The organism is Mesorhizobium sp. 43Arga (genome assembly GCF_053714255.1).
In genome coordinates, this window is record NZ_JBSKBO010000010.1 from 55,826 (window position 1) to 112,863 (window position 57,038).

Sequence of the window (57,038 nt, forward strand, 5' to 3'; positions counted from 1 at the left end):
GTACGGCCAGGCAGTTCAAGCGAAATTTTTTTAGCACACCGGTCCGTTTGCCTGCTCCGATTCGTCTTGGTGTCGAAGGATGTTGGTCAGCCGATCCGGCGGGTCGAGAACCAGCGCCCTTGTTGCCAGAACCCTGGCGACCTCATCGAGTGAGCCGAGACCGGAGCCCAATCATGGAAACCACCATTCGCGTCGATCGCGCCGTAACCACGCTCGTCAACATCTTCACGGTCGAACCCGGTAGTCAGCCGAAGGTGCTCGCTCTCCTTCGCGAGGGCATTGAGACCATATTCAGCAAGATGCCAGGCTGGATCTCATCGAACGTCCTTGAAAGCAGGGACGGAAGCCAGGTGATCGTCTATTCGCAATGGCAGGATGCCAGACATATCGATGCCTTTCGCGAGGATGCTCGGATGAGCCCGTATTTCCAGCGATTTGGCCCCTTGGCAAAGCACGAGTCTGCCATCTGCGACGTCTCCTGCAGTCTCCACGCCTGAGGGAAAACCATGGTCGTGCCGGCAAACAGTTCCAACAGCACATGGGTGCTCGTGCTCGCTTCGGCCGCGAACCTGATGGTGGGGCTCGACGCATTGGTGGTGTCCACCGCCTTGACCGCGATCGGGCGCGACCTCGGAGCCTCGATTGAGGCGCTGGAATGGACGGTCAACGCCTACACCCTCAGCTTCGCCGCCTTTCTTCTGACAGCCGCGGCCCTGGGCGATCGGTTCGGCCGCCGGCGCCTCTTCGTCGTCGGCCTGACGCTGTTCGTCGTCGCCTCGTGCGCCTGCGCGCTGGCGTCCAGCATCGGTTGGCTCATTGCCGCCCGTGCCGTTCAGGGTGTCGGCGCCGCCATCGTTATGCCACTCGCGCTGGCGCAGATCAGCACGGCGTTTCCGCCCGATCGCCGGGGCTGGGCACTCGGTATCTACAGCAGCGTCGCCGGGCTCTCGACCGTGCTCGGGCCGGTCGTCGGCGGCGTTGTCACGGAGGGCTTGGCGTGGCGGTGGATCTTCTGGGTGAACCTGCCGATCGGGTTGGCAGCCGCTGTGTTGGCTGTTGCCAGGCTGCGTGAGAGCTTCGGCGCAAAGAAGGAGGCCGTCGATCTGCTCGGTCTGCTGCTGGCGACGGGCGCTGCCCTCGGCTTGGTCTGGGGTTTGGTTCGTGCCAACATTGCCGGCTGGGGAAGTTTCGAAGTTCTGTCATCATTGGCGGGTGGCGCATTGTCGGTCATGCTGCTCGTGGCTTGGGAGCTTCGTTGCGCCCAACCGATGATCCCCATGCGCTTCTTTCGCATTCGCGCCTTCGCCGCCGGCAATATCGCGATGTTCTTCCTCAACGCGGCGTTGATGAGTGCGATCTTCTTCATGGCACAGTTCCAGCAGGTGGCCCTGGGCGCAGGCCCCCTGATCGCCGGCTTGAGACTGCTGCCCTGGGGGGTCGCGGTCATATTCGGTGCGCGGTCCGCCGCCGGCTTCGCCAAACGGTTTGGTGACGCTCGCCTGATCGTGTTCGGCCTCGTGGTCCAGGCGGCGGGCCTAGGCTGGATTGCGCTCATCGCTGACCCGGGCATTGTCTATACCGAAATGATCCTGCCGATGATCCTGACCGGCGCCGGCTTCGCGGTGGCGGTAACCATCACGCAGAAGACTGTCATCGGCGCGGTTGCCATGCCCGACATCGGCAAGGCGTCGGGCACGCTCAGCACGATCCGCCAACTCGGCGGCGCCTTTGGCGTGGCTCTCACCGTGGCAGCTTTCGCCCGGGCCGGGAGCCACGCGACACCCATGGCCTTCAGCCAAGGCTTTGCTGTTGCCAGTGGCGTTTCCGCGATGCTGTCCCTTGCTGGCGCCGGGGCCGGGCTGTTTATGGCCGGAAAGCGCGACAAGACACACATTGCACCGTCGTCTGGCCCGCTCCCTCTGTCGAACCCGGGCGACAAGAGATAGCCTGGAGGCCAATTCCATGGAGGATCGGCTTTGTCGGAAGGCATGATAGGCGATGCTCGATCCGAGGTGCCGCCAAAGCCCCTGCAGCAGCTTTTGGGCGAGCTGAGGCCGAGGCTGCATCGCTATTGCGCGCGGATGACCGGCTCGGTCATCGATGGCGAGGACGTCGTCCAGGAAACCATGCTGAAGGCGATGGAGGCGGCGCCAACGGCAGGGCCGATCGCCAATCCCGAGGGTTGGCTGTTTCGCATCGCCCACCATGCGGCCTTGGACTTCCTGCGCCGACGGATGCGTGAGGAAACCCATCATTCGAACGAGGATTTGGAGATGATCGCGGCCGCAAGGAACCCCGTCGAGGACCGCCTGATCGTGGCGGCCAGCCTACGCACTTTCATGCGACTGCCGGCATCTCAACGCAGCAGCGTCATCCTGAGCGATGTGCTCGGTCATTCCCTGCGGGAGATTTGCGACATAGTTGGCGGCAGCGTCCCTGCCGCCAAGGCAGCGCTGCAGCGAGGACGGTTCCGCCTCCGCGTGCTCGCCGAGGAGGCTGGTGATACGCCCGTTCCCGCGCTGGCCGAACCGGAGCGGACAAGGCTCAAGACTTATGTCGAGCGGTTCAATGCGCATGATTTCGACGCGGTCAGGGCCATGCTGGCCGAAGACGTGCGCCTTGATGTCGTCAACCGGGTTCGCCTCGACGGGAAGAAGAAGGTGGCGCCCTATTTCAGTAACTATGCCACGCGGCCGCACTGGCGCTTTGTTCCAGGTTTCGTCGACCAACACCCGGCGATCCTGGTCCATGACGGTGATGACCCTGATCAGCGGCTGAAATACTTCATCCTCTTGGAGTGGGCGGACGGGCAGGTTGTTAGCATCCGCGACTTCGTCTTCGCGCGTTACGCGATGGAAGGCGCCGAACTGGTGGTGATGGACTGAGCCCGGAGGCTGCTCGCTCAACGCCGGCTGCGCAGCTCCGGATGCACCTCGATTTCGCGGCGCAGCGAGGCGGTGGCGCTGACGTAAGGCTCCTGCCTGGCGACGCTCCAGTATTTCAGTTCGTCCAGGGGGATGTTTTCCCCGGTCACCGCGCAGCGCACGAACGAGCCGGGGCTGGTGACCTGGAAATCGCCATCGAGATAGCGGATGCGGGCTTCCTTGCCGCCCGGGCCTTCGAAACGGTTCATCATGCGGTGGTGCCGAGGTTCATACGGATTTCATCGCCACAAATCGCCGGCCAGGTCAAGCTTGCGACAAGCCTCGGACAATGCTGAGGCGCTAGGATACGTGTGAAAAGCGCTTTTATCGGGGGCATGATGGATATTTCTTCCGCCCGCCTGGCTTCCTTGCTCAAGGAGGCGATGACGCCGCAACCCGTACCGTTGGCGAAGGCCGATCCGGTCAGGACGGCGCTGGTCAGGGAACTGGTCCAGCCCGCCGCACCCTCCTTGTTCGCCCAACGCACGGCGCCCGCTTTGCTGGCGATGCCCGTGGCCCCGATGGCCGTCAAATCGCAGCAGATTGCTTCTTCCGGCATTGTCGAGGCCTATCAGGCCCAGCTCGACACGCGCGACGAGGCGGTGTTGGCAACGATCGTGGCGAAAAGAGCAGCGCCTGGGGCCGAAATGCAGCGCGGCGCCGTGCCGCCTTCGGCAACGGCCAATGACAACGCGCCCGCCAGAGCCGCTGGGGTGTCCTTGCTGTCGTTTATCCCGCCGCAGGTTCCGGGGCCGCAAGACGCCGGCGCCATGGGGATGCCGGCGGGACGGCGAAGGCCAGCCAATCAATCTCACGCCGCGGCACCCAATCCCGAGGGCCTGCTGGTGAGGATCGGCTTTGTTTCGATCATGACCGGTTTGCTGGCAACAATGATGTTCGGATTCGTTCTGCTGCTGCTTCGCTGAACGAATCGGAGATAGGCCGGGAAACCTATCGCTCCGCTTCGATGAACGCCTCGATCTTGTCCGGCGCCAATCCGGCCTGCTGCGCGATGCGGCGGGCAAGGTCCGCCGCGGCGCTGCGTGGCCGTCCCAGCGGCCGGTCGAGCCAATAGGACACTGGATTGAGCGCGGTGCGATCATCGACCGCGGTGATTCGGCCGGACTGCAACTGATGCCCGGTCAACGGTGGACGCGACAGCGCAATGCCGAGCCCGTAAGCGGCGGCGTCGAGCACCAGATTGTAATCCTCGAAGCGGCGATCCTGTGGGCGCGGACGATAATCCATGCCTTGCGCGGCAAACCAGGCGCGCCAGGCGGAGGCGTCGGAATCATTGATCAGCGGGAATTTGAGCAGCCGGGCGGGGTCGCCTCGGCCGATCTCGCGAGCCAGTGCCGGTGATGCGACGGGAAAGACATGCTCCTCGAACAACTGCACCGAGACGCGGCCGGGAATGCCGCCACGGCCGCAGCGGATCGACAGGTCGATGCCTTCATCGGCAAGGTCGGCCTGGCGGATATCGACATCGAGCACGATGCGCAGTTTGGTCGGATTGCTCTCCAATGCCGCCATGCGCGGCATCAGCCACAGCCCGCTCACCGAGGGGATCGAGGTCAGCCGCACCACCGCCGTGCCGCGCGGCTCGACCCAGCGGTCGGAATGGCTCGAAATCAGCGCGAAAGCCTCCGACGTGCGCAGATGCAGCCGATTGCCTTCGATCGTCAGCGTCACGCCGCGCGCACCGCGATCGAATACTTTCAGGCCCAGCCAGTCCTCGAGTTTGGCGATCTGCCGGCTGATGGCGCCATGGGTGATGTTGAGCCTTTCGGCGGCTGCCGAAAAACTGCCGGTTCGCGCCGCCGCGTCGAAGGCACGCAGGGTTTCGAGCGGCACCATTGTGTCTGAGCTGTGATCCATAGTCACAGGTGATCCTCGATTTGGTCGTTTGTCAACAAGCAGGAAAAGGCGTTTTGTGGCTTCCAGGACGGGAACAGCATGAGGACGGTGAGATGAACGCGATGACGGGCACGTTGAATCAGACACAGCGGATGGACACCACCGCCGCCGTCGCCGTGGCGCTGACCGTGGTCGGCTGGGCCTCCGCCTTTCCGGCGATCCGCGCCGGCCTTGCCGCCTTCGGGCCGCTGGAACTGGGCGCCCTGCGTTTCGCCATCGCCGCGGTGCCGGCGGCGATTTTCCTTGCCGTCAAGCGTCCGGCACTGCCCAGGCTCGACGAGGTGTGGCGCCTCGTCTTTGGCGGCGCAATTTTCGTCGCGCTCTACACTGTCATGCTCAACTTCGGCGAACTGACCGTCTCGGCCGGTGCCGCTGGCTTCATCATCAATGTCAGCCCGATCTTCACCGCCATCATGGCGATGGCTTTACTCGGCGAACGCTTTTCAAAGTGGGCCTGGGCCGGCACGGCGATATCCTTCGCCGGCATCGGCATCATAGCAATGGCAGACGGACAAGGCTTGCGTTTCAATGCCGGTGCACTGCTCGTGCTTGGCTCCGCGCTCTGTTCGGCCGTCAACACCATCGTCCAGAAGCCGCTGTTTGCCCGGCATCACCCGCTGACCATCTCGGCCTCGAATATGATCCTTGGCGCACTTTGTCTGTCCCCCTTTCTGCCGAGCGGTTTTGCGCAGGCTGCAGTCGCCAACACCGCCGGTCTCGGCGCCGTCATCTTTCTTGGCATCGTGCCCAGCCTGATTGCCTATGCCGCTTGGGCAACCGCGCTATCGCGTCTGCCGGCCGCACGTGCCTCGAACTTCCTCTATCTGGTTTCGCCGATGTCTGCCCTGATCGGCTTCTTCTGGTTGGGCGAAGTGCCGACGCTGCTCGGCATCCTCGGCGGCGCGCTGGCGCTCGGCGGCGTCATCGTGGTGAATTTGAAGCGTTAGACCAAAGGGTTGGCTGCCTTTCCCGAATCAGGACGAGAGCCGCGCCAGAATTGTTGACCCCCACGGACCGCGTTATCGGCCGCGAAGGTGTATCGCGATCGAAGCGGAAATCGAATCGCCTGCCGTTAGATTGCACTTGCGCCTGACGTCGTCCTTCAGGGGCAAAAGATAGCTTCCGTCCTTGGGAAACAGCGATGTGCCGAACATGAAGCCGTCAATGGTCGCCTCGACAGGTATCACCCCCCAGCCATAGGTCGCGAACTTCGCGACCTTTTTGATCTCTTCGCCATGCTGATCGGGTATCGGCGCGAAGAAGTATGGCGAAGGGCCCCTCCAGTGGATCACCTCGGCTTCGAACTGGAACCGGACCGTCTGTTCGCCGCTCACAGGCTCACCGCCGCCCGAACAGCCGCTCGATATCCGCCAGCTTCAGCTCGATATAGGTCGGCCGGCCATGGTTGCAGGTGCCGGATCCCGGCGTCGCCTCCATCTGGCGCAGCAGCGCGTTCATCTCCTCGGCCTTGAGAAGCCGGCCGGAGCGCACCGAGCCGTGGCACGCCATGGTGGCGGCGATCTTGTCCAGCCTTTCCTTGAGCGTCTCGACTGTGTCGTTGTCGGCGATCTCGTCGGCGAGGTCACGCACCAATTGCTGGACATTGGTTTCGCCCAGCATCGACGGCGTCTCGCGCACGGCAACGGCGCCCGGGCCGAAACGCTCGATGCCGAGGCCAAAGCGGGCGAGCGTTTCGGAATGCATGGCGAGCCGCTCGGCATCCTCTTCCGGCAGGTCGATGATCTCAGGCAGAAGCAGCATCTGCGAGGGCACGGGGCGCGAATGCAGGGCGTTCTTCAATGCCTCATAGACCAGCCGCTCATGTGCCGCGTGCTGGTCGACGATGACGAGTGAATCTCTGGTCTGGGCAACGATATAGTTCTCATGCACCTGCGCGCGGGCCGCACCGAGCACCGTGCCGAGCAGCGTCTGCGCCGCCTCGGCCTGCCCGGCGCGCGCATCGGCGCTGGCAAGCGGGCCGGCATCGAACGCCGCCTGACCAGGTTCGCCAAACCCGCCATGCCTTACGCCGGCGCGTTCGAAGCCCGCACCTTCGAATTGAATGTCGAGCGGCCGCTGCGGCGAGCGCGAGGAATCGAAGCCGGTGGGGCCGGATGCATGGAATGCCGCTTCGTAGCTGCGATGGCCATTGGCGGGGCCGCCATGATTGTAGGGTGCGGCGCCTGGCCGGAACGCCGCCATCATGCCGGCGGCTCCCGTCGTGGCCGAGCGGACGCCGGCATCCGCCAGTGCCTGGCGGATGGCGCCGACGATCAGCCCGCGCACCAAGCCCGGATCGCGGAAGCGCACATCGGCCTTGGCCGGGTGGACATTGACGTCGACGATGGCCGGATCGAGCGAAAGAAACAGCACCGTCACCGCGTGGCGGTCGCGCGGCAGTACATCGGCGAAGGCGCCGCGGATGGCGCCGGCGATCAGCTTGTCACGCACCGGCCTGCCATTGACATAGGCATATTGCTGCAGTGCGTTGGCGCGGGTGAAGGACGGGATCGACACATGGCCGGTCAGATGCACGCCTTCGCGCATCGCGTCGATGGGAATCGAATTGTCGGGAAACTCGGCCCCCATCACCTGGGCGACGCGGCGCAAGCTGCCTTCCGGACTGTCGTCGGTCGCCGGCAATTCCAGGGTCGAGCGATCGGAACCGGCGAGCGTGAACCGCACGGCCGGGAAGGCGATGGCGATGCGTTTGACCACATCGCTGGTGGCCGAGCTTTCGGCGCGCTCGCCCTTCATGAATTTGAGCCTCGCCGGCGTGGCGAAGAACAGGTCGCGCACCTCGACCGTGGTGCCGCGGTTGGCTGCCGCCGGCCTGACAGGCAGCACGCGGCCGCCCTCTATGCCGATCTCGGCGGCACTGTCGCCCAAAGCCGTGCGCGAGCGGATCGACAGCCGCGACACCGAGCCGATCGACGGCAGCGCCTCGCCGCGAAAGCCGAGCGAGCGGATGTCGTTGATATCATCGGCGAGCTTGGAGGTGCAGTGGCGCGCGATCGCCAGCGCCAACTCCGGTTCGGGGATGCCGGAACCGTCATCGGTGACGCGGATCAGGTTCAGCCCGCCGCCTGAAGTGACGATTTCGACGCGCGAGGCGCCGGCATCGAGCGCATTCTCGACCAGTTCCTTGACCACGCTCGCCGGACGCTCGATGACTTCGCCGGCGGCGATCTGGTTGATCATCGTTTCGGAAAGCTGGCGAATGGGCATGGGATACTATAGGCGGATTCGGGACCGCTGCGGATAGGCTAATTGCATCAGACCGTCCGCGATCACCCAAATCAGCTAGGCTTAACCACTTGCCGCAGATCCACGCCATCCGGCAGCCGAACGTTCCGGGTCAGCTTTGGGATATCCTTCCATCCCTTCTTTCCCAGGATCCGAACCTTTTGAGTTAGAAGCTGCGTGTTGCAATGCGCACAGCCAAGAAGATCCGATCCTATCAAGACCGTGTCCAAAGTGGGTTTGCGGACTTTCGGGTTGCCTTTCATCAAATCCGCGAAGGGCTTGCTGTCGACAGGGTGCTGAAAAAGAGTGTCGTAATATTTCGCGAACTGCTCATGGTCAGGAAACATCTGGCCCATCTTGGTTATTTTCCTGAGGTATCGAGTGCACTTCCAGCACGTCGGATAGGTCTGCAGCATGAAAAAGACGAAAAGTCCTCCGAGGATGAAACCGATAAAATCGATCACTGCTAACCAGTAGCCAAAGTCGCCAACCTCGCCAGTGTCGATATGGCCGCCATGTCCGGCCTTGAAATGCATCGATCTGAGATATGTATCGAGATAATCCCGAAAACCAATGACATCAGAAGCCATCGTGCCATCATCGAAAACCAACGAGCGATATTCGCCATAGTAGATGACCAATTGCGCCGCAGCGGTCACAATGAGAATTTGCACGAGAAGAAACCATGTGGGTCGTGTGTGAAAAAACAGGCTGCCAAAATAGTAGCCTGAGGCTGCAGCCACCCCTGTCAACACCGCCCCAGCCGGAATGACCACCCAGAAGCTGAACGAAAAAACGTTGAAGCCTGTTATGTGGTTGATGACTATTACGGCCAGAACAACCAACCCAAAAGTAATCAGACCAGACACAACCACGCCGAAATGGCCGCCGAGTTTCGCGATCATCGTTACCCCCATCCAGTATGCAATTACTAAACCTAGAGCGCCTACCGGTGATAGAGGGGATTTTCAGATACAACCACTTTTTCACGCCTGCGCCGCCAACCAATCCCTGACCTTGCGGGCATTGTCGCTGAGTTCCCGGTTCTTCGGCCACACGACGTAGAAGGCCTTGCCGGTCTTGAGCACGTGGTCCGTCACCTGCACCAGCAGTCCTGTCGCTAGCAGCCGCTCGGCAAGGTGCCGCCAGCCGAGCGCGATGCCTTGCCCCTCCATGACGCCCTGGATGACCAGGCCGTAATCGTTGATGCGCAGTCCGCGCGCGGCGTCGCCCAGGCTGCCGCCGGCCGCCTGGAACCATTCGTCCCAGCTCGCCGCCTCGCGGTACGGCTCCTCGAGATGGATAAGCCGGTGCGTGGCCAATTCCCCGACAGTCCTCGGCATGCCGAATTTGGCCAGGTAACTGGTGCCGGCGACGGGGAAGATCTCCTCATCGGCAAGCGGCAGCGAATGGTAGTCCGGCCAGTCCCGTGGCTCGCCGCCGCGCACCGCAAGCGGAATGCCTTCGGCGATGATGTCGAGGTCGCGGTCGGCGGTCTGGATGCGCAGATCGATGCCTGGCAATTCGTCACGGAACTGCTGCAGGCGCGGCATCATCCAGAACGAGCCGAACGCGGTCGAGGCCGCAAGCGTCACATGGCCGCCCGTCGCTTGCAGGCGCAGATCCTCGGCCGACTTGCGAATGTGCGACAAGCCCAGCGAAACATCGGCGTGGAAGCGTTCGCCGGCCTCGGTCAGGCTGACCTGCCGGTGGCGGCGCTGGAACAGCTTGGCGCCGAGCTGCTCTTCCAGCCCGCGCACCGCGTAGGAGACGGCCGCCTGCGTCATGCCGAGCTCGCGCCCGGCGGCGGTGAAGCTCGACAGCCGGCCGGCCGCCTCGAAGACGATCAGGCTGCCGGCGGAGGGCAGGAGGTGGCGCAGGCTTCGCATAAGCCTAGCTTATACAAGAGATCAGGATTTTCTACCGTCACAGCCATGTTTGGTCTTACTAAATTGACGCAGATGGAAAGACGGAGTTGTCATGAACGCGCCGGCCGCTGAGTTGACCGAAAACACCAGCCGCCGAAGCGGCGGCCGCCTGGGGCGCAAGGCTCTGCGAGGTGCGCCCATAACCTCGTTCCCGGCCCTGGTGCGCAAGATTCCGGTCTATCAGATGGTTCCGGACGAGGCGGTGGAACTGATCCACGAGGAGTCGCTGGCGATCCTCGAGGAAGTGGGCTGCGAGTTCCGCGACGACGAGGCGATTGCCATCTGGAAGGCGGCGGGCGCCGACGTCTCCGAGACCCGTGTGCGCATCGACCGTGCCTTGCTGATGGAACTGGTGTCGAAGGTGCCGTCCGAGTTCACGCTCCATGCGCGCAACCCCCAGCGCACGGTTCGCGTCGGCGGTAACAACTCGATCTTCGTGCCGATGTATGGAGCGCCTTATGTGCGCGACCTCGACAACAACAGGCGCTACGGCACGCTCGCCGACCTCAACAATTTCCACAAGCTCGCCTATATGGCGCCCGCGCTGCATTCCTCAAGCTCGATCATCTGCGAGCCGATGGAAATCGCGGTGCCGAAGCGCCACCTGCACATCATCCATTCGGCGCTGAAGCACTCCGACAAGCCGTTCATGGGCATCGTCACCTCCAGGGACCGGGCGGAGGACACGATGGCGATGGCCGGCATTGTCTTTGGCGAGGATTTCGTCCGCGACAATCCCGTGCTGGTGGCGATCACCAATTGCAATTCGCCGCTGGTGTGGGACGCCACCATGCTGGACGCGATGAAGGTCTATGCGCGCAGCAACCAGCCGCTGATCCTGGCGCCCTTCGCGCTATGCGGCGCCTCGACATCGGCCTCTGCTGTCGGCGCGGTGGCGCAGGTCAATGCGGAAGCACTGGCCGGCGTCGCCTTCACCCAGCTTCTGCGGCCGGGATCGCCGCAGGTCTATGGCCAGTTCATGGTCACGGTCGACATGAAGACCGGCGCGCCGATGGGCGGCACTCCGGAGGCCGCCCAGATGATGTATCTGATGGGGGCATTGGCGCGGAAATACCGGCTGCCATGGCGCACCTCGGGCTTCCATGTCGGCTCCAAGCTGAACGATGCGCAGGCGGGTTACGAAGCGAACATGCTCATGCATGCCGCCATCCTGTCCGGCGCCAACTACATCTGGCATTCGGCCGGATGGCTGGAGGCCGGCTTGACTTGCGGCTATTCGAAATTCGCCACCGACTGCGAGCAGCTTGTCGGCTGGTACAAATATGCCGGCGGGCTCTCCTTCGACGATTTCAAGGAAGCCATGGCGGCGATCCGCGAGGTCGGGCCGCAGGGTCACTTCCTCGGCACCCAGCACACGCTCGAACATTTCGAGTCCGCTTTCTTCATGCCCTCGATCATGGATTTCAACTCCTACGAACAATGGAATGCCGAAGGGGCGAAGGACCACGACACGCGCGGCCGCGAGAAAGCACGCAACATGCTCGCCGATTATGAGGAACCGAAGCTCGACGACGGTGTTGCCGAGGGTCTCAGGGATTTGATCGCGCGGCGCGAGGAGAAGCTGCCGGACACGGTGAGTTGACGAAAAAGGGCGTAGACCCGACGGGAACCACAAGGGAGGAAGAAATGACGCTTTTCAGAAGCAATGGCGATCGCGTCCCGAGCGCCATCGGGGCCATGGCGCAAGAGGCACGTGCCGGCCGCCTGGACCGGCGTGAGTTCCTGGCACTGGCAAGCGCCTTCGGCGCATCGACGGCTCTTGCCTATGGCATGATCGGTCTTGCCGCGCCGCAACAGGCCCTGGCCGAGGAGCCGAAGAAGGGAGGCACGCTGCGCGTCTCGATGTCGGTCAAGGCGCAGAAGGACCCGCGCACTTACGACTGGGTGGAACTGGCCAACATTTCGCGCAGCTGGCTGGAGCCGCTGGTGCGTTACACCAGGCAATTCACCTTCGAGCCGGTGCTGCTTGAAAGCTGGGATATCAACGACGACGCCACCGAATATGTCCTGCATGTGCGCAAGGGCATCACCTGGAACAATGGCGATGCCTTCAACGCCGATGACGTCGCCTACAATCTGGCGCGCTGGTGCGAGAAAGGCGTCGCCGGCAATTCGATGGCCGCACGCGTGGGAGCGCTGATCGACGCAAAAACCGGCAAGGCGAGGGACGGCGCGATTACCAAGGTCGACGACCACACCGTCAAGCTGAAGCTCAGCGAACCCGACATTTCGCTGATCCCGAACTTCACCGACTATCCCGCGCTCGTCGTGCACCGCAACTTCGATGCCGCCGGCGCCGATCCGGTCAAGAAGCCGGTCGGCACGGGACCGTTCGAACTGGTTTCCTACGATGTCGGCCAGAAGGCGGTGGTGAAACGCCGCGAGAACGGCAAATGGTGGGGCGGCGAGGCGCCGCTCGACGGCGTCGAATTCGTCGACTACGGCACCGACTTCAACGCCACGGTGAACGCTTTCGATTCCGGCGAGATCGACCTCAATTTCGAGTCACCCGCCGACTTCATCGACATCCTCGACAAGATGGGTCTGCAAAAATCCGAGGTTGCGACGGCAACGACACTCGTTGCCCGCACCAACATCACGCACAAGCCCTATGACGACAAGCGGGTGCGCAACGCGCTGCAGATGGCAGTCGACAACAATGCCGTCTTGCAGCTCGGCTATGCCGGGCGCGGCACGGTCGGCGAGAACCACCACGTCAGCCCGATCCATCCGGAATATTATCCGCTGCCCAAGAAGGAGCGCGACGCTGCCGGCGCCAAGAAACTGATGGCGGAAGCCGGTCAGGCCGACTTCGAGCACGAACTGATCACCATCGAGGACGATTGGCAGAAGAACACCGGCGACGCGATCGCCGGTCAGTTGCGCGATGCCGGCATCAAGGTGAAACGCACGGTTCTGCCGGGCTCGACCTTCTGGAACGACTGGACGAAATATCCCTATTCGATGACCATCTGGTACATGCGCCCGCTCGGCGTCCAGGTGCTGGCGCTGGGTTATCGCAGCGGCGAGGCGTGGAACGAATCGGCCTATTCCAATCCCGATTTCGACGCCAAGCTCAAACAGGCGCTCTCGCTGATCGATGTCGCCAAGCGCAAGGAGGTGATGAAGGACGTCGAGCAGATCCTGCAGGACTCCGGCGTCATCATCCAGCCGTTCTGGCAGAAGCTCTACAGCCACACCAGCAAGAAGGTGAAGAACTACGGCGTCCACCAGACCTTCGAGATGGACCTCCAGAATGTCTGGCTCGACGGCTGAAAGGCGGCCGGGCAGGGCTTCATGAGCCGCAAAAAAGCCGGTATGCAGGATGCGTGGTGTTGATTGCTTCAAGCCATCAAAAGCCGGAGATTCTGCATGAGACGGACAGTGCTCCTTGCCGCCCTCGCGACAGCCTTGCCCGCGGCCGCCTACGCCGGACCGGCGTCCGACGCCGTGAAGTTCTTCTATGTGCCGGCGGTCAAATTCGAGGCCGACGCACAGTACCGCGATCGCTTCACGGCGCCGGTGACGAAACTGTTCGATCTCAACGACCAGGCAACCAAGAAGAATCCCGACCAGGTCGCCTGCATCGACTTCGATCCTGGTCTTGATGCGCAGGATTTCGACCAGAAGACCGTCTCCAAGACCCTGAAACTGTCCGAGACGGTGGATGGCGACACGGCGCAGGTGGTGGCCAGCTTCAAGCTCTTTTCCGACGGAGACGATTCGCAACGCGAAATGCACTGGTCGCTGAAGCAGGTCGATGGCAAGTGGAAGGTATCGGACATTGCTTCGAAGACCAGCGACTGGACGCTGAGCCAGCTCGAATGCATGGCGGGTCAAGATCCGGAGTGATGCCATGGCCCGCTGCGCGTTGGCACTGTCGGCCATGTGCCTGCTGGCGGCGGGTTTGAACTGCGCCGCCGCACAGGGGCTGTTTGGCGCCCCGCCAGCAAACGCTCCGGCGCAGACCGCGCCGGGCGATGGGTCGCCGGCCGCGAATGCACCGGGAGGCGCGGTGGAGCCGGCAACGCCACCCCTGGCATGGCCGCCGTCCGAGCCGGCCCCGCCCGTGTTGCCGGGATCGCCGACGGCGGTGATCAAGCCGTTCTACGAACATATCGGGCTGGAACTCGATCCAGCCCAGCGCAAGAATTTTGTCGATCCGGCCAAGACGGTGCTCGACAAGAGCGATGCGCTGCGGGCGTCGGGGCAGGGCGAATGCCTCGACCCCAACATGGCGCTCGACAATGCCGACTACGACAAGCTCGCAATCGACCAGAGTCTGAAGAGCATCGAGGCCGTGAACGGCGACCAAGCCAAGGTCATCGTCGCCTTTGTTGTCGCCGGCAACCAGCACCGTCTCGAATGGAAGCTCAAGAAGGTTGGCGGTGACTGGAAGATTTCCGATCTTCTGTCGGTGACCGGCGAATGGGCGCTCAGCCAGTATCAGTGCGAGTGAACCGGCGGCTCAGCCGCGCCCGCGATAGGGGGCGACGCCCGTGTCCGGCAGCCAGGCGCCTTCCGGTGGAGCCCCGGTCTGCCAGAAAACGTCGATCGGAATGCCGCCGCGCGGATACCAATAGCCGCCTATGCGCAACCACAGCGGTTTGGTTGCTGCCACGATGCGGCGGCCGATCATGACGGTACAATCCTCATGGAAGGCGCCGTGGTTGCGAAACGAGGTCATGAACAGCTTCAGCGACTTCGATTCCACCAAAGCCGCATCGGGTGCGTAGTCGATGACGATATGGGCGAAATCCGGCTGGCCGGTCACCGGGCAAAGCGAGGTGAATTCCGGGCAGGTGAAGCGCACGATCGCCGGCGGGCCGTCGCCGCGCGAAAACGGCACGGTTTCCAGGACCGCTGCTTCTGGGCTCTGTGGCGTCTCGACGTGCGCGCCGAGCTGGGTAAGGGTTTTGGTATCGATCATGGGCGGGTTTCCTTCGAATTTGCCGCTCATTAGCATCGGACCGAAATGTGCGCAGCGGTTTTCGGACGAATCCGATGCTTAAATAGGAAATGCGGCAGCATCTGCTGCCGCAATTTTGAAACCGCAGGAAGACGATGACCAGCAACGACCCGCTTCTCCAGCCCTACCAGCTCAAGCATCTGACGCTGAAGAACCGGGTGATGTCGACCAGCCACGAGCCGGCCTATTCCGAGGACGGCATGCCGAAACAACGCTACCGGCTCTACCATGCCGAGAAGGCCAAAGGCGGCATGGCGCTGACCATGACCGCCGGCTCGGCGATCGTTTCGCGCGACAGTCCCGCGGCCTTCGGCAATCTCCATGTCTATGATGACCGCATCGTGCCGTGGCTGGCCGAACTCGCCGAGGCCTGCCACGAGCATGACTGCAAGGTGATGATCCAGATCACCCATCTTGGCCGTCGAACCGGCTGGAACAAGGCCGACTGGCTGCCGGTGCTCTCGGCCTCGCCGGTGCGCGAGCCGGCGCACCGGGCTTTCCCAAAAACCATCGAGGACTGGGACATCGAACGCATCGTTGCCGACTATGCGTCAGCCGCCCAGCGCTGCCAGGCCGCCGGCCTCGACGGCATCGAGTTCGAGGCTTACGGCCATTTGATGGACGGCTTCTGGTCACCGGCCACCAATCATCGCGATGACGAGTATGGCGGCTCCATCGACAATCGCCTGCGCTTCACCAACATGGTGCTGGATGCCGTGCGCGGAGCGGTTGGCGAGAAATTCGTCGTCGGCATCCGCATGGTCGCCGACGAGGATTTTCCGCAAGGCCTGTCGAAGGAGGAGGGCGTCGAGATCGCCAGGCGGCTGGCCGGTTCCGGCAAGGTCGATTTCCTCAACATCATCCGTGGCTCGATCGAAAGCGACGCGGCATTGACCAAGGTCATCCCGGTAACAGGCATGCGGTCTTCGCCGCATCTCGATTTTGCCGGCGAGGTGAGGGCGGCAACGAAGTTCCCGACCTTTCATGCGGCGCGCATCTCCGATGTCGCCACCGCGCGCCATGCGATCGCCACCGGCAAGCTCGACATGGTCGGCATGACCCGTGCGCATATTGCCGATCCGCACATCATCAGGAAGGTGATGGAAGGCCGCGAGCACGAGATCCGCCCCTGTGTCGGCGCCACCTATTGTCTCGATCGCATCTATGAAGGCGGCGAGGCGCTGTGCGTCCACAACGCGGCGACCGGCCGCGAGGCGGAGATTCCGCATATCATCGTCAAGACCGAAGGCCCCAAGCGGAAAGTCGTCGTCGTCGGCGCCGGCGCTGGCGGACTGGAGGCGGCGCGTGTCGCGGCCGAGCGCGGCCATCTGGTCACGATCCTGGAGGCATCCTCGCAAGCGGGTGGCCAGGTGCGTCTGGCAACGCAGAATCCGCGCCGCAAGGAGCTGATCGGCATCATCGACTGGCGGCTGGCAGAACTCGACCGGCTCGGCGTCGAGATCCGCTACGACACCTGGGCGGAAAAGGACGATGTTCTGGCATTGGCGCCCGATGTGGTGGTGGTCGCTACCGGCGGCCTGCCGCAAAACCCGCCGCTGGCGGCTGGCGACAATCTCGTCACGTCGAGTTGGGACATCATGGCCGGCAGCGTCAAGCCTGCCGACAACGTGCTGCTCTTTGACGACAATGGCGGCCATCAGGGCATGGGCGCGGCCGAACTGATCGCCAACAGCGGTGCGAAGCTGGAACTGGTCTCGCCGGAGCGTTTCTTTGCCCCCGAAATGGGCGGCATGAACCATGTGCCGTATATGCGCGCCTTCCAGGAAAGAGGCGTCATCATCACCATCAACACGCGTCTGCGCTCGGTGCGGCGCGAGGGTAATCAACTGGTCGCCGAACTCGCCTCGGACTTTGCCGATGGCTGGCGCGGGGAACGCAGGGTCGACCAGGTGGTGGTCGAGCACGGCACGGCCCCGCTCGACGATCTCTACCTCAGCCTGAAGCCGCTTTCGAAGAATGGCGGCGCGATCGACTACGAACGCCTGGTCGGCAGCGGCGACATTTTTCCGGCACGCAATCCCGAAGCAGGCTTCGTGCTGTTGCGCATCGGCGATGCGGTCGCCTCGCGCAACATTCACGCCGCCATCTATGACGGCATCAGGTTCGGCTTGCGGATCTGATGCACGGCCCGCTCGGGCTGGCGCAATTGTTGGCGTTGGTGGCGCGCGGTCGGACCTGCATACGAGAGCCCATGTATGCCGGCCCGGCCGCGCGCCCGCACGTCATTGGCTCGTCGCCGGCAACGTGCGATCTCAAAGCTTTGTGGCGCGGACGGCGCTCAGACCATCCTGGCGATCGCCATGCACAGCACCGTGACCACCAGCAGCCGTGCGGCGATGCGTTCGCCCATGGCCATTCTGGCGCGCAGTTGCGTTTCGATCTCCGTATTGGCGCCGGCGAGCTGCCGGCTGGGCGCCCTGACCATGACGCCGAGCACGCCGGCGGCGGCGAAAGCCGCGAGGATGCCGAGCGCAAGCACCATTTCCATCGAGCCGAAATAAGCGCCATGGAAGAAATACCACAGCAGTGCTCCAGTCAGGAAAACCAAGCCGGCCGCGCCCATCTGCGGCTGGATGAAGCGTTCCGCCTTGATCTCGGGATCGCGGGCAAGCGTGACGGTGGTGCCGGCCCAGAACACCCCTGCCAAGACGTGAAGACCGATGACGACGATGTAGACATATTGCATGACGGCTCTCCTCTCACCTGTAGGGCATCTAACAATTAGATATCTAACAGTTAGATGTCAATGTATAAAGAGAGAGTCAGTTCCATCTGGGAAAAACACCGTCTAGTGTCCGGCAATGACGCCTTTTGAACGCCCGCCAATCGGCATGAATCTTGGCCGCACCGCCAAACTTGTCGCCCAGGCCTTCGACGCCGCTTTGGTCGAAGCAGGCGGGACCTTGCCGGTCTGGCTCACGCTGCTGTCAGTCAAGTCGAGCGAGCTCGCCAATCAGCGCGAACTCGCCGGCATGATCGGCATCCAGGGCGCGACGCTGACCCACCACCTCAACGCGATGGAAGCACAGGGCCTGCTGACGCGCCGCCGCGATCCCGTCAACCGCCGGGTCCATCTGGTCGAATTGACGCAAGCTGGAGAAGCGCTGTTCGAGACGTTACGGCAGGCCGCGCTTGCCTTCGACAAGCGGCTTCGCAAAGGACTGCCCGACGAGCGCCTGGCGGAGTTTGCGCAGGTACTGGCGGCGCTGCGCGACAATGTCGAAAGCTAAAGCAATTCCTGGAAAAGTGTGAAAAGGTTTTCCTTGGAAAGCGCGTGGCGCTTTCCCTTGGGAATTGCGTCAAATGCTCTGGGAATACCGGACCATTGGCTCAGTTGTCATAGTTCGGGATCGTTCCAAAGGCGTAGTGGCGCAGTTTCAGCGCGGTGATCAGATCGGTAAGCTTCGTCTTGCCGTCAAAACCGTCCTGGAACATCTCGTCATGCATCAAGAGGATCAGCTTGCCCGGTTTGGCGAAGTGGCCATAGCCGAACAGATGATCGATCTCGCTTACCAGATGATCGACGCTCTGTACCGGCTCGCCGCTGTCCTTGTGCACCCATTCGTGGTCCCAGCCATAGAGATAGAAGCCGGAAGCGGCGACGAACTCGTAGTCGGGGTCCTCGCGGCCGGCTTGCGCGGGGCCGAGCGAATTGTCGTCCTTTGACATCGACGGCAGCCGGAACACGTCGCGCCCCGGCAGCCGCGCATGCACCGCGGGCTTCAGGCCCAGCACGGCATTCGCCATAAGCATGTCGGCAACCACTCCTTCCGTATCGCCATAGAAGTGCCGGTAGTGATTATAGGCGTGGCTGTAGCTGTGGTTGCCGATCGTCACCAGCGGCATCGCCTTGGCCCGCCGCACCAGCGCCTTGTTGGACGCACTGGCCTCGGCATGCATGCCGACCATGAACAGCGTCGCCGGAACCTGCTCTGCCTCCAGCACGTCGAGGAGGTTGCTGGTGCCGTTCAGCGGGCCGTCGTCGAAGGTGAGATAGATGGTGCGATCCGCCCCATGGGCCGGCAGCGCGGACATCAGAATGGCCGCGAGAACAAACCGAAAGAAAGTCATAAGCCAAACGACCCGGTTGTTGTCGCGACAGGCCGCCATTTCGGCGGCTGGTTGTCAAGCCGGGCCGCTACGCCAGGCTGCCCTGCAAGACCCGTAGTTTGGCCTTCTTCGGCATGCGTGCTGTCAGCCATTCCAGCGCCTTGTCCTGCGGCATCGGGAAGGCGATGGAATAGCCCTGTACCTGGTCGCAGCCGATCGCCATCAGCGAGTCCAGTTCGGCCTCGGTTTCGGCACCCTCGGCAACGATGGAGATACCGAGGCCGCGGGCAAGCTCGGTGATGGCGCGCACTATCTTCGAGTTGTCGCCATTCTCATGGATGTTCTGGACGAAACGGCGGTCGATCTTGAGCCGGTCGATCTCATTGGGATTGACGTGGCTGAGCGACGCATAGCCGGTGCCGAAATCATCGAGTTCCAGATGGACGCCGGCGGCCCTGATGTGACGCAGCTTCGCCGCGATGCCGGTCTTCTCATCGTCGAGAATGACGGATTCGACGATTTCCAACGACAGTTTCTGCGGCGGCAGCCCGGCCTTTTCCAGCGTCTCGAACAGAAACGCATCGAAATCGTGCTCGCGCAGCTCGGTGCCCGAGACATTGACGGCAAGCCGCCCGAAGGCAATCCCTGCGCGGTTCCATTCGGCGGCTTCGTTGATCGCCTTGCTGATCACGATGCGGCCGATCTCCGGCATGAAGCCGCATTTCTCGGCGACCGGAATGAATTCGCCCGGCGAGATCATGCCGCGCTCGTGATGGTTCCATCGCACCAGGGCTTCGATGCCGCTGATCGTGCCGTCGGTCAACGAGACCTGCGGCTGGAAATAGACCTGGAATGCCCGCTCGGAGATGGCGACCTTGATGTCATGTTCGAGCTGCTTGCGGTAGTCAAGCTCGCGGCGCAACTCCTCCGAGAAGAACGAGAAGTTGCCGCCGCCCATTTTCTTGGCGGAGTAAAGCGCCAGATCGGCATGGACGAGCAGGTCCTGCGCGTTGTCGGCGTCGATCGGATAGACGGCGATGCCGCCGCTGGCGCCTGGAAGAATGGTGGTGCCCTGGAAGACGATCGGCTCGTTGATATGCGCCAAGATGCGTCGCGCGAGCATGTTGATGTCTTCGGTGCTGCCCGCTCCGTTGAGAATCATCACGAATTCGTCGCCGCCGAGGCGCGCGCACAGATCCGATGCCCGGCAGGAATCGCGCATGCGCTGGGCCGTGACGACCAGGACATAGTCGCCGGCGGCATGGCCGAGCGTATCGTTGATCTGCTTGAAGCGGTCCAGGTCGAGCTGGACGACAGCCAGCCGTTCGCGCCGCCGATGCGCGCCCTTGATCAGCGTGTCGAAATGATCGGTCAGGAATGTGCGGTTGTGCAGGCCGGTCAGGCCGTCATGAACCGCGATGAAGGCCATCGAATTGCGCGCATCGACCAATTCGCGCGTCTTGCGCAGGATCGCATTGGACATCGGCCTGAAGATGAACAGCGCCACCAGCAGGATGACGCCGAGGGTGGCGTAGAATAGCGTGCGGTGAAGTGCGAGCAGCTTTTCGGAACGCTCGTCGGCATCGGCGCTGATACGCTGTCCGAGCGCGGCATAGCCCGACAAGGTGGCGTTGGCGACCGAGGCATCGAGGTTGACGCGTTCGGCGCCGCCTTTGTAGCCGTCATTGTCGAGATTGAGTTGCGATTCGAGGGCCGAGATCAGACGGTCGCCATTGGCGATCAGCCCGACCGAGAAATAGTCGAGATGGAAGGGTTTGGCGAAAAGCACGCTTTCGATCGACTTCGGATTGAGCTTGGCCGGCGATTGCGGATCCGCACCGGTCTGCTTGAGCAGCAGATCGTAATTGGTTTCGAACTCGGCGGTGGCCTGCTTCAGCGCACTGACCAGCGCCGGCTGCTTGTCACGCGAGCCGGCACCCGTTGCACTGGCCAGGAAGACGATGCGCTGCGACAAGGTCTTCTGCGTGCCGACAATGTCGAGCAAGGTGTGGTTGTGCTGCTGCGTGGCCATCGTCTGCTGCAGCAGGACGAAGGAGGCCGCCACCATGGCTGCAATGATCAGCAGCGCCAGCCAATAGCCAGCCTTGATCAGCAGTATGAGCTTGCCTGAAACGGTTTGCACCGGCTGCTGCGACATGTTCGGGGGCGGCCCTCTCGCCAACGGATTCCTGTATGACCATCATTGAACCGTAAACGTTAACAGGACTGGAAACCGGTCGCTCGACGGCAAGGGGAGAATGCGGAAAGATCGCGGAATGGTTATCGGCTCCTTTCGCTGCCGTCCTGCATTTGAACATTGGTTGGCGCGAGTGTTCCCTGGTGATGGCCTGGGCTATGCCCGTACGTTGTCATCTGATGCTGTCTGGCCACCTCGTCCGGTCGCTTTTGCGATGGATTTTTTGCGCGGGCAGGACGACAGTCTGCCCACGTCAAACGGGACCTGATCATGACCGCAGCATTTCTCTCCCATATCGACAGCGAACTTGCCGGGCTCAAATCGGCCGGCCTCTACAAGTCCGAACGGGTGATTTCCTCGATGCAGTCGGCACGGATCGAGGTCGGTGGCGAGAAGGTGCTGAACTTCTGCGCCAACAACTATCTCGGCCTCGCCGATAGCGCCGACCTGCGAAAGGCGGCCTCGCGGGCTCTCGACCGCTACGGCTACGGCATGGCGTCGGTGCGCTTCATCTGCGGCACGCAGGAGGAACACAAGGAGCTCGAAGCGACGATCTCGTCCTTCCTTGGCCTGGAAGACACCATCCTCTACGGCTCTTGCTTCGACGCCAATGGCGGCTTGTTCGAGACGCTGCTTGGTGAGGACGACGCGATCATCTCGGATGCGCTGAACCACGCCTCGATCATCGATGGTGTCAGGCTGTCGAAGGCCAAGCGCTATCGCTACGCCAACAATGACATGGCCGATCTCGAGGCGCGGCTGAAGGAAGCCAGGGATTGCCGCTTCCGGCTGATCGCCACCGACGGTGTGTTTTCGATGGACGGCATCATCGCCAACCTGAAGGGCGTCTGCGACCTTGCCGACAAATACGACGCCATGGTCATGGTCGACGACAGCCATGCGGTCGGCTTCGTCGGCAGACAGGGCCGCGGCTCGGCCGAGCATTGCGGCGTCGAGGGCAGGGTCGACATCATCACCGGCACGCTCGGTAAGGCGCTCGGCGGCGCTTCCGGCGGGTACACCTCGGGCAAGAGGCAAGTGGTCGACTGGCTGCGCCAGCGCTCGCGGCCCTATCTGTTCTCCAACACGCTGATGCCTGCGATCGCCGGCGCCTCGATCAAGGTGTTCGAGCTGATCCGCAATGGCGACGCCTTGCGCGAGCGCCTCTATGCAAACGCTGCGCGGTTCCGGTCTGAGATGGGCAAACTTGGCTTCACGCTGGCCGGCGCCGATCATCCGATCATTCCGGTGATGCTGGGCGAGGCGACGCTGGCGCAGGAGATGGCGGCGCGCATGCTAAAGCGCGGCATCTATGTCATCGGCTTTTCTTTCCCGGTGGTGCCGAAAGGCCAGGCGCGTATCCGCACGCAGATGTCGGCGGCGCATTCCAGCGCCGATATCGACAGGGCGGTCGAGGCCTTCGGCGCGGTCGGCAGGGAACTGGGCGTGATTGCCTGAGCGGCCGGCGCCGAAAAGCGATTCCGGATCAAGAGATTCAAGGGACAAGAGAATGTCGAACATGATGAAGGCGCTGGTGAAGGCCAAGGCCGAGCCGGGCATCTGGATGGAAGAGGTACCGGTGCCGGAGATCGGCCCCAACGACGTCCTGATCAAAGTCAGGAAGACGGCGATCTGCGGCACCGACGTGCACATCTACAATTGGGACCAGTGGGCGCAGAAGACCGTGCCGGTGCCGATGGTAACCGGCCATGAGTTTGTCGGCACCGTGGCCGATTTCGGCGCCGCGGTCACCGAATACAAGGTCGGCCAGCGCGTCTCGGGCGAGGGCCACATCGTCTGCGGCCACTGCCGCAACTGTCGCGCCGGGCGAGGGCATCTGTGCCGCAACACGCTCGGCGTCGGCGTCAATCGTCCGGGCGCCTTCGGCGAGTATCTGGCGATCCCGCAGCACAATGTCGTGCCGATCCCCGACGATGTGCCGGACGAGATCGCCGCGATCTTCGATCCCCTGGGCAATGCGGTGCATACGGCATTGTCGTTCGATCTTGTCGGCGAGGACGTGCTGGTCACCGGCGCCGGGCCGATCGGCATCATGGGAGCGCTCGTTGCCCAATGCGTGGGGGCGCGAAAAGTGGTCATCACCGACATCAACCCGGTGCGGCTGGCGCTGGCGAAAAAGCTCGGCGTCCAGCATGTCGTCGACGCCTCCAAGGAAAAGCTGCGCGATGTCATGCCGGCGCTAGGCATGACGGAAGGTTTTGATGTTGGCCTCGAAATGTCGGGCGCGGCACCCGCCTTCCGCGACATGATCGACACCATGAACAATGGCGGCAAGATCGCCATCCTCGGCATTGCGCCCACCGGCTTCGAGATCGACTGGAACAAGGTCATCTTCAAGATGCTGCATCTCAAGGGCATCTACGGCCGCGAGATGTTCGAGACGTGGTACAAGATGATCGCGCTGGTGCAAGGTCCGCTGGATGTGTCGGGCCTGATCACCCACCGCATCGGCATCGACGATTTCCAGACCGGCTTCGATGCGATGCGGAGCGGCAGCTCGGGCAAGGTGGTGATGGACTGGTGAGGCGCATCCACAGAGACGTCCTTCGCGCCCCTGTCCCCAGCCTATCGGCTACTTTCCTTCCAAGGCACCCTCCAGGGCGGCTACTCCGCTGACAATCGCACCCCGCTCCTGGTGGCTCAGCCTAGCCAGCAACTCCCTTTCAAACGCCTTCGCCAGCGGCACCATCTCGCGATAGGCGGCAAGCCCCGCCTTGGTCAGCGCCAGGTGCTCGACGCGCCGGTCGCTTTCATCGGGCGTGCGCGTCAGCCAGCGCCGCCGCTCGAGTTCCGCCACCGCGCGCGAGACCTTGGTCTTGTGCATGGCCGACTGCTCGCCGAGCTCGGTCGCCGTCATCGTGCCGCGCTGGCCGAGGCCTGAAAGCGTGCGCCATTCCGGCCGCGTCAGGCCGTGGCGATCCCGATAAATCCTGGAGAATTCGCGGCTGACGGCATCGGCCAGCCGGTAGAGGCGATAGGGCAGGAAGCTTTCCAGCTCCAGAATGTCGGGTTCCATGACGCGCGCCGTGGCCGTTGATAGTTACATTTTCGATGGTTACAAATGAAACCAGTTTGGTCAATATCACCGGCAGACTTGGCTTTGTGAGGCTTGGAGCCGGGATCAGGGAGGATCGGATGGCCTTTTCCTACATGCCGGGTTTCGGCAATGATTTTGAGACCGAAACTCTGCCCGGCTCACTGCCGCAAGGCCGGAATTCGCCGCAGCGGCCGGCCTACGGCCTCTATGCCGAGCAGCTTTCCGGCTCGCCCTTTACCGCACCGCGCGGCACCAATGAGCGCTCCTGGCTCTATCGCATCCGGCCGAGCGTCAAGCACACCGGCCGCTTCAAGCCGGCTAACTATCCGCTGTGGAAGACCGCTCCCAATGTCGGTGACCACGAACTGGCGCTCGGCCAGTATCGCTGGAATCCGGTGCCGATGCCGCAGCAGCCGACCGATTTCATCGCCGGCATGCGCTCCATCACCACCGCCGGCGACGTGCTGGGACAGACGGGCATGGCGGCGCATGTCTATGTCGCCAACCGTTCGATGGTCGACGACCATTTCTTCAATGCCGATGGAGAGTTGCTGGTCGTGCCGCAGGTCGGCGCGCTGCGCTTCGTCACCGAGATGGGCGTCATCGAGCTGCGGCCCGGTGAGGTCGCTGTTCTGCCGCGGGGCCTCGTCTTCAAGGTCGAACTGGTCGACAAGGAAGTGCGCGGCTACGTCTGCGAGAACTACGGCGCCAAGCTGACACTGCCCGATCGCGGCCCGATCGGCGCCAATTGCCTGGCCAACCCGCGCGATTTCAAGACGCCTTGCGCCTGGTTCGAGGAGAAGGAAACGCCGTGCCGGCTGATCGTAAAATGGTGCGGCAATTTCCATGTCACCGAAATCGGCCATTCGCCGCTGGACGTCGTCGCCTGGCACGGCAACTACGCGCCCTACAAATATGATCTGGCGACGTTTTCACCGGTTGGCGCGTTGCTGTTCGACCACCCCGATCCGTCGATCTTCACCGTGCTGACGGCGCCGAGCGGCGAGGAAGGCACCGCCAACATCGACTTCGTCATCTTCCCGCCGCGCTGGCTGGTGGCGGAAGACACGTTCCGGCCGCCCTGGTATCACCGCAACATCATGAGTGAATTCATGGGCCTGATCCACGGCCAGTACGATGCCAAGGAGGAAGGTTTCGTGCCCGGCGGCATCAGCCTGCACAATCTGATGCTGGCCCATGGCCCGGATGCCCCTGGCTTCGAAAAGGCCTCGCGCGCGGAGCTGAAACCGGTCAAGCTCGACAACACGATGGCCTTCATGTTCGAGACCCGTTTCCCGCAGATGCTGACCCGCTATGGCGCCGAACTGGAAACCCGGCAGGACAATTACATCGACTGCTGGGCCGACCTGAAGAAGCGCTTCAATGGCACGCCGGAGGGCGACTGGTCTTGAGCGGAAAGCCAATGCCGGACCGGCTGGTGCTGCTGGGCTCGAAGGGCGGTCCGGCGCTGCGGCCAGGTGGACCGTGGCCGAGCTCGTCGCTGCTTGAGATCGGGGGGCGGACCATCGTCGTCGATTGCGGGCTCGGCGTGACGCGCGGTCTGGTCGATGCCGGGATAAGCCTGAAGGCGCTCGACCTCATCGTCATCACCCATCTGCATTCCGACCACGTGCTGGAACTCGGGCCGCTGGTCCACACCGCCTGGACGGCGGGGCTGGCGACGCCCGTCATTGTGTTCGGCCCGCCCGGCACCGGCCATTACTGGCGGCGCTTCTGCCAGGCGATGGAATTCGACATCGAGATACGCATCGTCGACGAGGGCCGGCCCGATATTCGCGAACTGGTTTCGGTCAGTGAATTCGCCGAGGGCCGTGTGCTCGATCAGCGCGGCCTGAAGGTGACGGCGCTTCGCGTCGATCATCCACCGGTCGCGGACTGTTTTGCCCTGCGCTTCGACCAAGGCGGCAAAAGCGTGGTGTTCTCCGCCGATACGGCATTCTTTCCGCCGCTCGCCGATTTCGCCAAGGGTGCCGACATTCTCGTCCATGAAGCCATGCTGGAGGATGGCATCGAGCGGCTGGTTGCCAGAACCGGTAATGGCGCACGGCTCAAGGAACATCTGCTCGCCAGCCACAGTCTTGCCGAGGAGGCCGGGCGCATCGCCAGCGATGCCGGCGTGAAGAGGCTGGTGCTCAACCACCTCATTCCCGCCGACGATCCCGAGATCGGCGAGAGTGACTGGCTTGCGGCTGCCAGGAAAACATGGGCCGGCGACTTGACGATCGCCCGCGACGGCCTTGTTGTGGCGCTAGCATGATCCCGAACCGAAGGACCGCGTCAGCGAAAAGTGGAAACCGGTTTTCGGAAAAGACCACGGGCAAGACAAAGAAACTAAGCAGTGTGAAAGCTGCACAAGGAGAGGAAACCGCATGAAGCTTGCCACATTGAAGGACGGGACGCGCGACGGGAAACTCGTCGTCGTCTCACGCGACCTGACGCAGTACACCGATGCCTCGTTCCTGGCGCGCACGCTGCAGGCGGCGCTCGATGATTGGCGCAGGGTCTCGCCGCATCTCGGCACAATAGCGGAATCGCTGGAGAACAATGCGGTGCCGTCAGCCCGCTTTCACGAGCACGACGCGCATTCGCCGCTGCCGCGCGCCTATCAATGGGCTGACGGGTCCGCCTATGTGAACCATGTCGAACTGGTGCGCAAAGCGCGTGGCGTCGAGATGCCGGCGAGTTTCTGGACCGATCCGCTGATCTACCAGGGTGGCTCGGACTCCTTCATTGCACCGCGCGACCCGATCCGCATGGCCGACGAAGCCTTCGGCATCGACATGGAGGCGGAAGTCGCCGTCATCGTCGACGATGTGCCGATGGGCGCAAGCCTTGATGAAGCGCGTGCCGCGATCCGGTTGGTCATGCTGGTCAACGATGTCACGTTGCGCGCGCTTACCGGGCCGGAGCTGGCCAAGGGGTTCGGCTTCTTCCAGTCGAAACCGTCCTCGGCCTTTTCGCCCGTCGCGGTGACGCCGGACGAGCTGGGCGATGCCTGGGATGGCGGCAAGGTCAGCCTGCCGCTGCTTGCCGACCTCAACGGCAAGCCCTTCGGCCGCACCAATGCCGGCGTCGACATGACCTTCGATTTTCCGGCGCTGATCGTCCATGCCGCCCGGACAAGGCCGCTGGTATCAGGCACCATCATCGGCTCGGGCACGGTCTCCAACAAGCTCGAGGGCGGGCCGGGCAAGCCTGTCTCGGCCGGTGGCGCCGGCTATTCCTGCATAGCCGAACTGCGCATGATCGAGACCATTGCGTCAGGCGAGCCCACGACGCCGTTCCTGCGCTTTGGCGACACGGTGCGCATCGAGATGAAGGACAGTGCGGGTCATTCGATCTTCGGCGCCATCGAGCAGAAGGTCGAGAAATACCAGGGATAGGGGATACGGAGGTTTCAGCGGTGAATCTTCTGGATCATTTGCGTCGCATGGCGGGCAACAATCTCTGGTCGAATGACCGGCTCTATCGTGCAGTTCTTGCACTCAAGCCCGGTGAGTTCGAAGCCGAGCGCACCAGTTTCTTCCCGTCGATCAAGGCAACGCTCAACCACATCCTTGCGGTCGATTATCTCTATCTCGATTTTCTCGAAGAGGGCGGCGTCGGTGCCGCAGCCCATGATGATTTCGTGCCCTTCGACGAGCCCCATGCGCTGTTTGCCGCGCAGGCAGCGGCCGACCGGCGGCTGATCGCCTTCTGCGATGGCCTGACGGAGACCGATCTCGACCGCCGTGTCATCACCGACCGGCGCGAGGATGGCATGATCCCTGAAAGGATCGGCGACATCCTCGCCCATGTCTTCCTGCACGACATCCACCACCGCGGCCAGGTGCATGCCATGCTCTCCGGCACCTCGGTCGCGCCACCGCAGCTCGACGAGTTCCTGCTCGACTACGACATCAAGCTGAGGGAGGAAGAGGTTAAGCGGCTGGGGTTGTGAGGCCGGATTTTTCGCCAATCAGGCCAGAGCGGCATTGTAGCGGGCGAAATGCGGATCGGACGTCAGGATGATCAGGTCCTCCACTTGCGCCTGGGCAATCAGCAGCCTGTCGAACGGATCACCATGATGGTGGGGCAATCCGGCTACGGCGTTCGCATGTTGTAGGGTTACGGCGAGCGGCTGAAAGCGCATCCTTGGGAGCAGCGTTGGCAGATCGTCCGGTGCATTGAGCTTTCCGATAGAACGTTTGATGGCAATTTCCCAGACGCTTGCCGCGCTTGCGAACACAACCGCTTCCGAAGCGAGGATAGTGCGGTGGTGCTGGCTGAGACGTGGATCGTCCGAAATCGACCATAGGATGATATGCGTATCGGCTAGAAATGGGCCGTCCGTCATTTCACGTACTCGTCCCATTCGGGACCGAGTTCATCAAAGTCGTCCGCTATCCAGATCTTGCCCTTCAAGGCGCCGATGCGCGGCAAGGGGGCGGCCACTGCCGGCGGTACGATCCGCGCGGCCACCTTGCCGTGGCGTGTAAGTATGATCTCCTCGCCGGCTTCAGCGCGGCTGACGAGTTCAGACAATTTAGCCTTGGCCTCAGCGATGGAAACATTCATGGCTCGATCCTTTATGACCATAATTTAGGTCATAATTGATCGCACCGCAAGAAGGCTGGTTCGGTCGACCTTAGGCCGCCTTGCCATCCACCTTGATCACGCCGCGCTTGATCTGGTCCTGTTCGATCGATTCGAACAGGGCGCGGAAATTGCCTTCGCCAAAGCCTTCGTCGCCCTTGCGCTGGATGAACTCGAAGAAGATCGGCCCGATCACGGTCTTGGAGAAAATCTGCAGCAGGATCTTGGTCGTGCCGCCGTCGACCACGCCTTCGCCGTCGATCAGGATGCCGTGCTTCTTCATCCGCTCGATCGGTTCGTCATGGCCGTTCACGCGGTCGTACGACATGTCGTAGTAAGTCTCAGGCGGGCCGGGCATGAATTTCAGCCCGTTGGCGGCCAGCTTGTCGGTCGCGGCGTAGATCTCATCGGTGCCGACCGCAATGTGCTGGATGCCCTCGCCATTGTACTTCTTCAGATACTCGGCGATCTGGCTGGTCTCGTCCTTGGATTCGTTTAGCGGGATGCGGATCTTGCCGCAGGGCGAGGTGATGGCGCGGCTGACCAGGCCGGTGATCTTGCCGTCAATGTCGAAGAAATGGATCTGCTTGAAGCCGAACAGATTGCGGTAGAAATCCCACCATTTGTCCATCTGACCGCGATAGACATTGTGGGTCAGGTGGTCGAGATAATAGAACCCGACGCCTTGCGGCCGCGGATCGCGCGCGCCGAGCCATTCGAATTCGGCGTCGTAGGCCGAGCCCTTCTTGCCGTAGGCGTCGATGAAATAGAGCAGCGAACCGCCGATTCCAACAACGGCCGGCACGTCGAGCGCCTTGTCGTCGCCTTCGTAAGGCGTTGCGCCCTTCGAGACGGCATGGTCGAACGCATGCTTGGCGTCGACCACGCGCCAGGCCATCGAGGCGGCACACGGGCCGTGCTTGTCGGCGAACTTCATCGCATGCGAGCCCGGCTCGGCATTGATGACATAGTTGATGTCGCCCTGGCGCCAGACCGTGATGTTCTTGGTGCGATGCTTCGCCACCGCCACATAGTCCATGCGGGTGAACAGTTCGGCCAGCTTCTGCGGCTCCGGATGCGCGAACTCGACGAACTCGAAACCATCGGTGCCGGCCGGGTTGTCCTTGCTGATCCTGGCGGGCGGGACGTCGTGCGGGAAGGGACCCATGATAATCCTCCAAAAGCTGGCTCGGCCTGAAAAGGCCATCTGACGCCATCATAGCGCGGAGCCGGCGCATGGTGCTTGCATTCAAACGCCTGAAATGATGATGCTATGCGTGAAGCATGCATGTTGAGAGACAAAACCATGGATGAGACGCGCATTGATCAGTTCGACCGCAAGATAATGGCGCTCCTGCAGGGTGACGCGCGGTTGACCAACAACGATCTCTCGGAGCGGGTCAACCTGTCGGCATCGCAGTGCTCGCGCCGCCGCCAGCGGCTGGAGGAGGACGGCTATATCAAGGGCTATCGGGCGGTACTCGACCGCGACAAGCTCGGCTTCTCGCTGGTCAACGTCATCTCGGTGACGCTCGCCACCCACAACCGCGACAATGCTCGACGCTTCAGTGAATTGGTGGCGCGGCTGCCGGAGGTGCAGGAGGCGCACGCGCTGACCGGCGAGATGGACTACATCCTGAAGGTGGTGACGCCCGACCTGAAGTCGCTGTCGGAGTTCGTCAACGGTGTGCTCCTGCCGCACGAATCCGTGCAGCATGTGAAGACGGCGATCGTGCTTGAAACTTTGAAGGAAACAGGCGCCCTGCCGATTTAGCCCTTCGACTGCTGGATCAGGCCATAAAGATTCGTGCAGCGGGCGCCGGAGCGGCAATAGGCGAACACCGGGCCTTCCAATTCATCGAGCGCCTCGGCCTGGTCCCCGACATTCTCTGCGGTGATCTGGCCGCTGATGACGGGGATATAGCGGAAGGCGAGGCCGGCGGCTTCGACCGCCGATCCGATGCTTTTGGCCGAAGGCTGGCCTGGCTGTTCGTCATCTGGGCGGTTGCAGATGACGCTCTTGAAACCGGCTTCCTTGATGGCGGCGACATCTTCGGGCTGGATCTGGCCAGAGACCGAATAGTCGTCGCTGATTTCGCGGTATTCCATCGCTGCATCCTCGCAATCTGATTTGCGGGGAGTCTTGCCACGCCCCGACGTGGCCGGCAATCCGCCGGCGGAAATCGTTCTGCAGAGATAGACGTTTCCGGCGAGGATTCCAACTCAGGCCGCCCAGGCCGGGAATGGATCGGGCAGACCGCGCCACAGTTCGGGCCGGAAGTCCTCGGCCGAAAACGGCGGAGACCGGATCCGCCTTTCCGAGAACGCCGCGCTTAACTGCCGAGGATCGCACCTTTGATCTGACGGATGTTGTTATGCATCATGTCGATATAGGTCGAACCCGGGCCATCGGGCTGCGACAGCGCATCCGAATAAAGCGTGCCGCCCACCTTGATGCCGGTTTCGCTGGCGATCTGTTCGATCAGGCGCGCGTTGGTGATGTTTTCGATGAAGATCGCCGCCGCCTTTTCCTGCTTGACCTGCTCGACCAGCTTGGCGACGTCGGCGGCCGACGGCTCGGAGTCGGTGGAAATGCCTTGCGGGGCGAGGAAGGTCAGGCCGTATTCGTGTTCGAAATAGCCGAACGCGTCATGCGAGGTGATGACGACGCGCTTTGCCTCGGGGATCGACTGGATCGCCGCCCTCACTTCGCCTTCCAGCGCGTCGAGCTTCTTGGTGTAGGCGGCGGCATTGGTCTGGTAGCTGACGCAGCCCTCGCTGTCGGCCGCGCAGAAAGCCTCGGCGATGTTCTTCACATAGATCTTGGCATTGGCGATCGACTGAAAGGCGTGTGGGTCGGTTACCGTCTTGCCGCCACCGGTGCCGGCGCCTTCGGCCGCGTCGGCGTCGGCGAATTCAGGCTTGAAGTCGATCGGCGTCACGCCCTTGGTCAAGGTGACGATCGAGGCCTTGGTGGCGCTGGCATCGACCAGCCGTTGCAAAAAGCCTTCGAAATGCAGGCCGTTGACCAGAACGATATCGGCCTTGGCCATGGCGACCGCGTCGGCCGGGCTCGGCTCATAGACATGGGCGTCGCCATCCGGGCCGACGATGGTGGTGATGTCGACACGATCGCCACCGACATTCCTGGCGAAATCCGCGATCACGGTGAAGCTGGCGACCACTTTCAGTGGTGCCGCGAAGGCCGACGGCGCGCCAAAGGCGGTTAATGTTATAACGCTCATCGCCAGGGCGGCGCGGATGGATCTCAGCATGGGCGGGGACTCCTTTCGAGGGGCGAGGGATCAGGCCGTTCTGTGACGGTGATGGATGATGCGGGCGCGCAGAATGCCGCGCGTGCCGAACAGGATCGAGGCGAAGTAGACGACACCGGCCGACAGGATGATGGCCGGGCCGGACGGCAGCGAGGCGTGGTAGGACAACAGCAGCCCGGCGATGCAGGAGGCAAAGCCGATCAGCACGGCCAGCGCGCACATCGGCTCGACGCGCACGGTCCAGAAGCGGGCGGCGGCTGCCGGCAGCATCATCAGTCCGACCGACAGAAGCGTGCCGAGCGCCTGGAAGCCGCCGACGAGGTTGAGCACGACCAGACCAAGGAAAATGAAATGCACCGGGCTGCCCATGCGGCTGACCGACCGCAGGAACAGCGGATCGAGGCATTCGGCGACCAGCGCTCGCCAAAAAATGGCGAGGCTTACCAGCGTCACCGAGACGATGCCGCCGATCAGCGTCAGCGCCTCATTGTTGAGCGCCAGCACCGTGCCGAACAGCACATGCATGAGATCGACGCTGGAGCCGCGGATCGACACCATCAGCACACCGATGGCCAGTGAAATCAGGTAGAAGGCCGCCATCGAGGCGTCCTCGCGCTGGATGGTGAAGCGCGAGACGGCACCGGCGCCGAGCGCGACGATGATGCCGGCGATCAGCCCGCCAATGGTCATCGGCAGGATTTCCAGCCCGTAGAACAGGAAGCCGGCGGCCGCCCCCGGCAGGATGGCATGCGCCATGGCGTCACCCGATAGGCTCATGCGCCGCAGCATCAGGAAGACGCCGATCGGACAGGCGCCGAGCGAGAGCATTAGCGAGCCGAACAGCGCCCGCTGCATGAAGCCGAAATCGGCGAAGGGTGCGATGAAGAGGCCGTAGAGCGCGTCCATCAGGCAGCCCTCGGCCCGGCGCCGTGGTGACGGTCGTGATCATGGCCATGATGGTCGTGGCCATGGGCATGATCATGACCGTGCTCGTCCGGTTCGCACCAGGGCGCGTTCTCCTCCCAGGCTTCATGGAAGCGGCGGGCGCGCAGCAGGTTCTCCGGCTTCAGCGTCTCGCGCGTCTCGCCCCAGGCGATCGGCTGGCGGGCCAAAAGCAGCGTCTCCGGAAAATTCTGCCGTACCAGATCGAGATCATGGACGACGACCAGGACGGTGCGTTCCTCGCCATGCCAACGCTTGATCAGGGCGATCAGATCGCCGACCGTCTTGGCATCGACAGCATTGAACGGCTCGTCGAGCAGGATCAGGTCGGCGTCTTGCAAGAGCACGCGGGCAAACAGCGTGCGCTGCAACTGGCCGCCCGATAGCGTGTCGATCGGCCGCTTCTCGAAGCCGCCCAGGCCGACCGCCATCAGCGCCTGGCTCACCGCCGCGCGATCCTCTGATGTGTAGCGGCCGAGCATGCCGCGCTTCGGCCAGAGGCCGAGCGAGACCAGATCGACGACGCGCGCCGGAAACGAACGATCGAGCTCCGATTGCTGCGGCAGGTAGGCGGCGCGCACGCCGGGCGCGCGGGCAACCTCGCCGGCCATCGGCTTCAGGACACCGACAATGCCCTTCATCAGCGTCGACTTGCCGGAGCCGTTGGCGCCGACAACGGCGGTCAGCGAGCCCTTGCGGATCGTGCCGTCGAGATGGTGGATCGCCGGGTGGCTGTTATAGCCCAGCGTCAGGTCACGGAATGTTAGGCAGGTCTGGGTCATGTCGTTCCGTGGTGCAGCGAAATCCGGCCGCGGGCAGGGGCCGATTGGATATGTGATGTTATTACATTAGTCAACAAGCCAATCGGGCGGAATTGCGACGGGGGGCTCAACTTGCCGTGAATCCCGCTTTGTCGCTGGTCCAAGGGGATTTGGCCCCGGCGGCCTTGCCCGAAGCGAACCGCAACTCTAAACAGTCGCCACCCAAAACAGGAAGGAACCTCCCATGAGCATTCGTCGCATCGATGTTGGCCCGCGCATGAGTCAGATCGTCATCCACGGCAACACCGTCTATCTGGCCGGCCAGGTCGGCGAGCCCGGCGGCAACGTCGCCTCGCAGACCCGCGACATTCTGGCGACCATCGACGAACTGCTGGCCAAGGCCGGCACCGACAAGACCAAGATCGTCCAGGCGATCATCTGGCTGGCCGACATGGGCACCTTCGCCGAGATGAATTCGGAATGGGACAAGTGGGTGCCGCAGGGCCACACCCCCGCCCGCGCCACCGGCGAAGCCAAGTTGGCTGGTCCGGAGTACCTGGTCGAGATTATCGTTACGGCGGCGATTTAGGGCGCGGCCTTCTACCTCCCCCTTGTGGGGAGGTCGGACCGCAGGTCGGGTGGAGGAGCTGGCGCCGACCCCCACCCGCTGCTTCGCAGCGACCCTCCCCACAAGGGGGAGGGTAAGAGGCGCTACCCCTGAGACGGCGTAAATCTTGCCACCAGTGTGTGGCTTTCCGCCGGATAGATAAACCGCACGTGGGTAACCGGGTGTTCAGCGCTCCAGGTGCGGCGCTCGACCACAAGGCAGGGCGCGCCCGGATCGATGTCGAGCGCGTCGGCGATGGCCTCATCGGCGGCCATGGCACGGATGCGGTGTTCGGCCTCGCTCCAGGGTACGCGGCCGATCAGCCAGGGGCCGGCGGCGATCTCCAGAAACTGTTCGTCCCCGGCTTCCGGAACCGCGGAAAGATTGATCAGACGCTGCTCGAGTGCGAATGGCCGTTCGCCGGCAAAATGCAGGCCTTCGATCCATAGCACCGACCCTGCGGCGGACAGCCCGAGCAGTGCTCTGTCCTCCGCATTGCTGCGGCGCTTCAGCTGTTCCAGCCGCTCGTAGCGATAGGGCAGGCCAAGCGCTTCGACCTCGATCCTGATGTCGTGAAGTTCCAGCACGGCTGCCTGCGACTGCGGCCGGCGGACGAAGCTGCCCGAGCGACGGCGGCGTTCGATCAGCCCTGCCTTGGCCAGCTGCGACAGCGCCTTGTTCACCGTCATGCGCGAGCAATTGTACTCGGTCGTCAGTTCGTGCTCGAACGGGATGCGATGTCCGGGCTCCCAGACGCCGGACAGGATTTTTTCGCGGATGTCGGACAGGATGCGCTGATGCAGCGAGACCGTCTCGCCGCCATCAATATCATCTGTCTCGATCAGGCTCATCGGCTTCAGTTCTGCGATAGCGCGGTCATGACTTTGCGGAATCGCTCAGCAATGGCCGTGCGCTTCGCATGCCTGCCGCCGCTGACCTGCTTCTTGCCGTGCACCCAGACGCAATCGATCGTGCTGCCATTTGCGAAGATCCAGGCATCGAGGATGGCGTCGCCGGACTTGCCGGCCAGCGAAGGATGGCCGGCGTCGAGCGAGACGAAATCGGCCGGACCGTCGGCAACAATCTTTGACGGACCGGCGCCGAGCGCAACGCTGCCGCCGTCGAGCGCGGCATCGAACAGCGCCCGCCCGGTCGAACCACCGGCCACGGCCAGCACATTGCGGGCGCGGTGGGCGAGGCGCTGCGAATATTCGAGCTGCCTCAGCTCATCCGGCAGGCTGATCAGCACGTTGGAATCGGAGCCGATACCGAAGCGGCCGCCATGCTCCCTGAAAAGCGGCGCGGCAAACGTCCCGTCCCCGAGATTGGCCTCGGTGATCGGGCAAAGGCCGGCGATGGCGCCGCTCCTGGCCATGCCGACCGTTTCGGCGTCCGTTATATGGGTGGCATGGATCAGGCACCAGCGCTGGTCGACCTCAACGTTGGCCAGCAGAAATTCAACCGGGCGCACGCCGGACCAGGCGAGGCAGTCCTCGACCTCCTTCACCTGTTCGGCGACGTGGATGTGGATCGGCCCATTCGGCGCCAAAGCAGCAACTTGGGTCAGTTCCTCCGGTGTGGCGGCGCGCAGACTGTGCGGCGCGACGCCGACGACAGCCTGATTCAACGCGCGAACCGATTCGCCAGACTTCTCAACAAGCCGGGAGAACCGATTCACATCGTTGATGAATCGCCTTTGGCCTTCGTTCGGAGCCGCTCCGCCGAAGGAGGAGTGCGCATAAAACACCGGCAAAAGGGTCAGGCCAATACCCGTTTCGCCGGCAGCGGCGGCGATGCGTTCGGCCATCTCGGCGAGATTAGCATAGGGGTTTCCATCGCGGTCGTGGTGCAGATAGTGGAATTCGCCGACGCGGGAGAAACCGGCCTCCAGCATCTCGACATAGAGCTGTGCGGCGACCGCTTCGACCTGGTCGGGCGTCATCGATAGCGCGAAGCGGTACATCACTTCGCGCCAGCTCCAGAAACTGTCGGCGGACGGGCCGCGAAGCTCGGCCAGGCCGGCCATGCCGCGCTGGAAGGCATGGCTGTGCAGATTGGGCATGCCGGGCACGAGAATTGCGTGGCGCTCGTCGCCGGCCTGCGGAGCCGCGTCTGCTTCGACTGAGGCGATGCTGCCTCCGTCGAGCGTGATCCTGACATTGCCTTGCCAGCCCTCGGGCAGCAGCGCCTGTTCCGCAAAGATCGCCGTCACTTGCCTCTCCAAATCTGCATGCCCGGGCGACGATACCACTTGCGTCGCGTTTCAATATGTATATACATAATCACCATCCTTTCAAATGGAAAAGATGATGGGTGGAGCAAACGGGAAGAGCGGCCATCGTGTCTGGCGCAATGCGCGCCTGGCGACCATGGCCGACGGTGTGGCCGGCCTCGGCATTGTCGAGAAAGGCGCGATCGTCGCGCGCGATGGTCTCATTGTTTATGCCGGCGCCGAAGCGGATATGCCGGCTTCGGCAGGGCAGGGCGCCGAGACCGTCGATTGCGAGGGTCGCTGGATCACGCCGGGCCTGATCGACTGCCATACGCATCTTGTCTATGCGGGCAACCGTGCCAACGAATTCGAGATGCGGCTGGCCGGCGCCACCTATGAGGAAGTGGCCCGCGCCGGCGGCGGCATTGTGTCCTCGGTCAAGTCACTGCGCGCGGCAAACGAGGATGCGCTCGTCGCCCAGACGCTGCCGCGCCTCGATGCGTTGATGGCCGAGGGCGTCACGACGGTCGAGGTCAAATCGGGCTACGGCCTCGATCTCGACAATGAGAAGAAGTCGCTGCGCGCCGCCCGCCGGCTGGCCAATGAGCGCCCCGTCACCATCCGCACGACGTGCCTCGCCGCGCACGCACTGCCGCCGGAAGCCCAGGGTGACAAGGACGCCTTCATTGATCTCGTCGCCGGCACGATTCTGCCGAACATCGCCGCTGAGAAACTTGCCGACGCCGTCGACGGTTTTTGCGAGGGCATTGCCTTTTCGCCGGAGCAGATCGCGCGCGTCTTCGACAAGGCGAAAGCGCTCGGGCTGCCGGTGAAACTCCATGCCGACCAGCTTTCCAATCTGCACGGCGCGGCGCTTGCCGCCAGCTATGGGGCGCTTTCCGCCGACCATCTCGAATACACCGATGAGGCAGGCGCTGCCGCGATGGCGAAGGCCGGCACGGTGGCGACCATCCTGCCCGGCGCCTATTACTTCATCCGCGAAACCAAGAAGCCGCCCGTCGACCTGTTCCGCCGCCATGGCGTGAAGATGGCGGTGGCGACGGACAGCAATCCCGGTACCTCGCCGCTGACCTCGCTGTTGCTTACCATGAATATGGCCGCGACGCTCTTTGGCTTGACCGTCGATGAATGCCTTGCCGGCGTCACCCGCGAGGCCGCGCATGCGGTTGGCCTTCTCGACAAGGCCGGCACGCTGGAAGCCGGAAAATCCGCCGACCTGGCGATCTGGGACATCGAGCGCCCCGCCGAACTCGTTTACCGCATGGGCTTCAACCCGCTGCATGCCCGCATCTGGAGAGGACAATGACCGAACTGACCCTGAAGCCCGGCAATGCGACGCTGGCCGACTGGCGGGCCATCTACCGTGGCGCCGTGCCGAAGCTGGACGAGGCCTGCCGTCCAAAAATCAAGGCGAGCGCCGAGGCCGTCGCAAGGATCGTTGCCAAGGGCGAGCCGGTCTATGGCATCAACACCGGTTTCGGCAAACTGGCCAGCGTGCGCATCCCCGCCGGGGATCTCGAGACCTTGCAGCGCAACATCGTGCTGTCGCACGCCGCCGGCGTCGGCGAGCCGATGCCGGTTGCCGTTGCGCGGCTGATGATGGCGCTGAAACTTGCGAGCCTGGCGCAGGGTGCCTCGGGCGTGCGTCCCGAAACCATCGATTTGCTGCAAGCGATGCTCGCCAACGACGTCATTCCGGTGGTGCCGGCGCAAGGTTCCGTCGGCGCGTCCGGCGATCTCGCACCGCTGTCGCACATGACGGCGGTGATGATCGGCGTCGGCGAATGCTTTACCCCGCATGGCCGTTTCCCGGCCAAGGTAGCCTTCGTTTCGCACGGCCTCGAGCCGGTGACGCTCGGCGCCAAGGAAGGCCTGGCGCTCCTCAACGGCACGCAGTTTTCGACCGCCTATGCGCTCGCCGCTCTGTTCGAAGCTGAGGTTCTCTACCAGTCGGCGCTGGTTGCCGGCGCGCTGTCGACCGATGCCGCCAAGGGTTCCGACGCGCCGTTCGACCCGCGCATTCATCTCCTGAGAAAGCACCGCGGCCAGATCGAGACGGCGGATGCGCTGCGCAATCTGATGGCCGGCAGCGCCATCCGTGAATCGCACCGTGTCGGTGACGAGCGCGTGCAGGATCCCTATTGCCTGCGCTGCCAGCCACAGGTCATGGGCGCCGCGCTGGATGTGTTGCGCAAGGCCGCCGACACGCTCGGCACCGAGGCCAATGGCGTGACCGATAATCCGCTGATCTTCGCCGAGGACGACACCGCGCTCTCCGGCGGCAATTTCCACGCCGAGCCGGTGGCTTTCGCCGCCGACATGATCGCGCTGGCCGTCTGCGAGATCGGCTCGCTGTCGGAACGCCGCATCGCCATGCTGGTCGATCCGGCGCTGTCCGGCATGCCGGCCTTCCTGACGCCCAAGCCAGGCCTCAACTCCGGCTTCATGATCCCGCAGGTGACGGCGGCCGCACTCGTTTCGGAAAACAAGCAGAAGGCCTACCCGGCCAGCGTCGATTCGATCCCGACCTCGGCCAACCAGGAAGACCACGTCTCGATGGCCGCGCACGGCGCGCGCCGGCTGATCGGCATGGTCGAGAACGCCACGGCGGTAATCGGCATCGAATTGCTGGCGGCCGCGCAAGGCTGTGACTTTCATCAGCCGTTGGCGTCGAGCGATGCGCTGGAGGCCGTGCGCAAGCTGGTCCGGGCCGAAGTGCCGCATCTCGACAATGACCGCCACTTCCACCCCGATATGGAAAAGGCAATCGCCTTGGTGCGCAGCGGCGCGACCATCAGGGCTGCCGGCGCGGTGGCGCTGCCGTCCATCGCGGGAGCGGCATGATGACTGCCACACCCTGGCTTACCGTCAGCCGAGGCACGGCACCGCTGCTGGTGTCGATCCCGCACACCGGCATCGACCTCGCCGGCCTCGAACCCCGGCTGGTGTCGCCCTGGCTTGGCCGCCGCGATTGCGACTGGTGGATAGACAAGCTCTATGACTTCGCCAACGACCTCGGCGCGACCGTCGTGCACACCGCCATTTCGCGAACCGTGATCGACGTCAACCGCGACCCGTCAGGCGTTTCGCTTTATCCCGGACAGACCACGACCACGCTTTGCCCGACCGACACATTTGACGGCGATCCGCTTTATCGCATGGGCGAGGAACCGACCCCATCCGAGATCGATGAGCGTCGCGAGACCTATTTCAAGCCCTATCATGCCGCCTTGCAGGCCGAGATCGACCGGCTGCGCGGCATGCATGAAAAGATCGTGCTCTACGACTGCCATTCGATCCGGTCGGTGCTGCCGCGCCTGTTCGAAGGCACGCTGCCGGTCTTCAATCTCGGCACCAATGACGGCAAGAGCACCGATCCTATGCTTCAGGATAAGGTCGCTGCCATTCTTGCCGCGACCGGCGAGAGCTGGGTGGTCAACGGCCGCTTCAAGGGCGGCTCGATCACCCGCGGCTTCGGTCAGCCGCGGAACGGTGTTCATGCGCTGCAGATGGAGCTCTCCAACCGTGGCTATATGCGCGAGCCGTCTGAGAAGGGATCGCCAGAGAACTGGCCGGTCCCTTACGATCCCACCTATGCAGCGCCGATCCGCGCGACGCTGAAGACCATCCTCGAAACCGCGATCGACTGGGCAAGGCGCTGACGCGTCACCCGTCTTGCCTGAAAGGGACAATGATGAACAACCCTCGCCACAACATCCGCGAAGTGCGTGCACCGCGCGGCGACAAGCTCAACGCCCGCTATTGGACGACCGAAGCCCCGCTGCGCATGCTGATGAACAATCTCGACCCGGACGTCGCTGAAAACCCCAACGAACTGGTCGTCTATGGCGGCATCGGCCGGGCGGCGCGCACCTGGAACGATTTCGACAGCATCGTCGCCTCTCTGAAGACGCTTGGCGAGGACGAGACGCTGCTGGTGCAGTCGGGCAAGCCGGTCGGCGTGTTCCGCACCCACGCGGATGCGCCGCGCGTGCTGATCGCCAATTCCAACCTTGTGCCGCACTGGGCGACCTGGGAGAAATTCAATGATCTCGATAGAAAAGGCCTGATGATGTACGGCCAGATGACGGCCGGCTCATGGATCTATATCGGCACGCAAGGCATCGTGCAGGGCACGTATGAAACTTTTGTGGAAGCGGGCCGCCAGCATTATGGCGGCAACCTCAAGGGCAAATGGATCCTGACGGGCGGCCTCGGCGGCATGGGTGGCGCACAGCCGCTGGCCGCCGTCATGGCCGGCGCCTGCTGCCTTGCCATCGAATGCAACCCGGACTCGATCGATTTCCGCCTGCGCACCCGCTATGTCGACGAGAAGGCCGAGACGCTCGACGAGGCGATGGAAATGATCGAGCGCTGGACCAAGGCCGGCGAGGCGAAGTCCGTCGGCCTGCTCGGCAATGCCGCCGAGATCGTGCCGGAAATGTTCAGGCGCGGCATCCGCCCCGATATGGTCACCGACCAGACTTCGGCCCATGACCCCATCAACGGCTATCTGCCGAAGGGCTGGACCATGGCCGAGTGGCGCGAGAAGCGCGTCAGCGACCCCAAGGCGGTCGAGAGGGCTGCCCGCGCTTCCATGCGCGAACATGTCGAGGCGATGGTGGCGTTCTGGAACGCCGGCGTGCCGACGCTGGACTATGGCAACAACATTCGCCAGGTCGCCAAGGACGAAGGCTTCGAGAACGCCTTCGCCTTCCCGGGTTTCGTGCCGGCCTATATCCGTCCGCTTTTCTGCCGCGGCATCGGCCCGTTCCGCTGGGCCGCACTCTCTGGCGATCCCGAGGATATCTACAAAACCGACGCCAAGGTGCGCGAACTGACGCCCGGCAACACCCATCTGCACAATTGGCTGGACATGGCGCGCGAGCGCATCTCGTTCCAGGGCCTGCCCGCGCGCATCTGCTGGGTCGGTCTCGGCGATCGTCACCGGCTCGGCCTCGCCTTCAACGAGATGGTGGCCAAGGGCGAACTCAAGGCGCCAGTCGTCATCGGCCGCGATCACCTCGATTCCGGCTCGGTCGCTTCGCCGAACCGTGAGACGGAGGCAATGAAGGACGGCTCGGACGCCGTCTCCGACTGGCCGCTGCTCAATGCGCTGCTCAACACGGCGTCGGGCGCCACCTGGGTGTCGCTGCATCATGGCGGCGGCGTTGGCATGGGTTTTTCCCAGCATGCCGGCATGGTCATCGTCGCCGACGGCACGCCGGACGCCGCCAGGCGCCTGGAGCGCGTGCTGTGGAACGATCCGGCGACCGGCGTCATGCGTCATGCCGATGCCGGCTACGATATCGCCATCGAATGCGCCAAGGAGCACCAGCTCAATTTGCCCGGCATTCTCGGCTGATAGGCTGAAATCATGCGCATTCTTCGTGCCGCCGACTACCGCGTCATGCCGTGGAAGAACGGCGGCGGCACGACGACCGAAATCGCCGTCTTTCCCGACGGCGCCGGCCTCGACGGTTTCGACTGGCGCGTGTCGATGGCCCGCGTCGAGGGCAGCGGCCCGTTCTCCGCCTTTGCCGGCATCGACCGTACGCTGTCGGTGCTGGAGGGCGAGGGGATCGTGCTTGATGTCGTCACCCATCCTGCGGCGCGGCTGACACCGGCTTCCCACCCGTTTTCCTTTCCAGCCGACCTGCCGACCAGCGCCGCGCTGATCGCCGGGCCGATCACCGATCTCAACGTCATGACGCGCCGCGGTCGCACCTTGCATTCGGTGGAGCGCCTGGCGATTTCGCAGCCTGTGGACGTCGCGATCCGGGCCGGCTCGACCCTCATCCTTTGTCACAAGGGCGAAGCTGTCTTCCCGGAAGCTGGGTCAATTCGCCTCGGGCCGCTCGACACGCTGCTGATCGGGCCGGATGCTCCCGTCCTCAGAGTTGAGCCTGCTAGGGATACGACCCTGTTCGTGGTCCGGATAACCGCCGCCGCCTGACGCTTTCGCGCCAACGGTTACCGCCTGTTTCCAAACATGATCGCGATGCCGGCGAAATATAGCGTAAGCTCCTGCCGGCATCACGAAAAAGCCCGAATCCTCGCCGTCGATCGATCCCGACGGGAGCGAGGGGCGCTCGTCTTTGAGTTTGGTCGAAAGATGACGCTCTGTCGTGGTGCGGAAACAAACTTTCGGCATAGGGGTTGATGCAACCAATTGCATTTGAACCGGTTTTAGGGCCATTGCCGTGGCGGTGACGCCGCTGAGTGCCCGCTTACGGAATTTTCAATGAATATTCAGACGAATCCTGCCCAGATCGAGAAGACAAGCGCGAGCTTCCCGGCCATTACGGAAGAGCCGATAAGGTCGACATTCCTGCCGGAAGAGCGCCTTCGCCTGCTTGGCGAAAGCCTGGCCAAAGGCGATCTCGCCGACCTGTTCGGCCTGATCCCGTTCGATTTCCAGGCCCGCATCCGCGACAGCGCCAAGAAGATCCTCGAAGTCTATCGTTCGACCAATGCGGCGCAGGCCAAGGGCGAGACGATCACGCCGGCCGCGCAATGGCTGCTCGACAACAACTATCTGGTCGAGGAGACCATTTTCCAGGTCAAGCGCGATCTGCCGCGCCGCTTCTATCGCCAACTGCCGACGCTGAAACTGCCCGATGGCGGCACCGTGCCGCGCGCTCTCGCGCTGGCCTGGACCTATGTGGCGCATTCGGACAGTTCCGTCTCTGCGACCATGTTCAAGTCCATCGTCCAGGGTTTTCAGTCCGTCGAGCCGCTGAAGATCGGTGAACTCTGGGCGCTGCCATCGCTTCTGCGCTTCGTGCTGATCGAAAATCTCCGCCGGCTGGCGGTCAGGGTCAATCGCACCCGCCAGATGCGCCAGATCGCCAACGATGTGGCCGACAAGGTGCTGGCGACCGACGAGAGCGCCGACCGGCAGGCGATACTGGCCAATTTCAGCGCTCACGCGCAGGACACCACCTTTGCCACCCAGCTTCTCTATCGCTTGCGCGATGGTTCGCAGAATGCCGGCAAGGCCCTGGAATGGCTGGAAGGCGAGCTCGAAAAGACCGGCTCCGATGCCGAGGAGATCATCATCTCCGAGCATCACACGCTGTCCAGCGGCAATGTGACGACCGGCAACATCATCCGCGGCCTGCGCCTTATCAACGACGTCGACTGGACGGTGTGGTTCGAAGGCGTCAGCCGCATCGATACCGTGCTGCGCGAGCGCACCGACTTTGCCGCGCTCGACTTCTTCTCGCGCGACCAGTACCGCACCGCGATCGAGGAACTCGCCCGCCGCTCCAACCTGTCGGAATACCGCGTCGCCGAAAAGGCGATCGAACTGGCCGGTCAAGCCGTTGGGGAACACGCCGCCGGCGAAGACGTATCGGCTGTCGATGGCGACGATTCCGCTCCAGTTCCGTCCGCGCATACCGATGTCGGCTTCTTCCTCGTAGGTCCTCGCCGTCTGGAGCTGGAAAAAACGATCGGCTATCGGCCCACCATCAGCCAGACGGTCAAGCGGACGTTCACCAAGACCGGATGGTTGGGCATTGTCCTTCCGGTCTTCGCGCTGACGGCCTTGCTTCTCGTCCTCACCGGTAATGCGTTGGCCAATCTCGGCCTGTCGGTGACCTCGATCGTCCTGATGCTGGCGCTGTTTGCCGTGCCGGCGAGCGAGGGCGCGCTGGCCTTCTTCAATACCGTTGTCTCGCTGTTCCTCAAGCCGACACGCCTGATCGGTTACGATTACAGGCACGGCGTGCCGCCCGAGGCGCGCACGCTGGTGGTTGTGCCGTCGCTGATCGGCTCGCGCGACGATGTCGAGGAAAACATCCGCAACCTCGAAGTCCATTACCTGGCCAATCTGGTGGACGAGATCCATTTCGCGCTGCTGTCGGACTGGCCCGACAGCAAGATCGAGATCGATGCGGCAGATACCGAGATTCTCGAATATGCCCGCGCCGAGATCGCCCGTCTCAACGCCCGCTATCCCACGGAAGGCGCGCCGCGTTTCTACATCCTGCACCGCCGCCGCCTCTTCAACGCTGCTCAAGGAGCGTGGATGGGTTGGGAGCGCAAGCGCGGCAAGCTGCATGAGCTTGACCTTCTGCTGCGCGGCGACAGCGACACGACCTTCCTGCCGCTCGACGTGCCGCTGCCGGAAAAAGTCGTCCATGTGATGACGCTCGACGCCGACACGCGCACCACCCGCGATGCGGTGGCGAGCCTCGTCGGCAAGCTCTGCCATCCGCTCAACCGCCCGCATTTCGACGCCACCAGGCGCGTCGTCACCGCCGGCTACACGATCCTGCAGCCGCGCATCACCGCTTCGCTGACCAGCGGCGACGAGGCCTCGTTCTTCCAGCGTGTGTTCTCGGCAAATCGCGGCCTCGATCCCTATGTCTTTGCCGTCTCAGACCTCTATCAGGATGTCTTCAGCGACGGGTCGTTCACCGGCAAGGGCCTCTATCATGTCGACGCCTTCGAAGCCGCCCTGCAAGGCCGCATCGAGGAAAACACCGTCCTCAGCCACGATCTGCTCGAAGGCGCGCTGGCGCGCGCAGCTCTTGTCACCGACGTCGAACTGGTCGAGGACTATCCGACCCGCTACTCGGTCGACGCCTCGCGCCACCATCGCTGGGCACGCGGCGACTGGCAGCTTCTGGGCTTCATCCTCGATCCGCGCTCCGGCGTTCCGGCCCTGTCGCGCTGGAAGATGGTCGACAATCTGCGGCGCTCGCTGACGCCGATCTTCTGGGTGATGGCGGCGATCGCCGGCTGGACCCTGCTGCCCTTCACGCAGGCTGCCCAATGGCAGGCCTTGCTGATCCTAAGCCTGTTCATGGCGCCGACCTTCGACGTCGTCAATGCCATCTTGCCCAAGAGCGGCGATCAGACGCCGCGCGGCCATTTCTCGGCGCTGGCGCGCGACGTCGCCTTCGGCACCGCCATGGTGGCGCTGAAGATCGTGCTGATGGCGCACAATGCCTGGATGATGGGCGACGCCATCGTGCGCACGCTCTACCGGCTGTTCGTCAGCCGCCAGAATCTCTTGGAATGGCGCACCGCTTCGCAGGCGCACAAGGCCGGCGACAACGATGTCGGCTCCTATTACGGCATGATGTACGGCGCCGTGATCATCGGCTTTGTCGGCCTCGCCATTCCGGTGCTGGCCGATTCCACCGGCGCCTTCGTCGCCTTCTTCTTCGCCCTGTTCTGGATCGGCTCGCCGGCGATCGCCAGCTGGATCAGCCGCTCGGCCGAAACCGAGGACCGGCTGCGCATATCGCAGGCCGATATCCATACGCTGCGCACTATTGCGCGGCGCACCTGGCACTATTTCGAAAGCTTCGTCACGGCGGAGCATCACAATCTGCCGCCGGACAATTTCCAGGAAAGCCCGGCACCGGTCGTGGCGCCGCGCACGTCCCCGACCAATGTCGGCGTCTATCTGCTGTCAGTGGTCTCGGCGCGCGATTTCGGCTGGATCAGCCTGTCGGATGCCATCACCCGCATCGACGCCACCATGACGACCATAGAGAGCATGCCGCGCCACCGCGGCCATCTCTTCAACTGGTACGACACCACGACGCTGAAGCCGCTCTACCCGCTTTATATTTCGGCCGTCGACAGCGGCAATCTCGCCGGCCACCTTGTGGCCGTGGCGGCGGCCTGTGCCGAATGGGCGGAAGCGCCTTCCGTACACCTCCAGGGCGATTTCGAAGGCATTCTCGACACGGTGACCATCCTGAGCGAAAGCCTCGATGAGTTGCCCGACGATCGCCGGCAGCTCAGGCCTCTGCGCCAGCGTCTCGTCGATCGCCTGGACGGCATGCGGCGCGCCGTCGAGACGATCAAGGCGCAGCCGGAAATGGCGTCGATCCGCACCATCAACCTCGCCGTGCTGGCGGGCGAGATCCGCAAGCTGGCCACCGCCATCCACACCGAGGCGGCCTCGGCCCAGAGCGACGTTATCGTCGACTGGGCGGCGAGGCTGGAAGCCACTTGCGAGGCGCATGTCCATGATGCCCACAGCGACGACAACGCCGTCGAAGCGCTGCGCGCCAAGCTGCTGACCTTGCGCGAGCGCACCCGTCGTTTCGCCTTCGAGATGGAATTCGCCTTCCTGCTGCGGCCGGAGCGCAAGCTGCTGTCGATCGGCTACCGGGTTGAGGAACACCAGCTCGACGAAAGCTGCTACGACCTTCTCGCCTCCGAGGCGCGGCTGACCAGCCTGTTCGCCATCGCCAAGGGCGACCTGCCGACCGAGCATTGGTTCCGGCTTGGCCGCCCGATCGTCGAGATCGGCTTCCAGGGCGCGCTGATGTCCTGGTCGGGCTCGATGTTCGAGTATCTGATGCCGCCGCTGGTGATGAAGGAGGCGCAGGGCTCGATCCTCAACCAGACCAGCAAGCTGATCATCAAGCGCCAGATCCAGTACGGTCGCCAGAAAAACGTGCCCTGGGGCATCTCGGAAGCGGCCTACAACGCCCGCGACCGCGAACTGACCTACCAGTACACCAATTTCGGCGTGCCCGGGCTTGGGCTGAAGCGCGGTCTTGGCCAGAACACGGTGATCGCGCCCTACGCCACCATATTGGCGGCGCAGTTCAACCCGCGCGAAGCCGTGCAAAATCTGGCGCGTCTGCGCGACATTGGTGCGCTTGGCCCGCATGGTTTTTACGATGCGGTCGATTTCACGCCGCAGCGCGTGCCTGAAGGGACCAACCACGCGGTCGTGCTGAACTACTATGCGCACCATTCGGGCATGTCGATCGCGGCGGTCGCCGACGCGATCTTCGAGGGTCGCCTGCGCGACCGTTTCCACAGCGATCCGGTCATTGAATCGGCTGAACTTCTGCTGCAGGAAAGGGCGCCGCGCGACATCCCGACCGCGACCGTCAGGACCGAGGCGGACGAGCGCGCCAAGGACGAGACCGAAACCGAGAGCCCCGACACCCGCATCGTGCTCGATCCCCTGCGGGCGCTGCGTTCGACCAATGTGATGTCGAACGGCCGTTATTCGGTGATGGTGACGGCAACCGGCTCCGGCTACAGCCGCTGGGGCGATCTTTCCGTTACGCGCTGGCAGCCGGACCCGGTCGAGGACCGTCTGGGTTCCTACATCTTCCTGCGTGACGTCAGCACTGGAGACTGGTGGTCTGCAACGGCGGAGCCAAAGCGCGCGGCCGAGGAGAAGGTGCAGACCCTGTTCTCCGACGACAAGGCGAGCTTCGTCAAATTGGTCGGCACGTTGCGCTCCGAGGTCGAATGCATCGTCGTTTCCGAAGGCAATGGCGAAGGTCGTCGCATCACGCTCTACAATGAAAGCACGTCGGATCGTTTCATCGAGGTGACGTCCTTTGCCGAACTGGTGCTGGGTTCGGAAGCCTCCGACAACGCGCATCCGGCCTTCTCGAAGATGTTCGTGGAGACCGAAATCGCCGCCAACAACGGAGCGATCTTCGCCACGCGCCGCAAGCGCGAAACCAGCGAGCCCGATATCACCCTGGCGCATTTCGTCACCGATCCGTCCGGACCGGCGCGCGATGCCGAGGCCGAGACCGACAGGCGCGCCTTCATCGGCCGTGGCCGCTCGATCGTCGATGCCGCGGCTTTCGATCCAGGTGCCAGGCTCGGCGGTCATTCCGGTTTTACGCTCGATCCCATCGCCTCGCTGCGCCGCCAGGTGCGCGTGCCCGCCAACAAGAAGATATCGCTGACCTTCTGGACCGTGGTCGGGGCCAGCCGCACCGAACTGGAAGAGGCGATAAACCGCCTCGACCACCAGGAGAGCTTTGCCCGTCAGGCCATGCTTGCCTGGACGCGCAGTCAGGTGCAGACCCGCCATATGGGCCTCAGCCTGACCGATGCCGCCAATGTGCAGAAACTGGCGCGCTATCTGATCTACCCCGATGCGTTCCTGCGCCTGCCGGCCGAATCCATCGCTTCGGGCCTTGGCAAGCAGTCGAGCCTGTGGCCGACCAGCATTTCGGGCGATTTCCCGATCTTCCTGGTCAGGATCGGCGATGTTGCCGATCTGGAAATCGTCGCCCAGGCGCTGCGCTTCCAGGAATATATGCGCACACGCGGCATGATGATCGACTTCGTCGTCGTCAATGAGCAGGCCTCGTCCTATGTCCAGGACCTGCAGCGTGCGGTCGAGACGCTATGCGAAAACAGCCGTCTGCGCGGCAAGGAACTCGGCCCTCGCCAGCACATTTTCGCGGTGCGCCGCGACTTGATGGAAGAGACCACCTACAAGACGCTGCTCGCGGTCGCCCGGGTGGTGCTGCACACACGCAACGGCACCATCTTCGATCAGATCGAACGGGCCGAGGCGGCCGCCTTGCAGGCGCGCGACGGCCTGCTGCCCACCGGACTGCCGGCTCCCCGCGAAATCCAAGCGCCGACGGCGCATGCCTTTGCCTCGCAGGCCGTGGCGGATGCCAGCGCCGACGGCACTGGCCTCAGCCAATGGAACGGCTTTGGCGGTTTCGACGGCGACGGACGGCACTATGTGGTGCGCCTGGCTGGCCGGCGCACCACGCCGCAGCCCTGGATCAACGTCGTCTCCAACGCCTCGTTCGGCTTCCATACGTCGGCCGAGGGTGCAGCCTTCACCTGGAGCCGCAACAGCCGCGACTACCAGTTGACGCCGTGGTCGAATGATCCTGTCTCGAACCGTCCGGGCGAGGGCATCTATATCTACGATCAGGCCAGCGGCAGGGCGTTCTCGCCGATCGCCGCAGTGGTGCGCGATCCCTCGATGACCTACGAGGCCTGGCATGGCCAGGGCTTCTCCACCTTCCGTTCGAGGCGCGGGCCGCTATCGATGGACCTGACCCATGTGGTCGACCCCGTCGATCCGGTGAAGATCACGCGGCTGCGCATCCAGAATTCAGGCCCGGTGCCGGCGCGGCTGCGCGTCTATGCCTATGCCGAATGGGTGCTTGGCGGACACCGGTCGCGGACGGCCGCTACCATCGTCCCGTCCCGTGACGGGGTGACCGGCGCATTGCTGGCGCAGAACCCCTATGGGCTCGATTTCAGCGAGCGCGTGGCCTTTCTCGCCGCCGACGCCGCTGTCCATTCGGTGACGTCGGATCGGTCGGAGTTCCTCGGCCGGCACGGGTCCAGCGAATTGCCGCAGGCGGTGCTGACCGGTGCGGCCCTGTCGGGCCGTGTCGAAGCCGGTGACGATCCCTGCGCGGCGATCGCCCGCGACGTCGAAATCCCAGCCGGCGGCGACGTCACGCTGCTCTGGCTGCTCGGCGATGCCGATACCCCCGCGCAGGCGAGCGCGCTGGTGCAGACGCACCGGGGCAAGGATTTCGACCAGCGCCTGGCCGACAATGAGCGCGCGTGGCGCGGTTTCCTCGATACTATCCAGGTCGAGACGCCGGACAAGGCACTCGACGCCATGGTCAATCACTGGCTGCCCTATCAGAGCCTGGCCTGCCGCATCCGCGCCCGCTCGGCTTTCTACCAGGCAAGCGGCGCTTTCGGCTTCCGCGACCAGTTACAGGACACGCTGGCGCTGCTGGCGCATGATCCGACGCTGGCGCGCGACCAAATCCTCAACGCCGCGCGGCGACAGTTCCCCGAAGGCGACGTGCAGCATTGGTGGCTGCCGCGCACCGGGGCCGGCGTGCGCACCTTGATTTCCGACGACGTGGTCTGGCTGGCCCACGCCACCGCGCGCTATCTCAGCGTGACCGGCGACGCCGCCATCCTCAAGGAGCAACTGCCCTTCATCGATGGGCAGGCGCTGGGCGAGGGCGAGCACGACGCCTTCTTCACCCCGGAAATCTCGAAGAAGACGGTGTCGCTCTACGACCATTGCGCGCGGGCGCTCGACCTGGCCATCAAGCGCAGCAGTCCTGCCGGCCTGCCGCTGATCCTTGGCGGCGACTGGAACGACGGCATGAACCGTGTCGGCGAGCACGGCAAGGGCGAGAGCGTGTGGCTGGGCTGGTTCCTGCTTAAGACGCTGGGCGACTTCGCCGCCGTCGCCAAGGGCGAGGGCGACAGCAAGCGCGCGCAGGCCTGGGCGAAGCATGCCGAGGCGCTCAAGCGGGCGCTTGAGAGCACGGCGTGGGACGGCCAGTGGTACCGGCGCGGCAGTTTCGACGACGGCTCGCCCTTGGGGTCACGCATCTCCGAAGAGTGCAGGATCGACTCCATCGCCCAGTCCTGGAGCGTGCTTTCGGGCGAGGGCGACCCGGCTCGGTCGACGACGGCCATGCAGCAGGCGACCAGCCTGCTCGTCGACGACAAGCTCAAGATCGTCAAACTGTTCACGCCACCGTTCTCGAAGACGCAGAAGGATCCCGGCTACATCAAGAGCTATCCGCCCGGTGTGCGCGAGAATGGCGGCCAGTACACGCACGCGGCCACATGGTTCGTCATCGCGCTGGCCGAGATGGGGCAGACCGACGAAGCCTATCGCTGCTTCTCCATGCTGAATCCGGTCAATCACGCTTTCGACGAGGCCTCGGCCGAGCAATACCGCGTCGAACCCTATGTGGTGGCGGCCGATATCTATGCCGGAGACGACAAGGGCGGGCGCGGCGGCTGGACCTGGTACACCGGCTCGGCGGGCTGGCTCTACCGGGCGGCGGTCGAGGGCATTCTCGGCATCGAACGGCGCGGCAAGCAGATCACGTTCCGGCCGAAACTGCCCAGCCATTGGGATGGCTACCAGGCTTCGCTCAAGATGCTGGGCGCCGAGATCAAGGTTCATGTCGTTCGCGACAAAAAGGCCAAGACGATCTCGCTTGAAGTCGATGGTTCGAAAACAAAGTCCGCCTCCTTCGAACCCAAAGCTGGTACCAAGACAGAGGTCTTGGTCAAGATACCAGCGTAAAATCAATATCTTAGATCAATCGATCGCGCGTCCTTCGGGGCGCGCGATGGCGCGAATGTTTACTTTGCGTGCGATCGTGACGGCCTCGCCAGGCGTCACCTGCCCAATCATGCAAGCCTGCTGTGATTAAAAATGTGGCAGCGCTCGGCCACTGCCATGATTTTGCCGCAAGGCTGGCATTTCACCTTTTATCTCAAACCGTTAGGTGATCACGTCAGATTTCGCATCGTCGTCATCTTTTGTTCGCTAAATGGGAACGGAAGCGATAGACGGGCATTGTTTTGCGACGCGTCAACCGTTACGTGTCATGCAATGGTGCAGTGCACAATACGACATTGGGCACAGTAGAGAATTGGCGGAGTAGCTGAAGTGTCACTTCTGCAGATCTATTGGAGAGCGCTGGGCTATCTGGCCGCCGACAAGAAGCGCGTCGCGCTGATCTGCGGCGCCAATGTCGCGCTCGCCATGGTTGCCATCCTCGAGCCGATCATGTTCGGCCGGGTTATCGACGCCATCTCAGATCGCGGTTCGGTGTTTTCGACGCTCGCCGTCTGGGCCGGCCTCGGCGCGTTCAATGTCGTCGCCGTCGTTCTGGTGTCGCGTGGCGCCGACCGCTTCGCGCATGCGCGCCGCAGCGAAGTGCTCTGCGAGTCCTTCGAACGCGTGATCACCATGCCGCTCGCCTGGCACCACCAGCGCGGCACCTCCAACGCGCTGCACACGCTGTTGCGCGCGGTCGAGACGCTGTTCAGCCTGTGGCTCGAATTCATGCGCCAGCATTTGTCGACGGCGGTGGCGCTGGTTCTGTTGGTGCCGACGGCTCTCGCCATGGACGTGCGCATGTCGATGGTGTTGCTGGTTCTCGGCGTGACCTATGTCTGCATCGGCCGCCTGGTGATGAAGCGGACCAAGGCAGGCCAGGCGGCCGTTGAGCGGCACTACCACAAGGTTTTCGCACATGTGACGGACTCGGTGAGCAACGTTGCCGTTCTCCAGAGCTACAACCGCCTTGGCCATGAGGCCGAGACGCTGCGCCGCTACGTCAAGAATCTGCTCGATGCGCAAAACCCGGTTCTCGACTGGTGGGCCATCGCCAATGCGCTCAATCGGCTGTCTTCGACCATCTCGATGATGGTGGTGCTTCTGATCGGCGCCTATCTGGTGACCCACGGCCAGTTGCGCATCGGCGATGTCATTGCCTTCACCGGCTTCGCCACGTTGCTGATCTCGCGACTCGACCAGATGTCGGCCTTCGCCAACCAGATTTCTGAAGCTCGCGCCAAGCTTGAGGAGTTCTACAAGCTCGAGGACTCGGCCGCCGATGCCGCCGAGCCGGATGGCCTGCGCGATCTCACCAACGTCACCGGCCATGTCCGCTTCGAGGATGTCGGCTTCGAATTCGCCAATTCGGGGCAGGGCGTCAGCGACGTCTCCTTCGAGGTCCAGGCCGGCCAGACCGTTGCCATTGTCGGGCCGACGGGTGCCGGCAAGACCACGCTCATCAATCTCTTGCAGCGCGTCTTCTCGCCGTCCACCGGCCGTATCCTGATCGACGGCATCGATACCCGCACCGTGAGCCGCAAGTCGCTGCGCCATTCGATCGCCACCGTGTTCCAGGATGCCGGACTGCTCAACCGCTCGATCGAGGACAATATCCGCGTAGGCCGTGCCGATGCGAGCAATGACGAGATCCACGCCGCGGCCACCGCGGCTGCCGCGCAGGACTTTATCCTGGCCAAGAGCAGCGGCTATGACACAGTGGTCGGCGAACGCGGCGGCCAGCTGTCGGGCGGTGAGCGCCAGCGCATTGCCATTGCGCGTGCCGTGCTGAAGGATGCCCCAATACTGGTGCTCGACGAGGCGACCAGCGCCCTCGACGTCGAGACCGAGGACCGCGTCAAGGAAGCGATCGACGAGTTGCGGCGCGACCGCACCACCTTCATCATCGCCCACCGCCTGACCACCGTTCGCGACGCCGATCTGGTCGTGTTCATGGACAAGGGCAGGGTGGTCGAAATGGGCGGCTTTGCCGAACTGTCGCTGCGCAACGGCCGCTTTGCCAGCCTGCTGCGCGCCGGCGGCCTGCTCAACGACGAGGAAGTCCGCCGCCTCAGCCGCTCCGTGCAGGGCGAGGCAGCATAAGCATCATCTTTTACCACCCCCTCGTGGGGAGGTCGGACCGAAGGTCCGGGTGGGGGCAGCGCCGCCCCCCTGCTTCGCAGCGACCCTCCCCACAAGGCCTGCGACACCACCGCTCGATTGCCCCGATCGCGCCAGCGGTCTATGTAAAGCCGCATGAGCGATATGACTTCACGCCTGACTGGCTGGATGGATCTTGCCAACCCGACACGCTTCGTTGGGCTGGCCGACAAGATCGTGCCGTGGCTGGCGACGATCGCGGCACTCGTCCTTGCCGTCGGCCTCTATATGAGCTTCGCCGCGCCCGAGGATTTCCAGCAAGGCATCACAGTCCGCATCATGTACATCCACGTGCCTTTCGCCTGGCTCGCTATGATGTGCTACACGCTGATGGCGGTTTCGGCCCTTGGCACACTGGTCTGGCGCCATCCGCTGGCCGATGTCGCGCTGAAATCGGCGGCTCCCATCGGCGCGGTCTTCACGGCTCTTGCGCTGATTACCGGTTCGATCTGGGGCAAGCCGATGTGGGGCACGTGGTGGGTGTGGGATGCACGCCTGACTTCGGTCTTCGTGCTGTTCCTGATGTATCTCGGCATCATAGCGCTCACCCGTGCGCTCGACGACGCCAGCCGCGCCGCCTGGGCCGCCGCCATCATCACGCTGGTCGGCTTCATCAACATCCCGATCATCAAATTCTCGGTCGATTGGTGGAACACGCTGCACCAGCCGGCCTCGGTGTTCCGCCTCGGCGGCCCGACCATCGACCCCAGCCTGCTCTGGCCGCTGCTGGTCATGGCCGTCGGTTTCACGGCGCTGTTCTTCGCCCTGCACCTAATGGCAATGCGCACCGAAATCCGCCGCCGCCGGGTGATTGCCATGCGGCGGGTAGCGGCGCGGCAGGCGGAGCGGCAACCGGCCTGATTTATCTGTTGACGGACGTAGCGGTCAGGCCATCAGCCCCCGCGCTGCCACCGGCAGCGTTTCCAGCACGGTCTCGCCGTCGATCAGATTGACCTCGTTGAACAGATTGGTGACCACGCAGCAATGATCGGGCACCACGCGCACGCGCTCGCCGATGCGCAGCGTCGCGTTGCCGGAAAGCGTGACGGTGCCGTGTTCTTCGCTGAGTCCGGTGACCTTCGCGTCGGGAGCACCGAGCAGCTCGCCAAAGTCTTTTAGGCCGAGCGTGTCGCTGGACAGCGCTTTGCTGCCGGCATCGAGGATGGCGCGGCTCGCCGTCGGATGGCTGACCACTGTCGACAGCACCGTCAGCGCGCAGTCATTCAACGTGCCGACGCCTTTGGCGACCTGATAGCGGTCGAGATAGATGTAAGTGCCGGGCCGATATTCGGTGACGACAGATGTATCGCTGGAACGCCACATATCCGGCGTGCCGCCGCTGGAGATGCGCTCGCATGCGATGCCCGATGCGGCCAGCGCCTGCTTGGCGTTCGCAAGCCAGGCTTCGGCCTCGTCCGCGCGGCCGGCCGCCGGATAGGTCATTAGCCCGCCGAAGGCGAGGCCGTCGGCCTTGTCGATCAGCCTTGCCAGGGCAAGAGCCTCACCCGCCGTCTGCACGCCGCAACGGCCCATGCCGGTGTCGCATTCGACCAGCACCGGCAGCGAATGGCCGGAATCGGTGAAGGTGGCGGCCAATCCTTCCAGCGTCTCCGTGCTGTCCGCGGTCACCGACAGGGTTATGCGGCCGTGCAGCGCCTTCAGCCGTTCCAGCTTGGCGTGCCCAAGAATGTTGTAGGGAAGAAAAATATCGGACAGCCCGGCATTGGCCATCACCTCGGCCTCGCCGATCTTCTGGCAGGTGATGCCGACAGCACCCGCTGCGACCTGTTTCTTCGCCCAATAGGGGAGCTTGTGCGTCTTGATATGCGGCCTGAGCTTCAGTCCGTTTTTGTCGGCATGGGCCTGTGCGCGGGCAATGTTGGCTTCGGCGCGCGCGGCGTCGATCAGGATCGACGGCGTATCGAGGTCGTGAATCGTCGGCATCTTAAATCCCTGTGAGAATTCGCAGGGTTTATGGGCCTGAAAGAGCTTGATGTCACGCGGCCAGCGGACCGGACCGCTGGGCCATCCGCGCGTGGCGCAGGGCATTGGGACGGCGAGATGGATCGACACCGCAGCGGCGTTCGGCTATGCGATTTGTCGAAAAAATTGACAAGAAGGGTCATGATCATGAAACGCTCCGCCATCAACGACATCATCCGCGAAGCCGACGCTTTCATCCGCTCGTTCGGCTACATCATGCCGCCCTTCGCCTACTGGTCGCCGGACGAAATGAAAGCGCGCCAGGTTGATTCCTCGGCGATCTACACCTCGCGGCTCGGCTGGGACATCACCGATTACGGTCAGGAAAAATTCAGCGAGCTCGGCCTGTTCCTGTTCACCGTGCGCAACGGCCGCTACGAGGACATGAAGAAGGGCATGGGCATGCTCTATGCCGAGAAGATCATGATCTCGCGCAAGGACCAACTGTCGCCGATGCACCGCCACAACATCAAGGCTGAGGACATCATCAACCGCGGCGGCGGCAAGCTGGTGCTGGAACTGTTCATGCACGACCGTGACGGCGGCATCGACCCCAAGGCCGAGGTGTCGGTGCCGGTCGACGGAACCATCCACCGGCTGCCGGCTGGCGGCCTGCTGAAGCTCGACCCGGGCCAGAGCGTCACGCTGCTACCCGGCGTCTGGCATGCCTTCTGGGCCGAGGGCAAGGACGTGCTGATCGGCGAGGTGTCGACCGTCAACGACGATCTCACCGACAATGTCTTCCGCGAGCCGATCGGCCGCTTCTCCAACATCGACGAGGATGTCGCCCCGGTGCACCTGCTGGTGGCCGACTATGAGAAGTGGTTGGGGTAGGCGGGCCGAATTCGACTTGGCCCCGCGCTATCGCGCATTCTTGTCCGCCTTGCGGTTGCCGAGCAGAAGCTTGCGCTCGAGATGCGCTCTCAGATCACCGTAGTAGGCGGTCAGAAAGGTCCTTGAATCGATTGGCTCGATCTTCGCGCCGATCTTGTGACCGATTGTCTCGGCAACAGCTTTCATCGCGAAATAGTCGTCACGGCGCAGCACTTCTTCCAGCTTGTGCAATTCGGCGATGCCATAGGCGTCGAGCTGCGCCGGGCTGAAATGGAAGCGCTTGGCGACCGGATCCTTTCGCTGCGAAAGGTCCTCGACCAGCTTGAGTTTCGGCGTCTCCACCACCCAGGTACCGGCAAGCAGGTCGCCAATGCGCAGCCGGTCGCGATTGAACAATAGAAACAGCGAAAACAGCAGCGCCCAGACCAGGCCGAA

General features: G+C 63.4%; 50 protein-coding genes (1 of these 50 cut by a window edge). 28 read left to right on the forward strand and 22 right to left on the reverse strand.

Annotated elements, in window-relative coordinates:
• The first annotated feature begins 173 nt into the window (after positions 1-173).
• The 3 genes from ACWGS8_RS28030 to ACWGS8_RS28040 are packed head-to-tail and all read left to right on the forward strand — an operon-like array spanning position 174 to position 2,885.
• Entirely contained in the window at positions 174-497 is a 324-nt protein-coding gene (locus ACWGS8_RS28030; RefSeq protein WP_454583970.1) for an antibiotic biosynthesis monooxygenase family protein, read from the forward strand.
• Between the two features lie 9 nt (positions 498-506).
• Entirely contained in the window at positions 507-1,946 is a 1,440-nt protein-coding gene (locus ACWGS8_RS28035) for an MFS transporter (protein WP_454583971.1), read from the forward strand.
• 42 nt (positions 1,947-1,988) lie between these two features.
• Entirely contained in the window at positions 1,989-2,885 is an 897-nt protein-coding gene (locus tag ACWGS8_RS28040; RefSeq protein ID WP_454583972.1) for a sigma-70 family RNA polymerase sigma factor, read from the forward strand.
• Between the two features lie 17 nt (positions 2,886-2,902).
• On the opposite strand, the gene ACWGS8_RS28045 is transcribed toward ACWGS8_RS28040, so the two are convergent.
• A complete protein-coding gene (locus tag ACWGS8_RS28045) occupies positions 2,903-3,136 on the reverse strand; it encodes a DUF2093 domain-containing protein (RefSeq protein ID WP_454583973.1) in 234 nt (77 codons plus the stop codon).
• A 309-nt stretch (positions 3,137-3,445) separates the two neighbouring features.
• Here ACWGS8_RS28045 and ACWGS8_RS28050 point away from each other — a divergent pair, with 309 nt between their 5' ends.
• Positions 3,446-3,850 carry a hypothetical protein gene (locus ACWGS8_RS28050; RefSeq protein WP_454583974.1) on the forward strand — a complete coding sequence of 135 codons (405 nt, stop codon included), beginning with the start codon at positions 3,446-3,448 and terminating at the stop codon, positions 3,848-3,850.
• 25 nt (positions 3,851-3,875) lie between these two features.
• On the opposite strand, the gene ACWGS8_RS28055 is transcribed toward ACWGS8_RS28050, so the two are convergent.
• On the reverse strand, positions 3,876-4,802 hold the full coding sequence (locus ACWGS8_RS28055) for a LysR family transcriptional regulator (protein WP_454583975.1): 927 nt from the start codon (positions 4,800-4,802) through the stop codon (positions 3,876-3,878).
• A gap of 92 nt (positions 4,803-4,894) precedes the next feature.
• Between ACWGS8_RS28055 and ACWGS8_RS28060 the strand changes: the two genes are divergently transcribed.
• On the forward strand, positions 4,895-5,788 hold the full coding sequence (locus ACWGS8_RS28060) for a DMT family transporter (protein WP_454583976.1): 894 nt from the start codon (positions 4,895-4,897) through the stop codon (positions 5,786-5,788).
• 72 nt (positions 5,789-5,860) lie between these two features.
• Here the strand turns inward: ACWGS8_RS28060 and ACWGS8_RS28065 are convergent, their stop codons facing one another.
• The 4 genes from ACWGS8_RS28065 to ACWGS8_RS28080 all read right to left on the reverse strand — a co-directional run bounded on the left by ACWGS8_RS28065 (position 5,861) and on the right by ACWGS8_RS28080 (position 9,976).
• Positions 5,861-6,175 carry a DUF1905 domain-containing protein gene (locus ACWGS8_RS28065; protein WP_454583977.1) on the reverse strand — a complete coding sequence of 105 codons (315 nt, stop codon included), beginning with the start codon at positions 6,173-6,175 and terminating at the stop codon, positions 5,861-5,863.
• Positions 6,176-6,179: 4 nt separating this feature from the next.
• Positions 6,180-8,069 carry a DNA mismatch repair endonuclease MutL gene (gene mutL / locus ACWGS8_RS28070; RefSeq protein WP_454583978.1) on the reverse strand — a complete coding sequence of 630 codons (1,890 nt, stop codon included), beginning with the start codon at positions 8,067-8,069 and terminating at the stop codon, positions 6,180-6,182.
• 71 nt (positions 8,070-8,140) lie between these two features.
• On the reverse strand, positions 8,141-8,992 hold the full coding sequence (locus ACWGS8_RS28075; RefSeq protein WP_454583979.1) for a hypothetical protein: 852 nt from the start codon (positions 8,990-8,992) through the stop codon (positions 8,141-8,143).
• Positions 8,993-9,073: 81 nt separating this feature from the next.
• Positions 9,074-9,976, reverse strand: coding sequence for a LysR substrate-binding domain-containing protein (locus ACWGS8_RS28080; RefSeq protein ID WP_454583980.1), 903 nt, complete (start codon positions 9,974-9,976; stop codon positions 9,074-9,076).
• 91 nt (positions 9,977-10,067) lie between these two features.
• Between ACWGS8_RS28080 and ACWGS8_RS28085 the strand changes: the two genes are divergently transcribed.
• From ACWGS8_RS28085 to ACWGS8_RS28100, 4 genes are all read left to right on the forward strand, one after another.
• Positions 10,068-11,618, forward strand: coding sequence for a trimethylamine methyltransferase family protein (locus ACWGS8_RS28085; RefSeq protein WP_454583981.1), 1,551 nt, complete (start codon positions 10,068-10,070; stop codon positions 11,616-11,618).
• A gap of 44 nt (positions 11,619-11,662) precedes the next feature.
• Positions 11,663-13,312, forward strand: a complete 1,650-nt coding sequence (locus ACWGS8_RS28090) for an ABC transporter substrate-binding protein (protein WP_454583982.1) — start codon at positions 11,663-11,665, stop codon at positions 13,310-13,312.
• A gap of 96 nt (positions 13,313-13,408) precedes the next feature.
• The gene (locus ACWGS8_RS28095; protein ID WP_454583983.1) at positions 13,409-13,888 is read left to right on the forward strand and encodes a DUF3828 domain-containing protein; all 480 of its coding nucleotides are present in this window, start codon (positions 13,409-13,411) and stop codon (positions 13,886-13,888) included.
• 4 nt (positions 13,889-13,892) lie between these two features.
• A complete protein-coding gene (locus tag ACWGS8_RS28100; protein ID WP_454583984.1) occupies positions 13,893-14,495 on the forward strand; it encodes a hypothetical protein in 603 nt (200 codons plus the stop codon).
• 9 nt (positions 14,496-14,504) lie between these two features.
• Here the strand turns inward: ACWGS8_RS28100 and queF are convergent, their stop codons facing one another.
• Positions 14,505-14,966: a preQ(1) synthase gene (gene queF, locus ACWGS8_RS28105; RefSeq protein WP_010915503.1), complete on the reverse strand. Its 462-nt coding sequence runs from the start codon at positions 14,964-14,966 to the stop codon at positions 14,505-14,507.
• Between the two features lie 134 nt (positions 14,967-15,100).
• On the opposite strand from queF, the gene ACWGS8_RS28110 reads away from it, so the two are divergent.
• The gene (locus tag ACWGS8_RS28110; protein ID WP_454583985.1) at positions 15,101-17,146 is read left to right on the forward strand and encodes an oxidoreductase; all 2,046 of its coding nucleotides are present in this window, start codon (positions 15,101-15,103) and stop codon (positions 17,144-17,146) included.
• A 158-nt stretch (positions 17,147-17,304) separates the two neighbouring features.
• Here ACWGS8_RS28110 and ACWGS8_RS28115 read toward each other — a convergent pair whose 3' ends face one another.
• Positions 17,305-17,712 (reverse strand): hypothetical protein, encoded by a 408-nt coding sequence (locus ACWGS8_RS28115; protein ID WP_454583986.1) that lies wholly within the window; start codon positions 17,710-17,712, stop codon positions 17,305-17,307.
• A 115-nt stretch (positions 17,713-17,827) separates the two neighbouring features.
• Here ACWGS8_RS28115 and ACWGS8_RS28120 point away from each other — a divergent pair, with 115 nt between their 5' ends.
• Entirely contained in the window at positions 17,828-18,256 is a 429-nt protein-coding gene (locus tag ACWGS8_RS28120) for a MarR family winged helix-turn-helix transcriptional regulator (RefSeq protein ID WP_123167791.1), read from the forward strand.
• Positions 18,257-18,356: 100 nt separating this feature from the next.
• On the opposite strand, the gene ACWGS8_RS28125 is transcribed toward ACWGS8_RS28120, so the two are convergent.
• Positions 18,357-19,061, reverse strand: coding sequence for a polysaccharide deacetylase family protein (locus ACWGS8_RS28125; protein ID WP_454583987.1), 705 nt, complete (start codon positions 19,059-19,061; stop codon positions 18,357-18,359).
• Between the two features lie 103 nt (positions 19,062-19,164).
• On the reverse strand, positions 19,165-21,234 hold the full coding sequence (locus ACWGS8_RS28130; protein WP_454583988.1) for a putative bifunctional diguanylate cyclase/phosphodiesterase: 2,070 nt from the start codon (positions 21,232-21,234) through the stop codon (positions 19,165-19,167).
• Between the two features lie 309 nt (positions 21,235-21,543).
• Here ACWGS8_RS28130 and ACWGS8_RS28135 point away from each other — a divergent pair, with 309 nt between their 5' ends.
• Positions 21,544-22,731 carry a glycine C-acetyltransferase gene (locus ACWGS8_RS28135; RefSeq protein ID WP_454583989.1) on the forward strand — a complete coding sequence of 396 codons (1,188 nt, stop codon included), beginning with the start codon at positions 21,544-21,546 and terminating at the stop codon, positions 22,729-22,731.
• 52 nt (positions 22,732-22,783) lie between these two features.
• On the forward strand, positions 22,784-23,818 hold the full coding sequence (gene tdh / locus ACWGS8_RS28140) for an L-threonine 3-dehydrogenase (protein WP_096456834.1): 1,035 nt from the start codon (positions 22,784-22,786) through the stop codon (positions 23,816-23,818).
• A gap of 48 nt (positions 23,819-23,866) precedes the next feature.
• Here tdh and ACWGS8_RS28145 read toward each other — a convergent pair whose 3' ends face one another.
• Complete coding sequence (locus ACWGS8_RS28145; RefSeq protein ID WP_454583990.1) at positions 23,867-24,310, reverse strand: MarR family winged helix-turn-helix transcriptional regulator; 444 nt, start codon at positions 24,308-24,310, stop codon at positions 23,867-23,869.
• Between the two features lie 119 nt (positions 24,311-24,429).
• On the opposite strand from ACWGS8_RS28145, the gene hmgA reads away from it, so the two are divergent.
• From hmgA to ACWGS8_RS28165, 4 genes are all read left to right on the forward strand, one after another.
• Positions 24,430-25,743 carry a homogentisate 1,2-dioxygenase gene (hmgA, locus tag ACWGS8_RS28150; protein WP_454583991.1) on the forward strand — a complete coding sequence of 438 codons (1,314 nt, stop codon included), beginning with the start codon at positions 24,430-24,432 and terminating at the stop codon, positions 25,741-25,743.
• Between the two features lie 11 nt (positions 25,744-25,754).
• A complete protein-coding gene (locus ACWGS8_RS28155) occupies positions 25,755-26,609 on the forward strand; it encodes an MBL fold metallo-hydrolase (RefSeq protein WP_454584171.1) in 855 nt (284 codons plus the stop codon).
• Positions 26,610-26,721: 112 nt separating this feature from the next.
• Complete coding sequence (locus ACWGS8_RS28160; RefSeq protein WP_454583992.1) at positions 26,722-27,735, forward strand: fumarylacetoacetate hydrolase family protein; 1,014 nt, start codon at positions 26,722-26,724, stop codon at positions 27,733-27,735.
• 20 nt (positions 27,736-27,755) lie between these two features.
• Entirely contained in the window at positions 27,756-28,292 is a 537-nt protein-coding gene (locus ACWGS8_RS28165) for a DinB family protein (protein ID WP_454583993.1), read from the forward strand.
• Between the two features lie 18 nt (positions 28,293-28,310).
• Here the strand turns inward: ACWGS8_RS28165 and ACWGS8_RS28170 are convergent, their stop codons facing one another.
• The 3 genes from ACWGS8_RS28170 to hppD form a co-directional block, all read right to left on the reverse strand.
• Positions 28,311-28,688 (reverse strand): type II toxin-antitoxin system VapC family toxin, encoded by a 378-nt coding sequence (locus ACWGS8_RS28170; RefSeq protein ID WP_454583994.1) that lies wholly within the window; start codon positions 28,686-28,688, stop codon positions 28,311-28,313.
• The gene (locus ACWGS8_RS28175) at positions 28,685-28,909 is read right to left on the reverse strand and encodes a type II toxin-antitoxin system Phd/YefM family antitoxin (RefSeq protein ID WP_454583995.1); all 225 of its coding nucleotides are present in this window, start codon (positions 28,907-28,909) and stop codon (positions 28,685-28,687) included. Before ACWGS8_RS28175 ends, ACWGS8_RS28170 begins: the two co-directional genes overlap by 4 nt.
• Before the next feature lie 70 nt (positions 28,910-28,979).
• Positions 28,980-30,095 (reverse strand): 4-hydroxyphenylpyruvate dioxygenase, encoded by a 1,116-nt coding sequence (hppD, locus tag ACWGS8_RS28180; protein ID WP_454583996.1) that lies wholly within the window; start codon positions 30,093-30,095, stop codon positions 28,980-28,982.
• A 138-nt stretch (positions 30,096-30,233) separates the two neighbouring features.
• On the opposite strand from hppD, the gene ACWGS8_RS28185 reads away from it, so the two are divergent.
• Complete coding sequence (locus tag ACWGS8_RS28185; RefSeq protein ID WP_454583997.1) at positions 30,234-30,701, forward strand: Lrp/AsnC family transcriptional regulator; 468 nt, start codon at positions 30,234-30,236, stop codon at positions 30,699-30,701.
• On the opposite strand, the gene ACWGS8_RS28190 is transcribed toward ACWGS8_RS28185, so the two are convergent.
• From ACWGS8_RS28190 to aztA, 4 genes are all read right to left on the reverse strand, one after another.
• Positions 30,698-31,036, reverse strand: a complete 339-nt coding sequence (locus tag ACWGS8_RS28190; RefSeq protein WP_454583998.1) for a TIGR01244 family sulfur transferase — start codon at positions 31,034-31,036, stop codon at positions 30,698-30,700. The genes ACWGS8_RS28185 and ACWGS8_RS28190 overlap by 4 nt on opposite strands.
• Positions 31,037-31,260: 224 nt before the next feature.
• Positions 31,261-32,202, reverse strand: coding sequence for a zinc ABC transporter substrate-binding protein AztC (gene aztC, locus ACWGS8_RS28195; RefSeq protein ID WP_454583999.1), 942 nt, complete (start codon positions 32,200-32,202; stop codon positions 31,261-31,263).
• A 30-nt stretch (positions 32,203-32,232) separates the two neighbouring features.
• Entirely contained in the window at positions 32,233-33,108 is an 876-nt protein-coding gene (gene aztB, locus ACWGS8_RS28200; RefSeq protein WP_454584000.1) for a zinc ABC transporter permease AztB, read from the reverse strand.
• A complete protein-coding gene (gene aztA, locus ACWGS8_RS28205) occupies positions 33,108-33,926 on the reverse strand; it encodes a zinc ABC transporter ATP-binding protein AztA (RefSeq protein ID WP_454584001.1) in 819 nt (272 codons plus the stop codon). Before aztA ends, aztB begins: the two co-directional genes overlap by 1 nt.
• 223 nt (positions 33,927-34,149) lie before the next feature.
• On the opposite strand from aztA, the gene ACWGS8_RS28210 reads away from it, so the two are divergent.
• Positions 34,150-34,494, forward strand: coding sequence for a RidA family protein (locus ACWGS8_RS28210; protein ID WP_172350986.1), 345 nt, complete (start codon positions 34,150-34,152; stop codon positions 34,492-34,494).
• A gap of 122 nt (positions 34,495-34,616) precedes the next feature.
• On the opposite strand, the gene hutC is transcribed toward ACWGS8_RS28210, so the two are convergent.
• Positions 34,617-35,363 (reverse strand): histidine utilization repressor, encoded by a 747-nt coding sequence (gene hutC, locus ACWGS8_RS28215; RefSeq protein WP_454584002.1) that lies wholly within the window; start codon positions 35,361-35,363, stop codon positions 34,617-34,619.
• A gap of 5 nt (positions 35,364-35,368) precedes the next feature.
• Positions 35,369-36,724: a formimidoylglutamate deiminase gene (locus tag ACWGS8_RS28220; protein ID WP_454584003.1), complete on the reverse strand. Its 1,356-nt coding sequence runs from the start codon at positions 36,722-36,724 to the stop codon at positions 35,369-35,371.
• A gap of 97 nt (positions 36,725-36,821) precedes the next feature.
• Here ACWGS8_RS28220 and hutI point away from each other — a divergent pair, with 97 nt between their 5' ends.
• The 8 genes from hutI to ACWGS8_RS28260 all read left to right on the forward strand — a co-directional run bounded on the left by hutI (position 36,822) and on the right by ACWGS8_RS28260 (position 54,647).
• The gene (hutI, locus tag ACWGS8_RS28225) at positions 36,822-38,051 is read left to right on the forward strand and encodes an imidazolonepropionase (protein ID WP_454584004.1); all 1,230 of its coding nucleotides are present in this window, start codon (positions 36,822-36,824) and stop codon (positions 38,049-38,051) included.
• On the forward strand, positions 38,048-39,589 hold the full coding sequence (gene hutH, locus ACWGS8_RS28230; RefSeq protein ID WP_454584005.1) for a histidine ammonia-lyase: 1,542 nt from the start codon (positions 38,048-38,050) through the stop codon (positions 39,587-39,589). Before hutI ends, hutH begins: the two co-directional genes overlap by 4 nt.
• Positions 39,589-40,407: an N-formylglutamate deformylase gene (hutG, locus tag ACWGS8_RS28235; RefSeq protein ID WP_454584006.1), complete on the forward strand. Its 819-nt coding sequence runs from the start codon at positions 39,589-39,591 to the stop codon at positions 40,405-40,407. Before hutH ends, hutG begins: the two co-directional genes overlap by 1 nt.
• 32 nt (positions 40,408-40,439) lie before the next feature.
• Positions 40,440-42,110, forward strand: coding sequence for a urocanate hydratase (gene hutU, locus ACWGS8_RS28240; RefSeq protein WP_454584007.1), 1,671 nt, complete (start codon positions 40,440-40,442; stop codon positions 42,108-42,110).
• 12 nt (positions 42,111-42,122) lie between these two features.
• On the forward strand, positions 42,123-42,701 hold the full coding sequence (locus ACWGS8_RS28245) for a HutD/Ves family protein (RefSeq protein WP_454584008.1): 579 nt from the start codon (positions 42,123-42,125) through the stop codon (positions 42,699-42,701).
• A 288-nt stretch (positions 42,702-42,989) separates the two neighbouring features.
• Entirely contained in the window at positions 42,990-51,587 is an 8,598-nt protein-coding gene (locus ACWGS8_RS28250; protein WP_454584009.1) for a GH36-type glycosyl hydrolase domain-containing protein, read from the forward strand.
• A gap of 369 nt (positions 51,588-51,956) precedes the next feature.
• Entirely contained in the window at positions 51,957-53,729 is a 1,773-nt protein-coding gene (locus tag ACWGS8_RS28255) for a glucan ABC transporter ATP-binding protein/ permease (RefSeq protein WP_454584010.1), read from the forward strand.
• A gap of 153 nt (positions 53,730-53,882) precedes the next feature.
• The gene (locus ACWGS8_RS28260) at positions 53,883-54,647 is read left to right on the forward strand and encodes a heme ABC transporter permease (protein WP_454584011.1); all 765 of its coding nucleotides are present in this window, start codon (positions 53,883-53,885) and stop codon (positions 54,645-54,647) included.
• Between the two features lie 24 nt (positions 54,648-54,671).
• Here the strand turns inward: ACWGS8_RS28260 and ACWGS8_RS28265 are convergent, their stop codons facing one another.
• Complete coding sequence (locus ACWGS8_RS28265) at positions 54,672-55,730, reverse strand: D-TA family PLP-dependent enzyme (protein ID WP_454584012.1); 1,059 nt, start codon at positions 55,728-55,730, stop codon at positions 54,672-54,674.
• 186 nt (positions 55,731-55,916) lie between these two features.
• Here ACWGS8_RS28265 and ACWGS8_RS28270 point away from each other — a divergent pair, with 186 nt between their 5' ends.
• On the forward strand, positions 55,917-56,603 hold the full coding sequence (locus ACWGS8_RS28270; RefSeq protein WP_454584013.1) for a D-lyxose/D-mannose family sugar isomerase: 687 nt from the start codon (positions 55,917-55,919) through the stop codon (positions 56,601-56,603).
• A 27-nt stretch (positions 56,604-56,630) separates the two neighbouring features.
• Here the strand turns inward: ACWGS8_RS28270 and ACWGS8_RS28275 are convergent, their stop codons facing one another.
• On the reverse strand, positions 56,631-57,038 hold the end of the coding sequence (locus ACWGS8_RS28275; RefSeq protein ID WP_454584014.1) for an RDD family protein. Its footprint extends 456 nt past the window's final position; 408 of the gene's 864 nt are visible here — the last part of the coding sequence; the start codon falls outside the window, past its right edge — the gene reads right to left on this strand; its stop codon occupies positions 56,631-56,633.

Excerpts from the sequence above, each read along its gene's own strand:
- ACWGS8_RS28030 (WP_454583970.1), top strand. The coding sequence starts at position 174 with ATGGAAACCACCATTCGCGTCGATCGCGCCGTAACCACGCTCGTCAAC.
- ACWGS8_RS28035 (WP_454583971.1), top strand. The coding sequence starts at position 507 with ATGGTCGTGCCGGCAAACAGTTCCAACAGCACATGGGTGCTCGTGCTC.
- ACWGS8_RS28040 (WP_454583972.1), top strand. The coding sequence starts at position 1,989 with ATGATAGGCGATGCTCGATCCGAGGTGCCGCCAAAGCCCCTGCAGCAG.
- ACWGS8_RS28045 (WP_454583973.1), bottom strand. The coding sequence starts at position 3,136 with ATGATGAACCGTTTCGAAGGCCCGGGCGGCAAGGAAGCCCGCATCCGC.
- ACWGS8_RS28050 (WP_454583974.1), top strand. The coding sequence starts at position 3,446 with ATGGCCGTCAAATCGCAGCAGATTGCTTCTTCCGGCATTGTCGAGGCC.
- ACWGS8_RS28055 (WP_454583975.1), bottom strand. The coding sequence starts at position 4,802 with ATGGATCACAGCTCAGACACAATGGTGCCGCTCGAAACCCTGCGTGCC.
- ACWGS8_RS28060 (WP_454583976.1), top strand. The coding sequence starts at position 4,895 with ATGAACGCGATGACGGGCACGTTGAATCAGACACAGCGGATGGACACC.
- mutL (WP_454583978.1), bottom strand. The coding sequence starts at position 8,069 with ATGCCCATTCGCCAGCTTTCCGAAACGATGATCAACCAGATCGCCGCC.
- ACWGS8_RS28075 (WP_454583979.1), bottom strand. The coding sequence starts at position 8,992 with ATGATCGCGAAACTCGGCGGCCATTTCGGCGTGGTTGTGTCTGGTCTG.
- ACWGS8_RS28080 (WP_454583980.1), bottom strand. The coding sequence starts at position 9,976 with ATGCGAAGCCTGCGCCACCTCCTGCCCTCCGCCGGCAGCCTGATCGTC.
- ACWGS8_RS28085 (WP_454583981.1), top strand. The coding sequence starts at position 10,068 with ATGAACGCGCCGGCCGCTGAGTTGACCGAAAACACCAGCCGCCGAAGC.
- ACWGS8_RS28090 (WP_454583982.1), top strand. The coding sequence starts at position 11,663 with ATGACGCTTTTCAGAAGCAATGGCGATCGCGTCCCGAGCGCCATCGGG.
- ACWGS8_RS28095 (WP_454583983.1), top strand. The coding sequence starts at position 13,409 with ATGAGACGGACAGTGCTCCTTGCCGCCCTCGCGACAGCCTTGCCCGCG.
- ACWGS8_RS28100 (WP_454583984.1), top strand. The coding sequence starts at position 13,893 with ATGGCCCGCTGCGCGTTGGCACTGTCGGCCATGTGCCTGCTGGCGGCG.
- queF (WP_010915503.1), bottom strand. The coding sequence starts at position 14,966 with ATGATCGATACCAAAACCCTTACCCAGCTCGGCGCGCACGTCGAGACG.
- ACWGS8_RS28110 (WP_454583985.1), top strand. The coding sequence starts at position 15,101 with ATGACCAGCAACGACCCGCTTCTCCAGCCCTACCAGCTCAAGCATCTG.
- ACWGS8_RS28115 (WP_454583986.1), bottom strand. The coding sequence starts at position 17,712 with ATGCAATATGTCTACATCGTCGTCATCGGTCTTCACGTCTTGGCAGGG.
- ACWGS8_RS28120 (WP_123167791.1), top strand. The coding sequence starts at position 17,828 with ATGACGCCTTTTGAACGCCCGCCAATCGGCATGAATCTTGGCCGCACC.
- ACWGS8_RS28125 (WP_454583987.1), bottom strand. The coding sequence starts at position 19,061 with ATGTCCGCGCTGCCGGCCCATGGGGCGGATCGCACCATCTATCTCACC.
- ACWGS8_RS28130 (WP_454583988.1), bottom strand. The coding sequence starts at position 21,234 with ATGTCGCAGCAGCCGGTGCAAACCGTTTCAGGCAAGCTCATACTGCTG.
- ACWGS8_RS28135 (WP_454583989.1), top strand. The coding sequence starts at position 21,544 with ATGACCGCAGCATTTCTCTCCCATATCGACAGCGAACTTGCCGGGCTC.
- tdh (WP_096456834.1), top strand. The coding sequence starts at position 22,784 with ATGTCGAACATGATGAAGGCGCTGGTGAAGGCCAAGGCCGAGCCGGGC.
- ACWGS8_RS28145 (WP_454583990.1), bottom strand. The coding sequence starts at position 24,310 with ATGGAACCCGACATTCTGGAGCTGGAAAGCTTCCTGCCCTATCGCCTC.
- hmgA (WP_454583991.1), top strand. The coding sequence starts at position 24,430 with ATGGCCTTTTCCTACATGCCGGGTTTCGGCAATGATTTTGAGACCGAA.
- ACWGS8_RS28155 (WP_454584171.1), top strand. The coding sequence starts at position 25,755 with ATGCCGGACCGGCTGGTGCTGCTGGGCTCGAAGGGCGGTCCGGCGCTG.
- ACWGS8_RS28160 (WP_454583992.1), top strand. The coding sequence starts at position 26,722 with ATGAAGCTTGCCACATTGAAGGACGGGACGCGCGACGGGAAACTCGTC.
- ACWGS8_RS28170 (WP_454583994.1), bottom strand. The coding sequence starts at position 28,688 with ATGACGGACGGCCCATTTCTAGCCGATACGCATATCATCCTATGGTCG.
- ACWGS8_RS28175 (WP_454583995.1), bottom strand. The coding sequence starts at position 28,909 with ATGAATGTTTCCATCGCTGAGGCCAAGGCTAAATTGTCTGAACTCGTC.
- hppD (WP_454583996.1), bottom strand. The coding sequence starts at position 30,095 with ATGGGTCCCTTCCCGCACGACGTCCCGCCCGCCAGGATCAGCAAGGAC.
- ACWGS8_RS28185 (WP_454583997.1), top strand. The coding sequence starts at position 30,234 with ATGGATGAGACGCGCATTGATCAGTTCGACCGCAAGATAATGGCGCTC.
- ACWGS8_RS28190 (WP_454583998.1), bottom strand. The coding sequence starts at position 31,036 with ATGGAATACCGCGAAATCAGCGACGACTATTCGGTCTCTGGCCAGATC.
- aztC (WP_454583999.1), bottom strand. The coding sequence starts at position 32,202 with ATGCTGAGATCCATCCGCGCCGCCCTGGCGATGAGCGTTATAACATTA.
- aztB (WP_454584000.1), bottom strand. The coding sequence starts at position 33,108 with ATGGACGCGCTCTACGGCCTCTTCATCGCACCCTTCGCCGATTTCGGC.
- aztA (WP_454584001.1), bottom strand. The coding sequence starts at position 33,926 with ATGACCCAGACCTGCCTAACATTCCGTGACCTGACGCTGGGCTATAAC.
- ACWGS8_RS28210 (WP_172350986.1), top strand. The coding sequence starts at position 34,150 with ATGAGCATTCGTCGCATCGATGTTGGCCCGCGCATGAGTCAGATCGTC.
- hutC (WP_454584002.1), bottom strand. The coding sequence starts at position 35,363 with ATGAGCCTGATCGAGACAGATGATATTGATGGCGGCGAGACGGTCTCG.
- hutI (WP_454584004.1), top strand. The coding sequence starts at position 36,822 with ATGGGTGGAGCAAACGGGAAGAGCGGCCATCGTGTCTGGCGCAATGCG.
- hutH (WP_454584005.1), top strand. The coding sequence starts at position 38,048 with ATGACCGAACTGACCCTGAAGCCCGGCAATGCGACGCTGGCCGACTGG.
- hutG (WP_454584006.1), top strand. The coding sequence starts at position 39,589 with ATGACTGCCACACCCTGGCTTACCGTCAGCCGAGGCACGGCACCGCTG.
- hutU (WP_454584007.1), top strand. The coding sequence starts at position 40,440 with ATGAACAACCCTCGCCACAACATCCGCGAAGTGCGTGCACCGCGCGGC.
- ACWGS8_RS28245 (WP_454584008.1), top strand. The coding sequence starts at position 42,123 with ATGCGCATTCTTCGTGCCGCCGACTACCGCGTCATGCCGTGGAAGAAC.
- ACWGS8_RS28250 (WP_454584009.1), top strand. The coding sequence starts at position 42,990 with ATGAATATTCAGACGAATCCTGCCCAGATCGAGAAGACAAGCGCGAGC.
- ACWGS8_RS28260 (WP_454584011.1), top strand. The coding sequence starts at position 53,883 with ATGAGCGATATGACTTCACGCCTGACTGGCTGGATGGATCTTGCCAAC.
- ACWGS8_RS28265 (WP_454584012.1), bottom strand. The coding sequence starts at position 55,730 with ATGCCGACGATTCACGACCTCGATACGCCGTCGATCCTGATCGACGCC.
- ACWGS8_RS28270 (WP_454584013.1), top strand. The coding sequence starts at position 55,917 with ATGAAACGCTCCGCCATCAACGACATCATCCGCGAAGCCGACGCTTTC.